Raw genomic sequence first — 40,709 nt, 5'->3', positions numbered from 1 at the left:
CTCGAATTTCGCTTAAAACTAACTGTAAATCACCGATGAATTACCGAGATGAACTATTGGCAGCATAGAAATTTACACAATGTCTAACTTTACCGTTGCACATCAGCCGGGCGCTTCACCGATGTTGCCTTGCACACCGCTCTCAACCCGTCTCGCTCCGCACACTGTACGACAACGTACTCATCACAATCTTAGTTGACGCCACGCAAAGCAAAGGTCTATACTAATTCTAACAACGAAAGCTACGGGAGGAATTGCGCAGTGATTGAATTGAAGAATGCCGATTTACGGATAAAATTGAATGAAAGCGGTGCCGAACTGACGAGTGTGGCCGCACCGGAAGATGGCTTGGAATACATCTGGCAAGCGGATCCGAAGTTTTGGGGCCGCCACGCACCAGTGTTGTTCCCAATTGTTGGTCGTTTGAAGGATGACCAGTATCAGTTGAATGGCGAGACTTACCAGATGACACAGCATGGCTTTGCGCGGAATCAGAAATTTCGGGTATTGGACCACGATGACACCCACGCGGTTTTTCAGTTACAGGCTTCTGACGAAACATTAGCGAAGTATCCGTTTGAATTTGACCTACAGATTTCCTTTACGTTAGATGCTCATACGTTATCCGTAGCTTATCAGGTGACGAATCCTAACGATCAGACCATGCCGTTTTCAATCGGCGGACACCCAGCGTTTAACGTGCCGTTGAATCCGGTTGAAGGTGACTTTTCCGATTATCATTTAACCGTCGCACCTAAGAAGGTTTACCCTCAAGTACCATTGGTTGGACCATATAATGATCACCAACACGAAAAAATGTTGAATTTAACCACACCATTAACACTAGATCACGATTTGTTTGATCAAGACGCACTGATCTTAGATCTTGACCACGTGGAGACGACCTTGATGCTTAGCACGCCGTTAAACGACCATGGCGTGGCGCTCACGGTTGAAGACGCACCTTATGTTGGTATCTGGTCACCATACCCTAAACAAGCGCCATTCGTTTGTATCGAGCCTTGGTGGGGAATCGCGGATAGCCTTGAGAGTGATGGTGACTTTAACCACAAACTTGGCATCCAAACCTTACAGCCACAGCAACAGTTCACTGCAAACTACCAAATTCGGTTCTTTTAGGTGAAAGCACTAAATCTTTGATTAAAATCTAACAAAAAAGGAGCGATGTCGTTTGACATGGCTCCACTTTTGTTAGACCCTTAAATGGTCTACTTCTGTTGTTGTCGTTGACGATGCCGGTAGCCGAGGCCAAACGAAACCATATTTTCGGTTCCAGCTTTGATTCGGCTAATATTGGTTCGGTGTCGGTAAAAAACGAAAATGGTGAGGCAAACAGCAACGATCGTGAGGTAGACATCGTGAAACAGGATGCACATAATCACGATGATTGTAAAAGAAATCATTGACGCCAGGCTCACCATACTGGTTAAATAGATAAGGCTGACAAAACATGATGCCGCAATGACGAAGAGTAAGGGATTGTAAGCGAGTAACATCCCCGCGCTGGTTGCAACGGCTTTACCACCTTTAAAATGGTCGAAGATCGATACGGTATGGCCAAGAACGGCCATTAACCCGAATAAGAGCGGCGTTGCCGTTCCCAGGCCCGTAGAAAGATGAAACCAGGTTGGTAATAAGGTTGCGACTGAGCCTTTAGCGATGTCCAAAACAAGAACAGTGGTACCGGCTACTGGTCCCAGCACCCGAAACGTGTTGGTCGTGCCAATGTTGCCCGAACCAGCCGTTCGAATATCGGTGTGAAAGAATCGTTTACCGACCCAGACACCGTTAGGAATTGCGCCTAAGAGGTAGGCGAGGATTAAAAATAGCGCTAGTTTCAAGATCTATTCCTCCAATTGTGCATGATGACAAGTCACTGGCTAATATTTTAGCATGTTTCATGGGACTTAACATTGAATTTTTAAAGGAATCACAAAATCGCACTGATCCAAAATGAATGAGTTGAAAGGAGTCTTTTTAGTGGCGAGTAAAAAAGCAACGTATGACGCGTCGTCTATTCAGGTCTTAGAAGGCCTTGAAGCCGTTAGAAAGCGCCCCGGAATGTACATCGGTTCCACCGATGGCCGGGGTTTGCATCACTTGGTTTACGAAATCGTGGATAACGCCGTGGATGAAGCGTTAGCCGGTTTCGGGGACGAAATCAACGTGGTGATCGAAGCGGATAACAGTATTACCGTAACCGACCATGGTCGGGGCATGCCGGTGGGGATGCACGCTTCTGGTAAGCCAACCCCTGAAGTGATCTTAACGGTCTTACATGCCGGTGGTAAGTTTGGTCAAGGCGGCTATAAAACCTCTGGTGGCCTTCACGGAGTTGGGGCCAGTGTTGTTAACGCCTTGTCTTCTGAGCTAACGGTGACGATTGTTCGAGACGGCCAACTTTATGAACAACAGTTTAAAGATGGCGGTCACCCAATCACCACGTTGGTGAAAAAAGGGAACACTCGGAAACCAACTGGGACCAAGCTGCATTTTAAGCCCGACTCAAGCATCTTTACGACCACGGTCTACAATTTCAACACTTTAGCGGAACGGCTTCGGGAATCAGCCTTCTTGTTGAAGGGCGTTAAGATCACGTTGACGGATAAGCGTCACGATCAAGAACGTGAAGAAGTTTACCACTTCGAAGACGGCATCAAGGAATTTGTCTCATACTTAAACGAAGACAAAGAAACCTTAGGGGACGTGATGTACTTCGATGGCACCAAAGATGGTGTTGAAGTGGAAGTTGCCGCGCAGTATAACGATGGTTACTCTGAAACCATTCTCTCTTTCGTGAACAACGTTCGGACCAAGGACGGTGGGACGCACGAATCTGGGATGAAGAGTGCCTGGACGAAGGCCTTCAACGAGTATGCCCGTAAAGTTGGGTTGTTAAAGGATAAAGATAAAAATCTTGAAGGTGCTGACGTTCGTGAAGGACTGGCAGCGGTCATTTCGTTACGCGTGCCTGAAGAACTGCTTCAGTTTGAAGGTCAAACTAAAGAAAAGCTGGGAACACCTGAAGCTCGGACTGACGTTGATAGCGTGTTGAACGAACAGTTGGGTTACTACCTAATGGAAAATGGTGAATTTGCCCAAATGCTGATTCACAAATCGTTACGCGCTCGCTCTGCCAGAGAAGCTGCCCGGAAAGCACGGGATGAAAGCCGGTCTGGTAAGAAGCACAAGCGTAAGGAACGCTTACTGTCTGGTAAGTTGACGCCAGCCCAGTCAAAAAACGCCGATAAGAACGAACTCTTCCTTGTCGAAGGGGATTCTGCCGGCGGCTCTGCTAAACAGGGCCGGAATCGGAAGTTTCAGGCGATTCTGCCATTACGTGGGAAAGTCCTGAACACCGAAAAGGCGAAACTTGAAGACGTCATGAAAAATGAAGAGCTCAACACCATGATCTACACGATTGGTGCTGGCGTTGGAGCGGACTTTAACATTGTGGACGCTAACTACGACAAGATCATTATCATGACCGATGCCGATGATGATGGTGCCCACATTCAAACCCTGTTGTTGACGTTTTTCTACAAATACATGCGGCCAATGATCGATGCTGGTCGAGTGTACATTGCCCTACCGCCGCTGTACATGATTCAAAAGGGTGCTGGTAAAAAGCAAACTGAAGATTACGCCTGGACAGACGATGAATTAGCCAAGCGGACTAAGGCTTAAAAGGGTATAAACTCCAGCGGTTCAAGGGGCTTGGTGAAATGGACGCCGAACAGTTGTGGGAAACCACGATGGATCCCGATGCGCGGACGTTGGTTCGAGTTCGTATCGATGACGCCGCTTTGGCAGAACGCCGAGTGACCACGCTGATGGGTGACAAAGTTGAACCACGGCGGAAATGGATCGAAGAAAACGTGGCGTTTACCATGGAAGAAGAGGGCAGCATCTTGGATAGTAACTTAGCCAATGCCGCTCACGATACCACGACGGCGCAATAAGCAATCTTCACTGTGAAAGGAGCGTTTTAAGTGGCGGGAACAAAGATACAAGAACTGACTTTAGAAGAAGTCATGAGTGACCGGTTCGGCCGTTACTCAAAGTCAATTATTCAAGAACGGGCGTTACCGGACATCCGTGACGGCTTAAAACCCGTTCAACGGCGAATCTTATTTGCCATGAACAAGGATGGCAACACCTACGACAAACCCTTTAGAAAGTCAGCTAAGGCTGTGGGGAATGTTATGGGTAACTTCCACCCCCATGGGGATAGCTCGATTTACGAAGCCCTCAACCGGATGAGTCAGGACTGGAAAGTTCGTGAACCATTGGTTGAGATGCACGGGAACAACGGCTCCATGGACGGTGATCCGCCTGCTGCCATGCGGTATACCGAAGCCCGGTTAAGTAAAATTGCCGGTGAGATGTTAAAAGACATTGATAAAGACACCGTTGATATGGTGTTAAACTTCGATGATACCGAATACGAGCCAACCGTCTTGCCAGCAAAGTTTCCGAACTTACTAGTTAACGGGGCAACCGGGATCTCGGCCGGTTACGCAACGGACATTCCACCGCACAACTTGGGTGAAGTGATTGACGCGTTGATTTACCTGCTGGGACACCCGAACGCCGATTTAGATCAACTGATGCAATTTGTTAAGGGCCTGATTTTCCAACTGGCGGCATCCTTCAAGGTCTTGATGGCATCAAGAAGGCCTACGAAACTGGTCGTGGCCGGGTCGTCGTGCGTTCACGAACGGCCATTGAAACCCTACGTGGGAATAAATCACTGATTCGCGTCAGTGAGATTCCATACGAAGTTAACAAGGCCGCGTTAGTTAAGCGAATCGATGAACTCCGGTTGCTTAAAAAAGTGGATGGCATCTCGGAAGTTCGGGATGAATCTGACCGGGATGGCTTGTCGATTGCGATTGAGTTGAAGCGTGACGTTGATGCTCATGGGATTTTGAACTACCTGTTTAAAAACACCGACCTGCAGGTGACTTACAACTTCAACATGGTGGCTATCAACCACCGGCGGCCAGAACACGTGTCGTTGAAGACGATTCTGAGTGCCTACTTGGAACATCAACAAGACGTCATTGCTCGTCGGACCAAATTTGACTTGGATAAAGCGTTGAAACGGCAACACATCGTTGAAGGGTTGATCAAGGCTTTATCGATTCTTGATGAAGTTATCAAGACCATCCGTGCCAGCAAAAACCGTAAAGACGCCCGCGATAACTTGATGTCAGCTTACGATTTCTCTGAAGCGCAAGCCGATGCTATTGTGGCCTTGCAACTATACCGGTTGACCAATACTGACGTGACGGCGTTAGAAGCTGAAGCTGCTGAACTCGCCAAGGCAATTGACAGTTACCAACGGATTTTAGCGGACCCTAAAGAACTGAATAAAGTGCTACGTCAAGAATTACGGGAGATCAACAAGACCTACCGTAACGATCGCCGAACTGAGATTCAGGCTGAAATTACACCATTGACCATTTCAACCGAAGTCATGGTGCCTGATGAAGACGTGGTTGTTTTGGTCAGTCGGGATGGCTATCTGAAACGCAGCGGGGTCCGGTCGTATAATGCGTCCGATCCTGAAGATAACGGACTCAAGGAAGACGATTACCCAATCTTCACTGAAAAATTGAGTACGTTAAACCACCTCTACATGTTTACGAACAAGGGGAACTTGATTTATCGACCAGTGCACGAAATTACGGATGCGCGCTGGAAGGAAACTGGTGAACACATTTCGCAAACGATTGGGTTGGCGGATGATGAACAAATTATTGCCACCTACGCTTTTGAGGATCTCAAAGCACCGGGTGAATTCTTGATTGCAACCGATGACGGGTACGTGAAGCGAACCGAGTTTAAGTCGCTCTTACCTGGCCGGACGTACAAGAGCCGGGCAATTGTTTACGAAAAGCTCAAGCATCCAGAGGCTCACGTGGTTGATGTCACGTATCTAGCCAAACCAGAGGAGACATCGATTCTATTGATGTCAAAACTGGGCTTAGCGCTTCGGTACGATTTAGCGGAAGTGCCAGTTAACGGTGCGCGAACGACTGGGGTTCGGTCAATGAACCTTGGTGACGGTGATCAAGTCGTTGATCTGCAACTGGTAACGGATGCGGACACGGTCAGCTTGATTACCCAACGCGGTGCCTTCAAGAAGATGGCGGCTAAGGAAATCTCAGTCACCACTCGTGCGCGTAAAGGGGTCCAAGTATTACATGCTTTGAAGTCCAAGCCACACGAAGTCGTTGACTTTATTAAATTAGCGGATGCAACGGCCGCTTTGGAAGTCATTACTGATCGTCGCCGAATGCACGATATTTTACCGGCGGAACATCCGCTTAATAATCGCTATTCCAACGGCTCATTTGTGATTGACACAGAATCCGAAGGTGTCCCAGAAATCCTGCGATTAAAACCCACTATTTTAACATTGTCTTAAATTTTATTAGTAATCCGTTATTTTTAGATTACAATAATTGCGTATTTGCTCAAAGATGGTTATTATAGCTTTGATAAATAAACTTTCAAAGACAACCAATCATTTAGGAGGCTTCCCCCATGAAAAGCAAGCAAGAAAGCATCTTTTCATCGAAAACGCTCACTTACTTTTTACAATTATCCGAAACAATGAACTATACGCAAGCTGCTCAAATTTTAGGCATCACGCAACCAGCTTTGACCCAACAAATTAAGAAACTGGAACGGACCGTTGGCGCCCGCCTGTTTTACTCCGTTGGTAAAAAACTGCGTCTAACGGATGCTGGGTACACGATGCTTGATGCGACCCATAAGATTTATGACGTGTTAAACGATGCAGCCGATGAGATCCAACAATCAACTAGCGCAACGCAAGGTGATATCAACGTTGGGATCTTAGCATCCGTTGAAGACAGCGTGTTTGAAGACTTTACCATTCAATCTTACCGAGAAAACCCAGATGTGAAGATCACCCTTCACATGCTGACTCGAAAAGAAATTTGGGACAAGTTGGAAAACAACCAGATTGATCTGGCCATCATGTACTTACCTGATGAATCCATCAAAAACTGGAAGCCGTACGAATCGAAGCGGATCATTAGTGACGACCTGTTATTCATTCACCACGACGAAAAGCTCAGCAAGAAGAAGCGCATCAAGTTTGCGGATACGCCAAGTCGTCCTTGGACCACGTACCCAACTAACTACTACTTGAACCACGTGATGCGTGAAGCTTACAAGAACGCCATGGTTGACTTACCAGTGAGCGTGTCACAGTTTACGACACCTCAACAGCTGTTACGGTTTTCAACGCAGACCGGTGCTTACACGGCATTGCCAAACTCATTCGTGGTTGGCCAAGGCCCACAAGAAAACACTTGGACGGCGCGGTTTGAACCTAACATTCGGTTTGAATTAGCTTTGTCTTCCGCTCAGGTAAGGATCGGATCCCCCGCATCGGCCATTTCTTAGCTCAGTTTGATCAATATTTGAAGACCAAGGATTATCTTGCTCGGTTGCAAGAAATTCAGCAAAATAAGTAAAATCATAGTAAAATAAGAGTGTTCGTATTTTATTATTTTGAGGAGCGATCAATTTATGTCAAAGGAACTCGTTTTTGGGCACAAAAGTCCTGATACCGACGCATCGTGGCGGCTAAGGCTTACGCCTACTTACAATCAAAGTTAGGTTACGACACTGAAGCCGTTGCGCTTGGCGAACCTAACATGGAAACTAACTTTGTTTTAAACCACTTCAACGAACCAACCCCACGGATCGTTAAGACGGTTGCTAACGAAGTGGATGCTGTAATGTTAGTCGATCACAATGAACCACAACAAAGCGCCGACGATATCGCCGACGTTCAAGTGACACACGTGGTTGACCATCACCGGATCGCTGATTTTAACACGGCAGCACCTTTGTACTACCGGGCCGAACCAGTTGGCTGTACCAGCACGATCTTGACCAACATGTTTGCTGAAAACAAGGTTGAGATTCCTGCGCAATTGGCTGGTTTGATGTTATCTGCTATTATTTCAGATACGTTGTTGTTACAATCACCAACCACCACTGATAAGGACCGCGAAGCCGTTAAAGCCTTGGCTGAAATCGCTGACGTGGACTACCAATCATACGGTATCGAAATGCTGAAGGCTGGGACTAACTTGGCTGCTAAGAGCGATGCCGAATTAGTTGCTGCTGATGCTAAGTCATTTACCATGGCTGGCAAGAACGTTCGTATCGACCAAATCAACACGGTTGACTTGAACGACGTTATCAGTCGTGAAGCTGGCATCAAGCAAGCGATGGCTGACGAAGCCGCTAAGGAAGGTTACGACTTATTCTTAGTTTTGGCAACGAACGTGCTTGATAGCAACTCCGAATTATTCGTCTATGGCGAACCTAAGGACGTTGTTGAAAAGGCCTTTAACACCACGTTGAAGGACGACAAAGCCAACTTGCCTGGCGTGGTTTCACGTAAGAAGCAAGTTGTCCCACCATTGCAAACGGCATTTGGTGCTTAGTCACAACTGAATTAATGCGTTAAATTAAAAAGAGTGCTATAACCTCGGTGGAGGTGTAGCGCTCTTTTTGGGTTTAACGACCAAGTTAAGTCGGTGCTAAATTGAAAACACTAATGAAAAAAGCGGTGTTCTGTGGTTGATGACTGAAAAAAGACGCGAAAAACGGGTAACTTAGTTGATTACCGCTAGCAATTATTTGACTATCCTAGTAAAATGTAATATAGATGTTATAACATGTAATAATTAAAACTCGGTTTAAAACTAACCGCTAAAGAGGTCTGTGCAATGTACCGTTACTTTATCCAACCCCAACTTAATAAGTTTACCAAGTCGTTATTCGGGTATGAGTTCTTGATCCGTAAATTTGATGACCAGCACTGGATCTTACCGGAAGACTTTAATGCGATTTTAGTAGACGTTCAAGCGGTACTGCTTCAGCAAACTGCTGGCAAATTGGCCCTTAAGATCAGCTCCGTGTCCTTTAATCTGAATCGAACGCAGTTTATAAACCCGGAAATGGCGGATGCGTTAGCGAAGGTTCAGTTGGCGTTGTACCCAGTGCGTCTGATCGTTGAAGTGACCGAAGAACCAACGGATAAGGGTATTTCCAAAGCACAGGTAGCCGCTGAAGTGAGCTATTACGATCAACATGGCATTCAAATCAGTCTTGATGATGTTGGTAGTGGGAATAATACGTTGGCCAACGTTGAGTCGTTTTTACCACTGGTGCACGAAATTAAGTTTGCGATGCAAAACTTTCGGCGTGAGGGTCGGGCAGCGAGATCCCAGAACAGCTAGTTCATTGGCAAAAAATTGCTGATCAGTACAAATTGCGATTTGTTGTGGAAGGCATTGAAACGATTGAAGATGACCAGTTGTTGGATCGACTGGAGATTCCCTATCGTCAAGGTTATTACTATGGTAAGCCGCATTTGTCTGATTAACTAACCAATGATTTATAGATTGATGTTATACTAGAATTAGCAAAACTAATCAAATGTGTGAGAAGGCCTGTCATGTATCGTTACTTTATCCAACCCCAACTTAATCAAGATACTCGATCGCTGATTGGTTATGAAATGCTGATTCGCAAGTATGAAGACGATCGTTGGATCCTACCACAGCATTTTGCAACGATTCCGGTTGCCATTCAAACTCGGTTATTGGCTCAGGTTGCACAGCAATTAGCCTCAAGATTGGGTCAGTGTCGTTTAATCTAAATCGGACTCAATTCGTGAACGCTGAAATGGCGGCGGCGTTGATTCAAGTACAGCATGCTATTTATCCCGTGACCTTAGTTGTCGAAGTGACGGAAGAGCCTGGTGATCAGGATGTCAGTTTGTCGCAGCTTCAGGAGCAGATTACCGCGTTTGCGGCGCATGGCATCCAATTTAGTTTGGACGACGTGAGTACGGGTGATAATCGGTACGCGCAAATCAAGCCGTTGCTGCCACTCGCCAGTGAGCTAAAGTTTGCGATGCAAAATTTTCGGACTGAACAACGGGCTAAGGAAATTCAACCGGCCTTGCAGTTCTGGCGTCAGGTAGCGGAGCAGTATAATTTACGGTTGATCGTTGAGGGTATCGAAAATGCAGATGATGAGCAATTGTTAGATCAGTTAGAATTACCGTTTCGCCAAGGTTACTATTACGGGCGACCACATTTGTTTGACTATTAGCCTAAATCGATTTTAAAACGAGGCACTTTTTGAGGATTATCCTTGAGAAGCGCTTTTTTGATGTACAAGTGTAATTTAGTGTGAAGATGAGGTAATAGAAAACGGATTATTATGATGTTTTAAATGATTAAATCAGATAAATTCATTCATGAATTGGGTATTATATAACACTGGAACGGTTAATATTTTAATAAAAGCCTGATAATTATTTTAATGATATATTAATTAACGGTTGAAAGTTAAAATACAACGTTATATAATTGGTGCAAGCTTGAACAATCTAAACAAGAGGGAGTCGATTTGTATGGCAGGAACGGTCGTTGTGTCATGGTGGGCCGCACTGATTGGGTTGGCATTAGCCATTATCTTAATTCTTAAAAAGTTAAACCCAGTGTACTCACTACTATTAGGGGCAATCATCGGGTCATTACTCGGTGGGGCGAACTTACTTCAAACGATTAACATTCTCATTGCCGGGTCACAAAGCGTGGTTGGGACGATTTTACGGGTGCTGGCAGCCGGGATGCTGGCTGGGGTCATGATGGAGTCCGGATCAGCAGAGACGTTGGCACGAACGATCGTCACGAAGCTAGGGGACCGGTTAGCGATTTTTGCATTGGCGTTAGCCACGATGGTGATTACCGCAGTTGGAGTCTTTATTCCCGTTGCTGTTTTGATCGTGGCCCCAATTGCACTAGAAGCCGGGAAGCGGATGCACATTTCAAAATTGGCACTTTTGGTAGCGCTTTCCGGTGGCGGTAAAGCCGGGAACATTATTTCACCTAACCCCAACACGATTGCGGCTGCCAAGGGGTTTAACGTAGAATTGAGTCAAGTCATGATTGCCGACTTCATTCCTGCGTTATTTGGGTTAGCTATGGCCGTTATCTTGGCAACGTTGTTAAAGAACAAGGGCTCACAGGTATTAGACGAAGACCTTGAAAACTTAACGGCAGATGCGGTAGATGTTGAGAACTTACCTAGTTTGGGGAGTTCCTTAGTAACGCCAGTCGTTGCAATCGTCTTACTGTTACTTAATCCGATTGGCTCAGTGCTCAATATTACGGCATTAACGAAGTTGAACTTAGATGCCATGTACGTGTTACCAATCGCGGCAATTATTGGCGCGTTAGCGATGAAGCAGGGTGGTAAGCTAAGAGAATACGCCAAGGCCGATGAGTCGAATGACGGACGTTGTCTTGATCTTATTAGGTGCAGGGGCAATCGGTGGCTTAATCACTAACTCAAGTTTGCCAGAACAGGTCATTGCCTTAATCAAAGCGGCTCACGTTTCAGGCACGTTATTAGCGCCAATTGCTGGGATCTTAATGGGCGCCGCTGCTGCATCAACCTCGACCGGGGTTATCTTAGCCACTGGGTCGTTTGGTAAGGCAATTCTTGGCTTCGGTGTAGCGCCATTAGCTGCCGCAGCCATGGTGCACACCGGTGGCATTGTGATCGACCACTTGCCACACGGGAACTACTTCCACGTAACGGCCAACGCCATGCACATGGACATCGCCGAACGGTCAAAGTGTATTCTTTACGAATCACTCGTTGGGTTGACCTGCTGTGCGGTTGCAACAATTATGCTAGGCTTCTTAGGCTAGTCACGCGGTATAATTAGAGTATCGATTTTGACGGTAGGACTGTTAACTGCAGTCGGTCAACGATAGATAAAGGGAGGATATTTGAATGAAGATCGTAGTCGCACCAGATTCTTTCAAGGGTGGTATGACGGCCAAGGAAGCAGCGGATGCCATTGAAACTGGGATTCAGCCTATTTTTCCAGACGCTGAGATTGTGAAAGTACCTATGGCGGATGGTGGGGAAGGCACCGTTCAGTCGTTAGTTGATGCAACGGATGGACAACTGATTCACGAAACGGTAACGGGACCCTTAGGCACACCAGTTGATGCGGTATACGGCATCCTGGGAGATGGTCAGACTGCAGTGATCGAGATGGCTGCTGCGAGTGGCATTCAGTACGTCGATGACCACACCCATAATCCATTGATTACGACGACCTATGGCACTGGTGAGCTGATGATTGCCGCTTTGAACCGTGGTGCAACGCAACTGATTCTCGGTATCGGTGGCAGTGCCACGAATGACGGTGGCGCCGGGATGGCTCAAGCGTTAGGCGTTCAGCTGCTAGATGCGACTGGAACCGAATTAGCACCAGGGGGTGGGGCGTTAGATCAGTTAACGCGCATTGACCTTAGCCAAGTCGATCCACGAATTGCAGACACCCAAATTTTAATTGCGTCTGATGTAACTAATCCATTGGTTGGGCCAGATGGGGCGTCTGCCGTATTTGGCCCGCAAAAGGGCGCAACTTCGGCCATGGTTGTTCAATTGGACGCTAACTTAACCCACTATGCCGCTGTGATTCAAGAAACGTTGGGTGTTGATCTGGCAACTTATCCAGGTGCTGGGGCAGCGGGGGGCCTTGGCGCTGGGCTACTTGCCTTTACGAAGTCTGAGATGCGCAAAGGCATTGAAATCGTCATCGAATACGCCGGGTTAAAGGAAAAGGCGCAGGGGGCTGATTTAGTCTTTACTGGTGAAGGTGGCATCGATTTTCAGACCAAATTCGGTAAAACGCCATACGGGGTCGCTCAAGCAACCAAAGCCGTTGCGCCAAATGCGCCGGTTGTCGTTGTTGCTGGGAACGTTGGTCAGGGGATCGAATCATTATATGAAGATAATGTGATTGATGCCGTGTTCTCAATTGTGCCAGGGGTGACGACTTTGGCGGATGCACTTGCTAACGGACCTCAGAATCTTAGTCGAACAGCGGAGAACGTTGCACGACTGATTGCTAAATTAAACTAGAAATATTGTGTAGAAAGTAGTTAGCACGGATGCTGGCTACTTTTTTAGTTGTTGCAGGTTGGATTAATCGCTTATTTGACGAGAACCTGTTACACTTAAGTTGATTAAATTGTGTACAATCGAATGTTGCTTGAAAAATCAAGGAGTTGGTAAAAATGAACGAAACGGATGCCGAATTAAGACAACGACTATCAAAAACGGCCTATGAAGTTACCCAACACGCAGCAACAGAAGCCCCGTATACCGGTGAATATGATCAGTTTGACGAACCCGGAATCTACGTGGATGTAGTCAGTGGTGAGCCATTGTTCAGTTCGTTAGATAAATACGATGCTGGTTGTGGCTGGCCATCCTTCACGAAGCCCATTCAGCCCGCTGCGGTTACCGAGCAACTAGATCAATCCCATGGGATGCTTCGCCAAGAAGTTCGCTCTAATCAGGCCAATTCGCACCTAGGTCACGTCTTTTCGGATGGGCCTAAAACTACTGGTGGTCAGCGATACTGTATGAATTCGGCTGCCATGCGGTTTGTGCCGGTGACTGAACTTCAGTCGGCTGGATATGGTCAGTATTTAGAATTGTTTGATGGCTCAGAAACTGAAAGATAAACGACTTTTTAGTGCTAGACGGTTGCAAAAGCGTTTCAACTAACGAATAATGGGAGTTGTAAATCATTATTGAGGAGTTGTTGGTGTTGTACAAAAAGACCCTTATTGCATCCTGGATTACCGCAGTCTGTTTGTGTTTGGTATCATTATTATCAGCAATCAGTAAGCAGAACTTGTCGTACCACGTCGCAATCAACGTTGTGAGTTACTTAGGTGTCTATGCTATCGCGACGTATCTTTCTAGAGGTAATTCAACAGAAAAAATCGTGTTAACGTTCGTGAACATTCTGGGTGCCGGGATGTTGTTGTCGTTAACGTACGTCGCATTTTTAAAGTATGCGGGTATCATGCGCGTCATCATGATGTTAATTGGCATCGTTGGTTCAGTAAGCGGCTTATTAGCAATCTGGTTTAATAACAAGTTTGAAAAACCATCGGAAACTGAGTCTGAAAAATAACCGAGAGCAAGTTAGTCGATTAACGGTAAATAAATAAAGCGTATTTAAAACACTGATGTTGAAATCGGTGTTTTTTATTTTGGATTTGAAGAAATCGTGATGAGGTGTATATTTTTAATCTGAATCAATACTTTGAATAATATATATTATGTAAAGTAGAAAAAAGAATCAGTTTATTTGCTTAAATTGAACTTCCCTTTCTTAGTTTTGTTGATTGTTGTTTGCAACTTAATTTATGGTTAACGATTTATATGGCCACGTCTAGATGTTTAATTTAGTTAATTGATTACCAATTAACTACGAGCTACGAGTCTGATCAGTTTAAGCGAGTTCAGGTTAAAGTTTTAAATTAGCAACTCTTCTTCAACCAAGATCCAACAAATTCTTAATCAGCATAAATTGCTAGTTATCGCTGACTGATTACCGTTTTTACTGTTTGGTCAAATTGTTATTAAAAATTGCTTAATTGCAATTGAATTCTCCGTCATCAATTGATCAGTTACCCGTCAATTAATCTGAAATGGGCTTAGAATGCGTTTTAGAGGTAGCTAATCCTATAAACGTTGATATACCAGTGTTTTGTTGGCCTTAATGATCGTATTTGTTTCGCTTGGGTAGTTTTCAATGCTGATTTGATGTATATAACTGGATTCGGATAGTTGCTAACGCGATAACTGTTTAGTGAGTCTATCAAGTTAGTACTGGAGACGTTCTATTGAAATGCGAAATAATTTGAGATGACTGTTAGTTATCAGCGCCGCTTATTCACGCTTATTCAATCGAAAGTTAACGATGATTTTAACGCTTAACGGTTGCTAGTTTGAAGTTGAGTTGCAACTTGAATCATTGTTGATTGTCGATGGATGAAAGAATTATTAATGCAACCACATTCACGTTGTTTGTTAATTATCAAGCTATATGATTAGTACGCCTTATTCCACGGTATCATGCACTTAGATGCGATTGGATATTCATAAGCGTAGTTTAAATCAATTTATGATGACAATTACGGTTTACTAATTTAGTTAAAACCATGTTTCACATCTATCGTTGGTTTAATAGCTCCTAAGTTAATCGTTGGTAATCTGATGATAAATCGTATGAATTAAACTCCCCTCATGGCTAAAATCTGCTTCGGGGGAGTTATTTTGACGCGAGGGGGTCTAATGAGCATCATTTAAATAGTAAACTTAATAAAACCTCTATTTTATTGATTAATGAACACGCCCATTTATTTTAATACTGTACAGTTACTTTAATGATAACTATTGCGCGATTGTCTGATTTATAACGAAAGTAATCGGCTGAACCGACTTTACGGATTTGGAACGTATGTTCTTTCTTTGGGATCCGCCTTTTGCTAAACTTAACTTAATCAGTTAATGCGTGCTCCCTATTAAGTTTATTTCGAAAGGATGATTCCCGTGCCCCGGAAACAACCAGTGCCGCCAAAACCCTTTCCCGTCCACCCTAATCGCCGAAGCTTGGTCAAACAACACCTCAATCGAATCCTAGGTGACCTCCCTATTTCCCCTTTATTATCATTGTGCAAACAACACCAAATTGAAGTTCCTGCACACGCAACCAAGCACCTGTTAACAGAGCACCTCACCACCTACTTTCAACGGCATGCGGTTTCGGAACTGGTAGATGTGGTCACCCAGTATCTAGATGCGTCTGTGGCTGATTTAAAAACGCTTTTCGAACGCTTAACAGCTACTCAGCGTGCAAGCTTAGTCGCTGGTGGCTACCTCACCATTAGTCGGACTGCCGAAGTGACGGCGTATGGCAAAGTTTTAATGGTGCCTTACTATGATTACTTTGACTATCTGAATTTATTGGCTCATCAGACCCAAATTCCAGACGCAATCGCTTATGGTCGGTATTTTCGCTTAAAATCAGCTACTCATCAGGAAAAACAGCGATTGGCGACAGAACGTGAACGCCAGCGCCGACAGCTTCATCGAGAACAACAGGCCGAATTTCGAGCAGCGTATAAGCTCGCACAAGCTCAGCTGGGTGAACCGGGAACGTTAGCGTATCTATTATTGAATCTGGCGTTTTGGACGCACCACATTAACCACTTAGCTAAGTTAGACCAGAAAGTCGACTACTATCACTATAAAGATCAGGCATTACGACTATTTTTTAGATATCGGGACACTGAGTTTGTCTCTGTAGGTGTCTATACGCCTGAACAGCCTGATAAACGCCACTTAACTCTTTGTTCACATCATTTTGATGAATATTGCGCGTACTATCGTGATTGGGGTGACTCAGTCATGACGTATTATGCGACCAATCAGGCAGTCGTTAATCAGTGTCCAGGCTGTGAGCTACAGGTTGTGTCAGACTATTACACCCTTTATTTTTTTGAGATTAACAATGAAAAGCTTCGATATGGCTTTCACGTGCCTTATCGAAAAGCATTAACGGCATTTGGTGATCGAACGAATTATCCGTGTGTTGATCACTCAGACGAAAACCAAGAAGGCCCATATCGTTTTGGGCGAGCAATCACCAAAGACGAATTGGCGGTGCTTGGCAGTCCAACTGAAATTGTTAACAATTTCGAACAGGCTTACAACGATTTATTGCAATTTGAACCTCCTAACCACTAAAAAGCCCTTACATCACAATATTTAGCCACGCCCCCTTTCTTTTTGTAATCAAATCAGTATACTAACTATGGTATATGAAATTGTGAGACGCATTTGATTTAGAAAGCTGGGGATATTGGACGATGCGGGATTTGACTCAAGGGAAACCGTTGACGTTAATTTTAATGTTTACGATGCCGCTCTTTATTGGAAATTTGTTTCAACAACTATATAACTTTTCGGATGTGCTGATCGTGGGTCAGACACTCGGGGTGAAACCACTTGCGGCAGTGGGTTCGACGAGTAGTTTAAACTTTTTGATTATTGGCTGTGCCAATGGGCTGACAGCCGGGTTTTCAATTGTGACAGCTCAACGCTGGGGTGCCAAGGATTATAAGGGTATTCGGCAAAGCTTTGCAACGAGTATTATTTTTAGTCTGTTGGTCACCATTGTTCTTACAGCGCTGAGTTTGATTTTTCTGGATCCAATCATGCACCTGATGAGTACACCAGCTAGTATTTATGCTGATGCAAAGCGGTTTATTTCGGTTATTTTTACCGGTATTTTTGCGTCTGTTGCCTTTAACATGCTCTCAAATGAGATTCGAGCACTGGGTGATTCACGGACGCCGCTGTACTTTTTAATTATTGGGACCGTGGTCAACGTCATTTTAGAGCTATTGTTCATTATTAAATTTCACTGGGGTGTTGCCGGTGCCGGCTGGGCTACCGTGCTCTCACAGGTGTTTGCGAGCGCGCTGTGTGTGATTTACATTGCCAAGCGGGTGCCAGTGCTCCACTTTGGCCTTGAAGATTTAAAACGGGTTAAAGCGGAGTTTACGAACCATGCGCGGTATGGCTTACCCATGGCGTTCCAAACATCAATTATTGCGATTGGCTCCATTGTGCTCCAATCAGCCCTCAACAGTTTGGGTGAACACGCCGTTGCGGCAACGACAGCCGCTTCGAAAATTGATCAATTGGCGATTTTACCGATGATGTCCTTTGGTATCACCATGGCGACTTATACGGCGCAAAACATTGGCGCGGCGAAGTTTGAACGCATCATTAAGGGCGTTCGCCAAGCGTTAACGGCTTCAATTAGTTTTAGCGTTTTGGTTGGGGTCTTGATTATCGTGTTTGGCCAACAACTCGTTATGTTATTTATCGGTCACCAGGATATGCGGGCCTTGGCTTTGAGTCAGACCTACTTTAACGTGGTGGGTAGCTCCTATTGGATTTTGGCAATTCTATTTATTGTGCGGTATACCCTTCAAGGATTGGGTCAAAGTTTGGTCCCGACTCTAGCGGGCGTGGCCGAACTGGTCATGCGGTCGTTTGCGGCAATTGTTTTAGCCCGTTACTTCCAGTACTTTGGGGCGTGTCTCGCTAGCCCATTAGCTTGGTTGGGGTCAACGCTTGTTTTGATTAGCTCCTACGTAGCAGCAATCAAGTTACTGCATAAGATGCAACGGATGCAGGAACAAGTACTAGAATCAGCGGACCCGGACCAGCAAAGTAGTTTTATCAAAACAATTGAAGAAACTTACCGGGTAACGGTCAATCGGCGGAGTTTTGAACGTGATTTGAACAACTAATCTTAACCTAAAATGCGACTAGCAAATCCGGAATCATCGGAATTTGCTAGTCGCATTTTTTACACGTTACTTATTCACTTAATTTTTGCCAATCAATTGCTCGACCGTGGGCGTACATCTTGCGGTCACGCTCACTGACTTTGCGAAGGACCTTGCAGGGATTACCTACCGCAACCACGTTATCGGGCAAGTCTTTCGTGACAACACTTCCCGCACCAACGACCACGTTATCGCCAAGGGTGATGCCCGGCAAAATAATCACGCCAGCGCCTAACCAGCAGTTTTTACCGATATGCACGGGTAAATTATATTGATACTCCTTTTCACGCAGTTTAGGGAGAATCGGGTGTCCAGCCGTCGCAATCGTTACGTTGGGACCAATCATAGTATGATCACCAATGTAAATGTGGGTGTCGTCGACGGCGGTAAAGTTAAAATTGGCATAGATGTGGTTACCGAAGTGAACATGGTGCCCACCCCAGTTGGCATGGAATGGTGGTTCAATATAACAGCCCTCGCCTATGTCACCAAATAATTCTTTTAGCAAAGCTTGACGTCGGTCCAATTCGGTTGGGCGAGTTTGGTTAAAATCGTAAAGTAAATCCAGATAGTGATTCTGTTGTTTTAAAATTTCGGGATCTGAAGGTAAATATAGATCCCCGTTATGTTGTGCATCCGTCATAGTTGTGGGCCTCCAATGAGTAATTAAGCTCATTATACCAAACTATGTAAGCGGTTTATAAAATTCAATGCAATTAGATTGCTCATGAACGCTAACAAACCGCCAGCAACGATAATTAGGATCGTTGCTGGCGGTTTGTTAGATAAACAGATTAAGCTTTCAATTGATTTAACGTTTCAAAGTCAGCGTCGGACAGGGTAATCTCCTGTGCAGCGATGTTTTGAACAACGTGATCAGCAGAAGCCGTACCAGGAATTGGTAAAATCACATCTGAGCGTTTGAGTAACCAAGCTAACGCAATTTGAGCAGGACTAGCATTGTATTTAGCCGCAATGGTGGATAAGGTATCCCCTTCGGTTAACTGCCCTGTTGCCAGTGGGAACCACGGAATAAAGGCGATGTGGTTGGCATCCGCATAGTTAAGAACATCTTCATCCGCCCGGTCAATTAAGTTATAGCGGTTTTGAACGGAAACGATTGGCGTAATCTTTTGCGCTGCCTTGAGTTCGTCAACACTGACCTGACTTAGGCCAATATGCTTGATTTTGCCCTCTTGTTGCATCTTATCCAGTTCACCGACTTGATCTTCAATTGAGAAGTTGGGATCGATTCGGTGCAGTTGTAGTAGGTCGAGGTGGTCTAAGCCAAGGGTCCATAAGTTGAGTTCAACTTGTTGGCGCAGGTAAGCTGGATTACCAAGTTCAGTCCAAATGTTTGGTCCTTGACGGGTAAAACCGACTTTCGTTGCCACCATCACGTGACTATCAGGCCGGGCTTGAAGCGCTTGTTTAAGATACTCGTTGGCAAATAGTGGCCCATAAGCATCCGCTGTATCGATAAAGTTGACGCCGTGGTCGATAGCGGTCGTGATGACGTCTACCGCATTTTGCGCATCGGTTGATGGTCCCCAGACGCCTTTGCCTGGGAGTTGCATGGTCCCGTAGCCCAAACGGTTAACGGTGAGGTCGTTGTCGAATTTGAAAGTTGTTGCCATAGTGTGTCGCCTGCTTTCTAGTTAATGGGATTAGTTTAAAACTTAGAGTAGGGTCTAAGTCAAATAGTTTGTTTCAAAGCGTGCTCAAAAAAGCCCACTTAACTTAACTAGAGTCAGTTTTTAGAATTTGGGGTTATCGTTGCGTCCGCGTTTCAGCCGGTTGCCACAACCCCCAATCCACCAATAATTCCTTCAATCGCACCAACCCTGCCGTCAGTTTTGGCATCGGCTCAGAAGCCAACGAGATTCGCAAATAAGTCTGCGCTGGTCGCGGTCCAACTAAGAACCGGTCGGAGTGAAAGATGCTGATGCCGGCATCCCGAAAACGCTGTTCAAGCGCATCCCCAGATAAGCCACAGTCGTTAATCGGTAGCCAGCGGAATAATCCAAGAGTTGCGGGCGCTGGTTCGTGAAAGACTTGATCAAATTGCTGATTGGCGAGTTTGACGAGCCGTTGCTTTTGGCCGATCATCTGGTAGGCTACTCCGGAGAGTAAGGCCTGAGTGATCACCTCAACGTCTAGTGCGCTAGTTTTAACGTTAATGTTGAACAGTGCGCGTTGAAGCGCTTGTTGATACTGTGCGGCAACCACTAAGTATGCGACCCGTAATCCGGATGATAGCGGTTTGGACATACTGCAGACGTATAGGGCTTGTTCAGGTACTAACTGACTGAGTTTAGGTAGTGGCTGTGACTGATTGATGGTTATGAAGCTTTGATAGTCGTCTTCAATCAAGATGAGTCCATGTTGGCGAATAATCTCAGCTAACTGTCGTCGACGTGCCTCAGTGTACGTCAAACCTCGTGGATTACTGAAGTCTGGAATCAGGTAGATGCCCTTGATGGTCTGGGTCGCACAAATTTCTGCCAGCGTCTCCGCTGATAGCCCCTCCGAATCGCTAGGAATGGGCACTAGTTGCAGATGGTGCATTTTAGCAACTTCAATTAAATTCGTGTACGTAAATGAATCAACCGCCAACCGGTCGCCGGGTTCAAATAACCCAAAGATAATCAACGCCAACGCATTTTGGCCACCAGAGGTCACCACTAACTGGTCGAGTGACGCAGAAACGCCAACCCGCTTTAAATAAGTCAGGGCGACGCGTTTATGGGTCAATGTTCCAGTTGGTTCCGCATACGTCAGTAAACGGGCTAAATGCGCCTCGTGAAGCACCTGTTGGGTGACCTTCTCCATCAATTGGTTAGTTGACTCAAAGGATGCCAAAAAACCCAGTTCAGTTAACTCCGGTTGGCGGTTCAGTGAGATGGTGACCTTGGTACTAGCATTTTGCGCGATAAAGGTCCCCTTACCCGTAATGCCGTACGTGAGGCCCTGCTCTTGACTGAGTTTATAGACTCGGGTAATGGTGGTGAAGTTTAAATCCAGGTAGTCGGCCAATTCTCTTTGGGAAGGTAGCTTGGTTCCTGGCAATAAAGTGCCGTTATTGATCGCATCGACTAACTGTTTCAGCAATGCGCGATAAATAGGTCGACTCAGCTGACTACGATCCGGCTGCCAGGTTAAAGGATAGTCTTCAAATGAGTTAATCGGCATCTAAGTCACTACTTTTCGTTTCGGTATGAGTTGTGGTGATCAGCGTGATTACTTGGTTTAACGAGACCTGAAAACTGGTTTCGGCTGGTACGGATGACCGTTGAAATAGCCCCCACAGTTCGTTTTGAACGTAACCAAAGATAAACGCCCGAAACAAGCGTGAATCGTTTAGGATTTCCGTCTCGTCTTGCGAAAACGGTGCTACCAGTCGTTTGAGGAGGCCGATTAAGTCTTTCAGGTGCTCATAAGCATCCGACTGGTGCTGATAATCAACGCCACCAAACGCTAACCGGGTCATTTCCGGCTGGGCCAGTAACAACTGGTAAAGTTGCTCCCCAAAGATGCGCAGGGCATCTTTGCCGGCCACCCCTGCAAGTTCCGTCTTGATCTTAGCGGTGATACCGTCTAAGAAATCAACGATCAGCTCTGCGCGAAGAGCTTCCTTACTTTTAAAATACGCATACATGGCTTGCGGTTTAACCCCAAGCGCGTCCGCGACCCGGCTGAAACTTAATTGCTCCGCACCGGATCGATTGATCATGTCAGTTGCGACCGCTTTGATTTTGGTCGCCGATAAATTTCGTTTTTGGACCATTCTGCTCACTCACTTGCTTTTTGTAGGTAATAAGTCTAGTATTACCATTTGTAAATTAAATTTACAATAGTTAATTTAAGAAAAGGCTTACATTTATTTTTTGTGATACCAGCCATTATTTAAACTGATTGAGTTGCCCCGTACGCTGCTTTCCTAGGGCGTATTTGTGTGCGGTTTGATCTGATAAAAGTAAGTGAGTTAAGTTATAAGGAGAGAGACAGAACCATGGATGAAGCACATCGAGAAAAAAGCCCCTGGAAGCGGAATTTAACGATTCTCTGGGGGTGTACGTTTATTGCCGGAATCGCGTTTAGTGAGATCATGCCCTTTATGTCGCTGTACGTCAGCGAATTAGGTCACTTTACGAAAGCACAAGTTTCCTTTTATAGTGGTCTGGTTTACGCGGCGACGTTTTTAGTGACCGCAATTGTATCACCACTCTGGGGGCTTTGGCCGATCGAAAAGGCCGCAAGATCATGTTGATCCGGGCGTCATTTGGGATGGCCGTTGCCATGTTTTTAATGGGCTTAGTGTCAAATGTTTGGCAATTGTTGGCACTACGGGCATTACAAGGCCTCTTTTCGGGTTACATTTCCAATGCTCAAGCGCTAATTGCGTCACAGACGCCGCGAAACCATAGTGGCCAAGCACTAGGACCCTAGTTACCGGCTCCACTTCCGGGATGCTGATGGGCCCGATTATCGGTGGGACGTTGGCGGAACTCTTTTCGATTCGCGACACCTTTTTTATTACGGCAACGTTGTTGGTGATTGCCGGCATCTTGTCTGCGACCCTCGTAACGGAATACTTTGTGCCAGTTAAGCGTGACAAAGCGGCGACTAGTCAGGGTCACATGTTAGGTGGGCTGTTGAGTCAGTTTAAGAATCCTCGGTTGATTATCGTCCTGCTGTTTTCGACGATGTTTGTTCAACTTGGGAACACCTCGATTGCCCCAATTATTAGTTTGTACGTCAAGCAGTTGATGCACAATGCCGGTCCCGTGGCGTTCGTTGCCGGAATCATTGCAGCGCTACCCGGCATTTCAAACATCATGGCGGCCCCACGACTGGGCGCTTACGGGGACTCCAACGGCTCTAGTAAGGTGCTGATGGTCGGGTACTTATTTGCGATGATCATGTACATTCCCCAGGGATTTGTCACCAGTATCTGGGTCTTGGGCTTCCTACGCTTTATGATTGGGATTTCGGATGGCGCCCTCTTCCCAACGATTCAGACCTTGTTAACGAAAAATTCGCCAGTTACAGCAACTTCAGCGATCTTTAGTTGGAATCAATCCTTCCAAGCACTGGGCAACATGTTTGGTTCCCTACTTGGTGGGTCGTTAGCTGGTTTATTCGGCTACAACGTCGTGTTCATCTCAACCGCTGCGCTACTGATGGTCAACTTCTTGATGTTGTGGATCACGCAACCAGCGCTGCGGATTAAACTGCACCGGGCTTAATCAAATGACGTTAGACATCAACGATACTTAAATAAGGCCAACTTCACTCATCATGGTGAGGTTGGTCTTTTTTGAACAATTAAGCTTAATTGGGTCGCGTTGCATCAGAAGTGAACGTCGTTGCGTCCCCTTGGCTTTAACTCGTTTTTTAGTAACTCACTTAACTTCTAGAGCAGGATGCCGGTGGTACTAAAGACGGGTTCTCATGCCTAAATAGTCACCCTAATCACCACCTAATTATAATCCATACAATTTTAACGTTGATTGTATGCTTAAGTCCCGGTAAACTGAATTTTAGATTAAAAATTGAGGTGATTGGATGAAACCAGTAATTGCGCCGGCTTTCAAAGCGGCCTTTCCCCAAACTGTGCCGATTATGACCGGTTTTTTATTTTTGGGGCTTACATATGGGATTTACATGCACGAAGGTGGGTTTAGCTTTTGGTATCCCTGTCTGATGGCGTTGACGATTTATGCTGGTTCAGTGGAGTTTGTGATTGCGAGCTTGCTACTGCAGCCGTTTGATCCGTGGAGCGCGCTGTTGTTAACGTTGGTGATCAACGCGCGACACCTGTTTTACGGGATTTCAATGCTGGACGCTATCGGGGATTAGGTTGGAAAAAGTTTTACATTATTTTTGGCATGTGTGACGAATCGTTTGCTATCAACTATGCTACCAAGCCGGCCAAGGATATTGACCATGGCTGGTACATGTTTTTCGTGACCTTGTTGAATCAGTGTTACTGGGTTGCAGGCGCCACGCTTGGCGGCGTGTTAGGCGGTTTGATCACCGTGAAGCTTCCCGGATTAGATTTTGTGATGACCGCCCTGTTTATCGTGCTCTTCTTGAATCAATTTTTGGCTGAAAAGAATCACACTAGTGCCTACATGGGTTTAGGACTATCCATCATTGCGCTGATTATTGTGGGTAAAACCTACTTTATTCCGGTAACCATGGTATTGCTGATCATCGGGTTTACCATTGATTACCGACGGAAAGGAGCGACTGCGCGTGACGTTGACTGAACAAGTGCTCACCATTGCGGCGGCGGTCGTGGGGACCATGATCACCCGCTTTTTACCGTTTTTGGTCTTTCCGAGTAATAAGCCGACCCCCGTTTACATTCAACAATTGGGGCGCTTTTTACCACCAGCGATTTTGGCAATATTGGTGATTTACTGCTACAAGGCAGTGCCGGATTTACCCTGGGCCCAAATCTGGCCACAATTATTGGCTGGCGCCGCGACGGTTGCTGTGCACCTTTGGAAACGTAATCTGTTCTTGTCGATTGCGACGGGGACGTTGTTGTATATGGGACTATTACAGATGCTATAAGTTAAAAATAGGTCGAACCACGCATAAGTGAATGGTGATTCGACTTATTTTTAGGTTTTAAATGTAAGAATATTTAATCCGACTCGTTTAAGTTTGTATTACCCCCGTATAAAGCGAGACTGATTTGAATTAATATACTTATTGCGAATTAATTTGCATAAACGTTAGTTACTCTAATTGGCTGAATTAATGATGTTAAAACGTTATTATTGACCGTATAACGACACGATGGGATAATATTGATTGAGGTGATTGACATGGAAATGACGTTAAAACAAGTGTTGAATCAACAGGGGGTTGTCGATCAAAGTGCAACTCAGTTAGCTCAAAAAACGAAGTTACCTAGAACGACAATCGTGGGTGCCCTTGATCGCCCGATTGGTAATTCTAGCTTTAAAGTCATTGCTAAAATTTTAAAATTAAATCAGATTTCTTTGGATGTCGTAAATGACGCTTATTTGGCCGATTATGATAAAGGCCCGTCACAAGTTGAAAGTGACTTTTTAAACCAAACTGATTTAAGCACCCTAACGATTATGGGGATTCAGTTTAGCACGAAAAAAAATTTTTGGAACACTCGTGACAGTATTATTAACAGCATCTACGAAGGCTATCAACCTACTAAAAAAGATGTTGAAGACGCTACCAGCATTTAGAACAAGGCATGTCAGCAGATGAAGTTGTCGCTAATATTATTGCCGAATTTAAGGAATCCTGATGAGTTGGATAACGGATACACTTCAGGGTAACGGTACGTTAATTAATAAGCTAAACATTACGAATGCACATCGCTTATTTATAGCTGAATCCAGAATTTCCCAGGTTAGATATCAAGAGATAATTGACCACCCCATCACCATTAAAGATATTGAGTCGCTCAAGGTGATCCACTATAAATTGTTTGGGGATATCTATTCTTGGGCGGGTGAGTTTAGAACTGGTAATTTCCATAAATATAGTACCGAATTTTTCCCGGTATCTCGGTTTAAGTATGCAATTGAAGACTTGAACACCCAAATTAGCCACTTTAACCGTCAATCATATCATTCAACAGAAACGCAATTATATGATTTAGCGCAGCTATTACTGGATATTAAGATGTTTCATCCGTTCCGCGAGGGAAATGGTCGGACACAGCGACTTTTTATTACGCTGATTGCTGAACAAAATGGGATTACACTGCATTTGAAAAAAAGTAGTCCCGCCTATGATAGCTATATGCAGGCTGCGGTTGCGGATAATTTAAAGATGATGGTGGAAGCGTTAACTAAGGCAATTACGAATGATATTTGATAGTAAGGAATACCTAACCACCATTTTTTAGATGACGTTATTCCCTTTAAATAAAGGCAACTGCTGCAAATAATCAATATCTTCTCGCTCAGCCGCCTCACCTTCTGCCAAAATCGCCAATTGTCGAATTACCGTTGCCCCGGCGGATACTACTAATTGTTTAGCCGTCTCGACAGACCCACCAGAGCTGATGACATCGTCAACGATGATGACCCGTTTTCCCTTGATCAATTGCGCATCCGCTCCGTCTAATACCAATTTTTGCGGCGTACTCGTTGTGATTGCCTCAACTGGTCGTTCAATTGGTTGTTGCATGTAATCTTTAACCGACTTACGTAGTACGATATAGCGGTTATGATGCGTTAACCAACTCAGTTCTTGAGCTAGCGGAATCCCCTTACTTTCCATAGTAACGAAGTAGTCAAATGATACGTTGGCCAGTTTCTTAGCTAATTGGGTTGCTGCATAGTGCGTTAGCTCCGCGTCACCAAGTAGGACGAATGACGCAATGGTTAAATTGGGTGTCAGTTGGATCAGGGGTAAGTTTCGGGTGATGGGACCGAGGTTGAGTTGATAGGTTTGGGTCATGTTGAACTCCTTTATAGAATGAGCTTTGATTGATCAAAAGTTCGTTATTTACTTCTGAGTATACTTCTTTTTTAGCAATTCGTTAATAATCACACTAAATTAAGAACAATTATGTAAAAATGCTATTTATAGTATAGGAATATACACCTAAAATAAGTCATTTATAAAAAGCGTGCCCCTCACAAAACTCAAATTGAGCGCTGTGAGAGGCACACTTTTTATGATTAAGGTGATGCTTTCTAATTCGGTCCCTACAAAATCGGCGACAACAATCTCGAAAACGCCTGTTTAAACCGTAACCACCGTGACATCTCACGAAAGTCCTGCGGCGCCACTAAGGTACTCTTTTCGATATCGGCTTCAAAAATCGTGCGTAACTGTGACGCAACTTTGAAGTCGTAAACGAACGCGTTGGCTTCGAAATTTAGCTTGAAACTACGGAAATCCATGTTGGCTGAGCCGACACTGGAAATCGCATCATCGATCACCATTGTTTTGGCGTGCAAAAAGCCGTTTTGGTAGAAGTAGATCTTCGCCCCATCTTCCGCTAATAAGCGCGCATAGTACTGCGTTGCTCGGTAGACGAAGGCGTGGTCTGGCATGTGTGGTACCATGATGCGCACATCGACACCGGAGTGAATGGCACTGCGCAGTGCGTTAAGCACACTATCATCTGGAATCAGGTACGGTGTTTGAATATACAATCGTTGCCGGGCGCTATTGATCATCCGCAAGTAACCGAGTTTAACCTGTTCCAAATCGTCATCAGGCCCACTGGCAACCACCTGCATCATGGTTTTCCCTAACCCGTTGTTGCCCTTAGGAAAGTGGGTTTGGTTAATGTCCATCTTGAGCTTTGGATCGGTAGTGGTCGCGTCCCAATCACGGATGAACTGTTGTTGTAGCGCCAAAACGCCGTCACCTTCGACTTTTAAATGCGTATCGCGCCAGTAGCCGAATTTTTTATCCCGGCCAACGTACTGATCACCAATGTTGAAGCCACCAATGTAGCCGGTCCAGCCATCGATTGCCACGATTTTACGGTGATTTCGGAAGTTGAGTCGAAAATCTAGCCAGTTAGAGTGAATGCCCAAGAAGGGTTCAGCCAGTCCGCCAGCTTCTCGTAACGGTTCGAAAAAGTCGCGCTTGGTGCCCATGGAGCCCCATGAATCGTACAGTACCCGTACTTCAACACCCTCGCGCGCCTTTTCAATCAGCGGCGCCAGCATTTCACGACCGAGTTCATCAGCATAAAACGTATAAAATTCAACGTAAACGTTGTGTTGCGCCTGCCGGATCTCTTGCCGGATGTCGGCGAATAGTTTTTGCCCATCCGTAAAGAGCTCAGATTGGTTATTGGTGGTCACAAATGCATGGTCAATGTTTTGAAACAGGTTGATCATGTTTTTGACCGATGCTTCACGGTGGGTATCATCGGCCGTTGCCGGTGGCAATAGTTCCTGTTGCCGGGCTAGGGTCTCAGTTAGCTCAGCATTTGGCTGAACCTGAATCTTTCGTAATTGCCGGTGTGTGAGCTTTCGACCGAAAAAGGCGTAGAGTAAAAACCCAATGATCGGCAGTAAGTTTAAAACCAGCAACCACGCCCAAGTTGCTGCGATGTCGCGTTTTTCCCGAAAAACGGTGATCACCGCCGCAATCACGTTTAAAACGAAAATGACGGTGATGATCGTGTTAACAAGTGTCCAAGTCATAGTGAATCGTCCCCCAAATTAAGCATGCTTTTACGGTAGCGCAAAATTGGGGTGGTGTATAGAGGGAAATGTGGATTTTGACAATGAAATGGACTAGTTTATTTCGTATTATGGTAACTAATTAGTTGTGATTACAGCGTTACTTGTATATACTCTAGATATACCAAAAAATTTGGAGGCGGTACGATGACAATCAAAAGTCGAAAAGTTGGTAATTCAATCGTGTTAACCGTTCCTGACGGTTTTAAACTACCCGTTGGCATTGATTTCGAGCCAAGTATTGATGATCATGGCAATTTGATCTATAAACGAGTGGCTTCAGAGACACTTGAACCGACGGATGTTGAAAATATTCACGAGTTTATGGATCGATTCCAGCCACTGATGGAGAAGCTAAAAGATCAATGACAATCAGATATTTAACCCAGGCTGAGCTTATCGAAATTAACAAGTATGCCGTTCAACAAGTCGGTGGTATCACTTTTGGTGTCCAATCGAAAGCGGCACTACAAGTGATCGTAAACCAACCACAGCAAGTCGTTTTTGGTCATGAACTTTATCCGACTATCTGGTTAAAAGCGGCGTTTATCTTACAAAAGATTACGAAAAAACACGTTTTTATTGATGGTAATAAAAGAACTGCAATTCAGTCTGCACTGTATTTTTTGATGATTAATGGTCACCAAGTGAAGGATGACCGGGTCGTTAATAGCGCCGATCAATTTATGCTGTCAGTCACCAATCACCTGACAGTGAAGATACAATGTTAATGGTTGCCAAATGGTTAGCGATGGTTTGCGAGTAATACTTGCACCCCATGGTCATTTCTGATACAGTATCCCTAACGTATCTGATAGCCACGGCCACTAGCGCCGGGGTCATGTTACTAGCGGGGACACCACTAGGCGAGAACGCCTGGTTGAGTGTCCCCTTTTTTGTGTTTTCTAGGCGTTAAGTGATTGCCGGGAAAGGATTTATGAATGATGCAAAAGCTTGAAATTAAAAAATGGTGCCTTTTTCGGTAGCCATAGTCTTGATCGCGATGAATCTGCGGATGGCGATCATTAGTGTACCGCCCCTCACGACTAAATTACTGGGCGCTGGGATCAGTTCGACCACGATTGGCTTGTTGACCACGATTCCGTTACTTTGCTTTGGTGGGTTTTCGGCGTTGATTGGCGTGCTGGTTCCCCGAATTGGGGCCAGTCGGTTAGTCGCCATTAGTTTAGCGGTGTTAGCCGTTGCTAATTGGGTGCGGGTACTTAATCAACCGCTACTATTGATTGGGACGGCGTTCGTTGGTTTATCGATCACTGCGTTAAATGTGTTGCTACCGGTAATTATTTTGGAAAATCGACCGCAGGAAACCGGACGGCTCAATGGCTTTTACACGTCGACTTTTAACGTTTGTGCTGCCATTGCCAGCATGCTGGTCGTTCCCGCTGCAACCTTGTGGGACTGGCAAGTCACGATGCAGTGGTTATCAGTTCCAGCGGTGCTCGGGTTAGTGAGTTGGTGGTTAACACCTAAGCAATCAGGCACTAGTCATTCAGTTCACCAGTCGAAGGCGACCTTTGATTGGCAACTCTTAAAACAACCAGCCGTCTGGTTACTAGCGCTCTTCTTTGGTGGTCAATCGTTGGTGTTCTACACGGTTTCGGCTTGGTTACCCAGCATTTTGACGGCGCATCAGTTAACGCCAACCACTGCTGGTATTAGCCAAGGCCTGTTTCAGTTGATTGGCGTGCCGGCAGCGTACTTGTTGCCTCAACTTCGGCAGGATCGGCGAAGCTTGATGCGCGTGATGGCCATGCTCTTAATGGGTTATGTATTGGGAATTGGCGGCCTTCTCGTTGGTGGCCAGTCAGTGATTATCTTAGAGCTGGCAACGGTTATTCTGGGCATCACAACGACCGCAATTTTCTCGCTAGCGTTAAGTCTGGTGACGTTGGTGGCCCAAACGGCCGTGAACGCTGGCATCATCGGCGGGGTTGTGCAATCGATTGGGTATCTATTGGCAAGCATTGGACCAAGTTTGCTGGGGCAGTTAAAGACGCAAACGCAAAGCTGGAACATTGTGCTACTTGTTTTGATGTTGATTTCAGCAATCGTCATTTTCATCGGCTTCACCCTTACCCACCGGTTACCAGCGCAAAATGCAGCCAATTGAATTAAATGCGCCACTTTTCTGAAAATTCGGTACAATAGTGACTGATTGAATTGTTGTGAATGGAAGTGGGTTTATGTTACTTGTAGGGACCATCGTTGCATTTGGCATCTTAATTGGTTGTGTCTTACATCAAATTCCGTTGGGCTACGCGTTACTGGGCTGTTGGTTAATTTTTAGTTTGATTGCGCGCCGTGAATTAACTTGGCGGCAGATTCTGCAATTTTCATGGCGAGGTGCCAAGACGTCTTGGGGCGTCATCAAGACCCTGTTGTTGATTGGGGCGACAATTGGCATTTGGATGGCCTCTGGTACGATTGCGACCATCGTGTATGATGCGTGTTTATTGATCAACCCGCACTACTTTATTCCAATCGTGTTCCTAGTCTGTGCGGCGGTTTCGTTTGTGATTGGGACCTCGTTTGGAACCGTCAGCGTGGTGGGCTTGCCGTTGATGCTGATTGCGAAGAGTGGGGCCATTAATTTGGATATGGTTGCCGGCGCGATTATTGCGGGTATCTACTTTGGTGATCGCTGTTCGCCACTGTCGTCCAGTGCAAGTTTGGTTGCCACGTTATCGATGACCAACCTATTTCGCAACATTAAAAACATGTTTAAAACGTCGTGGGTCGCGCTGTTGGTAAGTGTTGGTGGTTACTTTATCCTTGGTAACCTGCATCCGCTCAATCACCTGAATCGGTCACTGCTGACTACGTTACGTGCTAGCTTCCACATCTCGTGGCTAATGCTGGTACCGGCAGCGATTATCTTGATTTTATCCGTTTTCCGCCGGCCAATCAGCGAATCTATTCTGGTCAGCATCGTGAGTGCCCTTTTAATTGGGGTCTTTAGTCAGCACACGGCATTGATCACCCTGCTTACGTCACTGCTTCTGGGATTCAATCCGGGACCGCACCAACTGATTCAGGGTGGTGGCATGATCTCAATGGTCAATCCGCTTAGCGTGGTGTTTCTCTCGTGTGCGATTGCGGGTATTTTCGACCACCTCGATAGTTTCAAACAACTTCAGACCCGACTGGCGCATCCGGAAGGCTCACCTGCGAAACGCTTTGGCATCACCGTGTTTGCGAGTTTGGTAACTGCGGGAATTGGCTGCAACCAGTCAGTGGCAATCATCATGACGAACACGCTGGTAAAACGCAATTATCCTGATCAACGTGATGAATTAGCGATGGGATTGGAAAATACTGCCGTGTTACTCGCTCCTGTAATTCCGTGGAATATTGCGGTATTTGTCCCCATTGCCATTCTGGGGACGAGTTTTACGGGGTACCTCCCCTACGCATTTTATCTGTACTTAGTCCCAATCTTTTACGGGTGCTGGCAATTATTACGTTCCAAGCAACGCACGATTGTACAAAAACGCAATATTAGATAAAAATGATTGTCATTTAATTTTTATCTGTGCATATCGACAAAAATGACCAACGCAGATGCCACCTCCCCCGTTAGGATTCGTGTTACACTATATATGTAATGATCATTACATTAAACCTACAGCGGTTTTCAGCTAACCCTTCCAACGGGGGTTGGCTGTTTTTTTTGCGTTGGTTATCGCGGTCAGAAAATCTAACCGTTTTGCGTCTAAGTACCCGTTTATTCTGATTTTAAGTAAAAATGCTTTTTTCATTTCCAATGACCTAATAAAACGCATTCTGCTAATTGAGCCTGACCAACTAGTCTGATAAAATAAACTTTTGACGCTAAAAAATTAAGGAGTGACCCCGATGCCCCGAACAATTAAACGCCAGTGTTACCAGACGATTCAACCGCTTAAACTTTATTTTGAACATGCAGGTCAGCCTAAAAACGAGTATCTGGCACCTAATCAGCCATTAGAACTCATACTGTCAGCTACGACTGATGATTTATCGACAATGGTGGCCGTTAAAATTCCTGGATTAACACCGGTTTTTCACGTTGAACGTGCTGATTTAAAGTTTATTGCTAAACCGATTAGCGGTAAGGTATTTGATCAAATTAGGGTCAACGTTGAATCGTTACAACGAGTAACGGGGGATTTTGAGCGATTTGAAACCCTCCCCTTCTAAAAATTCGGACAAACGAGGTAAGTTTGCGTTTTAGTATTTGGAAATGTAAATTTCTTTACAAAAAATTACGATTTCCTTCTCAAATTCATTACATTTTCATGTCATAATGATGACTAAACAAAAACAAATGAGATTCTAATCGCTCAAAGAAAGGATTCCTGCCCATGCTAAAACAACTTCAAACCATTAAATTGCCCCTAACCAACCTGATTACGTGGCGTCAACTCCCTAGACTGTATGGCATGAAGGCCACTGAAACGTGGTCTCAGACAAGTGATGCCCTTCAGCAAACGGCCCAAATTGACGAGATTGCTGAATACTTTAGTCAGGATCAAGCCCAAGAAGCTGTGATGACGGATACCCATCTGCGAAACTTGTGGGAACAGCAAACGGCTCAGTTTGAGTTGTACGGGATTCCAGAAATTGGGCGGTATGTGTTGGTTGTCAGTCGAACCATCTAAATTGAATTATTAAGCTTTATAAACCAAAAAGTTGTGGTTAGGCATCTTCAAGATGTTGACGACAACTTTTTTAATTTAGTGTAGATTAATAATGACGGTTAAATTAGCTGATTACGTACGTGTTTTAGTACATAATATAGAGTGAATAACGTACAAGGAGTGAACAAAATGGATGACTATCAAAATTTAATAGCGTTAAAATCACAGTTTGTCCAGCAAGCTACCACTAAAATTCAGGAGATGGTCCTGCGTACTAATCCCATAACCTTAATGGATCCAAATGAGGAGATAGAGGCTTGGCTCGATGAAGACTAATGAGTTCATTACATATTTTGTGGCATATGTCGATTATCGGATATTTAACGGATGATGATGTTTTCCAATGGTTGTCGTCATCCATTAGTCTATCGAATTAAGCGAGAATTACAGGTGGCGGTAGCGAAACGATTAACTAATTATTATTGATTGAGTATTTTGCCCGACATAAAAATAAAATCTATGGTATGCTAATACCCTAACATGATCGTCTCATCGAAACAGCCAGTCTCGCTTGTCGGGAGGGCTGTTTTTTGTGACGTCGCAAAACAGCAGTCAACCGCCCCATCGTTCACTAACGATTAGGTGATTGACTGCTGTTTAAGGACCTACCGCCAAAGAATATCCAAAGCGGTTTTTAGTGGTTGAATAATGTCGGGCTGATTATGACCAATAACTGAGTTGCCGATTAGCGTTGCGAATCGCTGGTAATACCAGTGTTGGTCTTCGCGACTGCTATTGAATCGGATCCATAGCGTATCGCCGACCTGCTGATAATCGGTGACCATTTCTTGAATGTTGGCGGTTTTATCCGCTAAGGCAACGTAGAGAATTTGTGGCTCTTGCTCAGCTTCGTGGGCTAACCTTGCGATTTGATCCAACTTTCGGCTGCGCCAGGTGCCAACTTCATCAACGTGGCCGAACTTGTTTTCCGTTTCAGCGGCAACTAGGTCTCTGATGACTGATCCAAAGCGACGTTCGAGGTCGGTCAACGTCGTTTCGGTATCTTCAACCGTATCATGCAACCAGCCCACGGCAATCAGCGTTTCGTCGTTATCTGTCCATAATTTGAGCCACTCAGTCACGGCAACCAAGTGCGTCACAAACGGCATCTTAGGCTTTCCCTTGCGGTGTTGATTAGCGTGAACACAGGTTGCAAATTGTTGAGCCGTTAAGGTTAATGGTAAGGCAGCAATTTGGGCGTGCGTCAATTCAGTCGCGTGCCTTGTTTGTGAGTGTGGGTTCAAAGCAACCTTCCTTTCAGTGGCAGTCAGTCATCATTAAAGATAACTGTTATAAACGTCATTGCGAAAATCTTCGACATCAAAACCACCTTCAATATCCAACCGAGTTTCGTATTTCACGGTATTTCGACAAATATCATAGAAGTTATCAAACAGGGTTTCGTTGTCCTTGAAGTCCCACCAATGCCAGTCGACTTTGATGGCTTTATTAGATGGAATGTCTAATCTTACGAGCACGACAATTTTGAAGAAGTTATCCGGGTCGTCTTTATCGCTAAAAGTCAGATTCAGACCGATACGGACCAGATTAGGTTCTTGAATGTCATCGTCAAAAAAGACGTTTGAATCTAATTCTGGGTTCAGGGTGTGTGGATCGTAATTATCTCCAGTTGAAAAGTCTTCTAACAAGTAACCTAATACGGTGTAGTCTACGGGTTGCATGGCAAGTACCTCCATCAAGTTTGATGGTTTAAGATTAGCACTTGGTAGCGACACCAGCTGTCGCTTGCGGTGTTAATTGATTTTTTAGGTGTTCACCAAATCTACCCTAATCACTAACATGCGTGCAAGACAGGATTAGGAAACTTCTTTTGACAAACTAAGCTAAATTCTGTTTGAGTAGTCTTGCCTGAAATTGGACCAAAACAATCAATACGGTGATGATTACACTTAAAACACCTGACACGAGGAAAATGTTCATATGCAACGTATTTTGAAGTGCATTTGTCAGCGGATTAATGATTAGTGGACTCAAAAAACCTCCAATTGCCAGACCGCCATTGTAAACGCCAAATGCCATACCTAACTACTAGGTTTAATTGAAATCGAAATTAAGAATGGATATTGAGCCATACAGACACTTAAAGCAGCGCCGGACAAGAAACTACCTACAATAACCAATGACATGGAATTTGACCAGCCAATGATTAAATATGAAAGTGCCATCAATAAGAATGAAATGCTAATGGTATATTTTGGTAAAATTTTAGCCAGCTTACCGACTATTAAACCTGCTAACAGGCCACCCAGTAAACCAATCATTGAAAGAATACCAGCTTGTGCGCTACCACCTAACTTATGACTGACCACGAACATCGAAATATTGTTTGAAAAGACGTTATATAAGAGCATGGATAAAAATCCTAGGAAAGTAATTGCCCAGCTGTATTTGTTTAATTCAATTTTACCGTTATCAACGTTAGCATCAACATCGGCGTCATCTTTTGCTTGATTGGCATAAATATTTTGACTTGGTAAGCAAATCATGACGATTATCAATACCAGTACGGGAATTAAGAAGACCCAGTAATTGTTAATCCAAGATTTAGCAGCTAAAACACCACCAAGGGTAATCAAAACCATCGCGCCAATGTTGGTAAAGGTGGTGTTTTGCCCCATTGCTGATTGACGATTTTTTTCGGGGAGTTCTTCTGTAATCAAAATTTGCACCATATTGGTAACCATTCCTTGGCCAAAACCAATAATCGCTGAAAAAACGATTAAAATGCCCATGCTACCATGAATTGCTAGCGGCAATAGTCCCCCGATACAAATTAATGCAACTGCGGTTACCACAATCTTTTTTCGCGACATACTTCCTGATACTAAGCGACCAACCATTAACCCGGCGATTAAAGCCGCTAAATTTGCAATAGACGTGAGCATTTGAACCATTGTATTACTAGCTTTGAATGCCTGAGCAATCGCAGCATAGGATGGTGAAATGGCTAATGAAACCATCGACATCGTCCCTAAAGCTAGTATGGCGATCCGACGTTGTAGGACACTTTTGGTTTTTACGCTGTTTTCCATTTTAATAATCTCCCTTTCCGGTTAACTAAAATCCACTTTTAGTTCTGTATCGGCCAATGTTTCCGAAGAAACGTGAATTGTTGCCACACTCGGCTTGGAATTTGTTTCAGTATTTGTTTGAATAATTACTAAGGCCTTGCCTTGGTACAAATCATGACTATTTGATACGTATTTATCGTCTGGCATAGGATTACCCGTAGTGACGGCCTTTAACTCAGCATCCCCCGTTACCGTTACTTTAATATGTGATAAACAATTGATATCCAGTTCTCCATTGGCATCAACTGCTGTGATGTTAAAGTAGTGCAACGACTGTTTTAAGTCCTGAGTTTTATTTTCGGCAGTGATTTGAATTTTCGTAGCGGGTTTAGTTGTATGGAGTTCGTCTTTACCAACGGCTTTACCGGCAACATAACTGATTGCTTCAAGACGACCCGGAACGTATTTAAGCTGCCATTTAAAATAATTTTTAATCGTTGATTCGCCCTGCTTCTTTCGCCCAAGCGAATGACCATTTAAAATCAACTCAACTTCGTCAGCGTTTGAATACACCTCAACAGTTGTCGATTGGTTTTCAGATTCTGGCCAGGTCCACGAATGCTGTGTGTCTGTCCAAGCCCAATTTCCCGCAAACATTTTCTTACCGTAATTGACTGGATTTTGTACGGCAATATACGGCTTAGGATTGTCAGACCAAACCGTTTGCCGCCAATAAGATACGGGCTTCCGTTCGCCAATCAAGTCAAAATCACCGCAAGCTGATGAAAGCCATGGATATGCGCCAGTAAAGAACTGCTTACCGTCATCCGGTACAATTCTTCCAATTCCCACTTCCCCAAGGTAGTCCCAGGCCGTCCAGCTAAAATCGCCTAATACATAACTGTTTTCCGTCACGAGCTGCCAGTTCGTTGCTAAATCCGCAGGGTTAGTTTCGGTGCCGATAAAAATACGATTAGGAAAATCTTTATGATCTAACTCATATCTAGCTGCAGCATAGTTATACCCAACGATATCGACCATATCGGCTGATTCTGAAATTGCACGACTAGTAATTTCGTGAGTGTTTACCAGAGGCATTAATTCGTTGAAGTTGTTCATTAAATCGTTGATATTTTGATCGGGAATTGTTTCCTTTAATGATTCAGCAATTTGAGGTAATTTATCCATATTAGACATTGTTGGGTTAATTGCATTAATCGTATATCGCGTGGTATCTAACGCATGAATCTCATCAATGAATTGACGTCCCCAAAAAGTAGATTTATCAGTCCCGGTTTCGGGGATTTCATTACCAATCGAATATAAAATGACTGAAGGATGATTGAAATCACGATTAACTAAATTATCAATATCCTGCTTCCACTGGGTTTCCATATATGAAGCATAGTCGAACGGTGTCTTTGCTTTTGTCCAGACGTCCGTAAATTCATCCATAATCAGCATTCCTTGACGATCACAGGCTTCCAATAATTCTTGACTGATAGGATTATGTGCTGACCGAATCGCGTTATAACCTGCTGATTTTAATTTGAGTACTTTGCGTTCTTCAGCAGTGTAATATCCGGCGGTGCCCAGTACACCATTATCGGGGTGTAAGCAACCGCCACGTAATTTAACCGATTTTCCGTTAATTAACAGGCCTTGTTGATTATTTAATCGAAGCGTACGGATGCCAAAGCTATTTGTGCATTCGTCGATGCTAGTTTCTTCTTGCATCAAAGACGTTCGGCAGGTATACAGGTACGGTGTTTCAACTGACCAAAGATTTGGTTGTGGGATGTAAATTCGAGTTGTAGTGTGCGTGGTTTGTAATGATTGCAGATTAATAACTTGTTCTCTAACCGCGACGATTTGTTGATTTTGATCAAAAATTTCGTGTTTCAAAGTGACTTTTTTACTGCCTAATTGACTATTTAAAATGTTGGTATCTAATACCAAATCTGCGGTATCTTCGTCACAATTTTCAGTTGATATTTTAACTAAATTTTTGTCGATTCTAATAACGTCCCCGATAAGTAATGAGACTGAATGAAGCAAACCAGCACCTGAGTACCAACGTGTAGATGGTTGTTGTGAGTTTCTGATCAAAATTTTAAGTTCATTTTCTTGACCAAAATTAATGTAGTCTTGAACCGTAAATGAGAATGGTCCAAAACCGTAACTATGACGACCAACGACTTGATCGTTGATTAAAAACGTTGAATTTCCATAAATACCAGCAAATTGCAAAATAATTTCCGCACATTGATTGCTTGAACTGATCGTAAATGTTTTGGTAAATTCATAATCTTTTGCTTCAAAATAGCCCATGTCAGAACCAGTTGCGTTACTTTTGTCCCGTGTTGTTTCAATCATTGCATCGTAGCAGATCAACTTTAATTTCAGTTGCTTGAGCACCACCAAAAACTTGATCACTAACATCTGAAATTCGGTCTTTAACTACCCATTGTTTATTCAAATCAATCGTTCTCAAAAGATCACTCCTTATTTTGTAATCGCTTGCAAGCTTTACGAATTTATGTTAAATCTAAAAGGAGTGATGATTTGTGCGTTTTTTTTACTATAAGTTACTCTATATGTACTAAAAATATACTAATGATGAGATGAATGAGGTAATCTATGAAATTTGATACAACCTACCAACATAAGAATTTAAAAACGAATAGCAATGAAACAATTCCAATGAGTAATTTGAATTTAATTCGTCAAAGTAATGACAAATTACACTTGGAATTATTTAAAAAATTGGACACTAAATCGTTATTCTACAAATATTCGCTTACCGACTTTTCCGCCTTTTCTATGAATTTGACCGAATTGAATAATTTTGAAGGTATCAATGTCCTTCACTCTCATAATTATTATGAATTAATCGTTATTATAGATGGTGAACTTTCCATCAACTTGGATGGCACTCCCGTTAATCTAAATACTGGGGATGCCTGTTTGGTTAATCGTGATACTTTTCATGTTGAAGGTCATCGCGAAAAAGAAAAGGTAACGGCATTTCTGGATATTGCGCCTGAGGTTATTCAACAGTGTCTGCAGGATAAAGAACACCGATTTATTCGGAATAGTTCCGCTCTATACGAATTGTTTTCAAAAGACACGAAAATTTCGGACACTAAAAAGAACTGTTTAATTTTTCATCCAATCAATTCCGACAACGTTGGTTTAACGGCCCTATCTGAAATTATTTCCCAAATTGAAAATGAGTTAACACAAAAAAGAGCCGGTTACGATTACATCGTAAATGGGCTCTACATTCGAATTTTAGATCTGTTTTCCCAGCCATCGCTCTATCGCTGTGACCCTGTTATCGTCAATGTTAATAAAGGTAATGAAATTGCGCAGTTGACTCGACAGTTATTAGATAGTATTTGTAAAAAAATTACTTACTTAGAATTAGGTGAAGAGATGGGCTATAACGGGAATTATTTGAATCGAAGTTTTATCAAAGAGTATGGTATTTCAATCAAGGCGTATCTCAATTTAATTTGTCTGAGAAAGGCCGCCTTTCTTTTAAAAAATTCACGATTTTCAATTACTCATATTACTAACACGCTCGGGTTTAACAATCGCACTAATTTTAACTCGTCATTTGAAGCGGCTTACGGCATAATGCCGTCTGCTTATCGACAAAAATATCAAAAATAGTTACTGAGGTATTTGGGGTTTACCTAGAATTGAAGTGCAACGATAGGTAATTAACCTAAAAAAGTCATGATGACTTGTCCTTATAAGTGATTAGATACGTAAGAAATGGAATTTCATGGCCCCAAATTTAAAATACTATGTTTAGGCGTTATAAATACTGTGACCACAAACGAAAAAGTTCACCAAATATTGAGGTGAACTTTTTCGCGTCTAAGCGCCTTCATGTGGTGCTAATTTATGATTGAAGAGACCTTTATCATAGTCTGGTTGATTTGAAACGTGCATTGCGGATTGTAGCCGTACAATCAGGAAGTTCCACATTGCTGGCGTGATGCCTAATTCATCTAAATCTGATGTTGAAATCGTGTAACGAATTGCGGCTTCATCGTTATTTTCGACCTTTTGAACCCAGTTAGGTTCCCGTAACATTTCGCGGCCCAGTGCCACGAAGTCGAGACCAGCATCCATAACTTTTTGAGCATCCGTTGGTTTTTCAACGGAACCCACGGAGATCAATGGTAAACGACCGGCAACTTGCCGTTTAATTTTTAAAATTAATGGCTCCGTGTCAGATTCATCATTCAATGAAGTTCGCCAAGCGTAGCCCATCGAGATGTGTAGGTAATCGATTGGCTGATTGCACAGTGTGTCAATAAATTGCAATGTATCCGCCATTCGAATTCCGGGATTTTCAATCTCTTCTGGCTGAGTCGATAGCCAATCAAGAATGGTCGGTCAGCA

General features: G+C 44.2%; 33 protein-coding genes and 7 pseudogenes (1 of these 40 only partly in view). 28 read left to right on the top strand and 12 right to left on the bottom strand.

Translation table 11 applies throughout. The annotated features are described in order from the left end of the window. Positions 1–261 precede the first annotated feature (261 nt). Entirely contained in the window at positions 262–1,140 is an 879-nt protein-coding gene (locus JCM2765_RS01595; protein ID WP_054732960.1) for an aldose 1-epimerase family protein, read from the top strand. 89 nt (positions 1,141–1,229) lie between these two features. Here JCM2765_RS01595 and plsY read toward each other — a convergent pair whose 3' ends face one another. Continuing rightward, positions 1,230–1,862 carry a glycerol-3-phosphate 1-O-acyltransferase PlsY gene (gene plsY / locus JCM2765_RS01590; RefSeq protein ID WP_082404944.1) on the bottom strand — a complete coding sequence of 211 codons (633 nt, stop codon included), beginning with the start codon at positions 1,860–1,862 and terminating at the stop codon, positions 1,230–1,232. Between the two features lie 112 nt (positions 1,863–1,974). Here plsY and parE point away from each other — a divergent pair. The 13 genes and pseudogenes from parE (at position 1,975) to JCM2765_RS01530 (ending at position 18,302) form a co-directional block, all read left to right on the top strand. Beyond that, positions 1,975–3,983 (top strand): annotated as a pseudogene (gene parE, locus JCM2765_RS01585) (DNA topoisomerase IV subunit B). A gap of 72 nt (positions 3,984–4,055) precedes the next feature. Further along, a pseudogene (gene parC, locus JCM2765_RS01580) lies at positions 4,056–6,457 on the top strand (DNA topoisomerase IV subunit A). A 119-nt stretch (positions 6,458–6,576) separates the two neighbouring features. Beyond that, a pseudogene (locus JCM2765_RS01575) lies at positions 6,577–7,538 on the top strand (LysR family transcriptional regulator). A 55-nt stretch (positions 7,539–7,593) separates the two neighbouring features. After that, a pseudogene (locus tag JCM2765_RS01570) lies at positions 7,594–8,522 on the top strand (manganese-dependent inorganic pyrophosphatase). A gap of 285 nt (positions 8,523–8,807) precedes the next feature. Further along, positions 8,808–9,320 (top strand): EAL domain-containing protein, encoded by a 513-nt coding sequence (locus JCM2765_RS01565; RefSeq protein ID WP_225351911.1) that lies wholly within the window; start codon positions 8,808–8,810, stop codon positions 9,318–9,320. Between the two features lie 218 nt (positions 9,321–9,538). Next, the gene (locus JCM2765_RS18925; RefSeq protein ID WP_369404025.1) at positions 9,539–9,742 is read left to right on the top strand and encodes an EAL domain-containing protein; all 204 of its coding nucleotides are present in this window, start codon (positions 9,539–9,541) and stop codon (positions 9,740–9,742) included. Further along, positions 9,727–10,200: an EAL domain-containing protein gene (locus JCM2765_RS01560; RefSeq protein ID WP_369404024.1), complete on the top strand. Its 474-nt coding sequence runs from the start codon at positions 9,727–9,729 to the stop codon at positions 10,198–10,200. The genes JCM2765_RS18925 and JCM2765_RS01560 overlap by 16 nt, the downstream gene beginning before the upstream one ends. Positions 10,201–10,504: 304 nt before the next feature. Then, positions 10,505–11,810, top strand: a pseudogene (locus tag JCM2765_RS01555) (GntP family permease). Between the two features lie 85 nt (positions 11,811–11,895). Continuing rightward, positions 11,896–13,038 (top strand): glycerate kinase, encoded by a 1,143-nt coding sequence (locus JCM2765_RS01550; protein WP_054732954.1) that lies wholly within the window; start codon positions 11,896–11,898, stop codon positions 13,036–13,038. A 155-nt stretch (positions 13,039–13,193) separates the two neighbouring features. Beyond that, a complete protein-coding gene (gene msrB / locus JCM2765_RS01545) occupies positions 13,194–13,646 on the top strand; it encodes a peptide-methionine (R)-S-oxide reductase MsrB (protein ID WP_054732952.1) in 453 nt (150 codons plus the stop codon). Positions 13,647–13,732: 86 nt separating this feature from the next. After that, complete coding sequence (locus JCM2765_RS01540; RefSeq protein WP_054732949.1) at positions 13,733–14,104, top strand: hypothetical protein; 372 nt, start codon at positions 13,733–13,735, stop codon at positions 14,102–14,104. 1,424 nt (positions 14,105–15,528) lie between these two features. Continuing rightward, positions 15,529–16,725, top strand: a complete 1,197-nt coding sequence (locus JCM2765_RS01535; protein WP_054732946.1) for a hypothetical protein — start codon at positions 15,529–15,531, stop codon at positions 16,723–16,725. Positions 16,726–16,847: 122 nt separating this feature from the next. Further along, complete coding sequence (locus JCM2765_RS01530; protein WP_082404943.1) at positions 16,848–18,302, top strand: MATE family efflux transporter; 1,455 nt, start codon at positions 16,848–16,850, stop codon at positions 18,300–18,302. Between the two features lie 70 nt (positions 18,303–18,372). Here the strand turns inward: JCM2765_RS01530 and JCM2765_RS01525 are convergent, their stop codons facing one another. The 4 genes from JCM2765_RS01525 to JCM2765_RS01510 form a co-directional block, all read right to left on the bottom strand. Continuing rightward, positions 18,373–18,984, bottom strand: a complete 612-nt coding sequence (locus JCM2765_RS01525; protein ID WP_082404942.1) for a sugar O-acetyltransferase — start codon at positions 18,982–18,984, stop codon at positions 18,373–18,375. Positions 18,985–19,135: 151 nt separating this feature from the next. After that, entirely contained in the window at positions 19,136–19,978 is an 843-nt protein-coding gene (locus JCM2765_RS01520; protein ID WP_054732942.1) for an aldo/keto reductase, read from the bottom strand. Positions 19,979–20,111: 133 nt separating this feature from the next. Next, positions 20,112–21,533, bottom strand: coding sequence for an aminotransferase-like domain-containing protein (locus JCM2765_RS01515; RefSeq protein WP_054732939.1), 1,422 nt, complete (start codon positions 21,531–21,533; stop codon positions 20,112–20,114). Continuing rightward, on the bottom strand, positions 21,523–22,128 hold the full coding sequence (locus JCM2765_RS01510; RefSeq protein ID WP_054732936.1) for a TetR/AcrR family transcriptional regulator: 606 nt from the start codon (positions 22,126–22,128) through the stop codon (positions 21,523–21,525). Before JCM2765_RS01510 ends, JCM2765_RS01515 begins: the two co-directional genes overlap by 11 nt. Before the next feature lie 225 nt (positions 22,129–22,353). Here JCM2765_RS01510 and JCM2765_RS01505 point away from each other — a divergent pair. From JCM2765_RS01505 to JCM2765_RS01485, 6 genes and pseudogenes are all read left to right on the top strand, one after another. Continuing rightward, positions 22,354–23,590: pseudogene (locus tag JCM2765_RS01505) on the top strand (MFS transporter). 319 nt (positions 23,591–23,909) lie between these two features. Further along, entirely contained in the window at positions 23,910–24,203 is a 294-nt protein-coding gene (locus JCM2765_RS18600; RefSeq protein WP_263849278.1) for an AzlC family ABC transporter permease, read from the top strand. Between the two features lie 29 nt (positions 24,204–24,232). After that, a complete protein-coding gene (locus JCM2765_RS18595) occupies positions 24,233–24,616 on the top strand; it encodes an ABC transporter permease family protein (protein ID WP_263849277.1) in 384 nt (127 codons plus the stop codon). Then, a complete protein-coding gene (locus JCM2765_RS01495; RefSeq protein ID WP_156301634.1) occupies positions 24,603–24,926 on the top strand; it encodes a branched-chain amino acid transporter permease in 324 nt (107 codons plus the stop codon). The genes JCM2765_RS18595 and JCM2765_RS01495 overlap by 14 nt, the downstream gene beginning before the upstream one ends. 257 nt (positions 24,927–25,183) lie before the next feature. Then, complete coding sequence (locus JCM2765_RS01490) at positions 25,184–25,582, top strand: hypothetical protein (RefSeq protein WP_054732932.1); 399 nt, start codon at positions 25,184–25,186, stop codon at positions 25,580–25,582. Between the two features lie 61 nt (positions 25,583–25,643). Then, positions 25,644–26,219: a Fic/DOC family protein gene (locus tag JCM2765_RS01485; RefSeq protein ID WP_054732928.1), complete on the top strand. Its 576-nt coding sequence runs from the start codon at positions 25,644–25,646 to the stop codon at positions 26,217–26,219. A 27-nt stretch (positions 26,220–26,246) separates the two neighbouring features. Here JCM2765_RS01485 and JCM2765_RS01480 read toward each other — a convergent pair whose 3' ends face one another. Further along, positions 26,247–26,807, bottom strand: coding sequence for a phosphoribosyltransferase family protein (locus JCM2765_RS01480; protein ID WP_054732925.1), 561 nt, complete (start codon positions 26,805–26,807; stop codon positions 26,247–26,249). 251 nt (positions 26,808–27,058) lie between these two features. Next, on the bottom strand, positions 27,059–28,519 hold the full coding sequence (gene cls / locus JCM2765_RS01475) for a cardiolipin synthase (protein ID WP_054732922.1): 1,461 nt from the start codon (positions 28,517–28,519) through the stop codon (positions 27,059–27,061). A gap of 186 nt (positions 28,520–28,705) precedes the next feature. Here cls and JCM2765_RS01470 point away from each other — a divergent pair, with 186 nt between their 5' ends. From JCM2765_RS01470 to JCM2765_RS16960, 7 genes are all read left to right on the top strand, one after another. Continuing rightward, complete coding sequence (locus tag JCM2765_RS01470; RefSeq protein WP_054732919.1) at positions 28,706–28,927, top strand: hypothetical protein; 222 nt, start codon at positions 28,706–28,708, stop codon at positions 28,925–28,927. Then, positions 28,924–29,289, top strand: coding sequence for a type II toxin-antitoxin system death-on-curing family toxin (locus JCM2765_RS01465; RefSeq protein WP_369404023.1), 366 nt, complete (start codon positions 28,924–28,926; stop codon positions 29,287–29,289). Before JCM2765_RS01470 ends, JCM2765_RS01465 begins: the two co-directional genes overlap by 4 nt. Positions 29,290–29,525: 236 nt before the next feature. Further along, a complete protein-coding gene (locus JCM2765_RS01460; protein WP_082404941.1) occupies positions 29,526–30,689 on the top strand; it encodes an MFS transporter in 1,164 nt (387 codons plus the stop codon). Between the two features lie 73 nt (positions 30,690–30,762). Continuing rightward, positions 30,763–32,085, top strand: a complete 1,323-nt coding sequence (locus JCM2765_RS01455) for a Na+/H+ antiporter NhaC family protein (protein ID WP_054732913.1) — start codon at positions 30,763–30,765, stop codon at positions 32,083–32,085. 349 nt (positions 32,086–32,434) lie between these two features. Next, on the top strand, positions 32,435–32,758 hold the full coding sequence (locus JCM2765_RS01450) for a hypothetical protein (RefSeq protein ID WP_054732911.1): 324 nt from the start codon (positions 32,435–32,437) through the stop codon (positions 32,756–32,758). Between the two features lie 164 nt (positions 32,759–32,922). After that, the gene (locus JCM2765_RS01445) at positions 32,923–33,219 is read left to right on the top strand and encodes a hypothetical protein (protein ID WP_054732910.1); all 297 of its coding nucleotides are present in this window, start codon (positions 32,923–32,925) and stop codon (positions 33,217–33,219) included. 168 nt (positions 33,220–33,387) lie between these two features. Next, complete coding sequence (locus tag JCM2765_RS16960; RefSeq protein WP_156301633.1) at positions 33,388–33,534, top strand: hypothetical protein; 147 nt, start codon at positions 33,388–33,390, stop codon at positions 33,532–33,534. A 329-nt stretch (positions 33,535–33,863) separates the two neighbouring features. Here JCM2765_RS16960 and JCM2765_RS01440 read toward each other — a convergent pair whose 3' ends face one another. The 4 genes from JCM2765_RS01440 to JCM2765_RS01420 form a co-directional block, all read right to left on the bottom strand. Further along, entirely contained in the window at positions 33,864–34,502 is a 639-nt protein-coding gene (locus JCM2765_RS01440) for an HD domain-containing protein (RefSeq protein WP_054732909.1), read from the bottom strand. 33 nt (positions 34,503–34,535) lie between these two features. Then, the gene (locus JCM2765_RS01435; protein WP_054732908.1) at positions 34,536–34,940 is read right to left on the bottom strand and encodes a hypothetical protein; all 405 of its coding nucleotides are present in this window, start codon (positions 34,938–34,940) and stop codon (positions 34,536–34,538) included. A gap of 360 nt (positions 34,941–35,300) precedes the next feature. Further along, on the bottom strand, positions 35,301–36,311 hold the full coding sequence (locus JCM2765_RS01425; protein ID WP_054732903.1) for an MFS transporter: 1,011 nt from the start codon (positions 36,309–36,311) through the stop codon (positions 35,301–35,303). A 21-nt stretch (positions 36,312–36,332) separates the two neighbouring features. Continuing rightward, on the bottom strand, positions 36,333–38,732 hold the full coding sequence (locus tag JCM2765_RS01420) for a glycoside hydrolase family 2 protein (protein ID WP_054732900.1): 2,400 nt from the start codon (positions 38,730–38,732) through the stop codon (positions 36,333–36,335). Between the two features lie 198 nt (positions 38,733–38,930). On the opposite strand from JCM2765_RS01420, the gene JCM2765_RS01415 reads away from it, so the two are divergent. Next, positions 38,931–39,968: an AraC family transcriptional regulator gene (locus JCM2765_RS01415; protein ID WP_054732898.1), complete on the top strand. Its 1,038-nt coding sequence runs from the start codon at positions 38,931–38,933 to the stop codon at positions 39,966–39,968. A gap of 210 nt (positions 39,969–40,178) precedes the next feature. On the opposite strand, the pseudogene JCM2765_RS01410 reads toward JCM2765_RS01415, so the two are convergent. Next, positions 40,179–40,709: pseudogene (locus JCM2765_RS01410) on the bottom strand (NADH-dependent flavin oxidoreductase) (it continues 653 nt past the right edge of the window).

The sequence above is a fragment of the Secundilactobacillus similis DSM 23365 = JCM 2765 genome (assembly GCF_001311075.1).
GTDB lineage: Bacteria > Bacillota > Bacilli > Lactobacillales > Lactobacillaceae > Secundilactobacillus > Secundilactobacillus similis.
Note: the sequence above shows the minus strand (reverse complement) of the source record. Positions and strands in the feature narration are given on the sequence as shown.

Excerpts from the sequence above, each read along its gene's own strand:
- JCM2765_RS01450 (WP_054732911.1), top strand. The coding sequence starts at position 32,435 with ATGCCCCGAACAATTAAACGCCAGTGTTACCAGACGATTCAACCGCTT.
- JCM2765_RS18595 (WP_263849277.1), top strand. The coding sequence starts at position 24,233 with ATGTGTGACGAATCGTTTGCTATCAACTATGCTACCAAGCCGGCCAAG.
- JCM2765_RS01520 (WP_054732942.1), bottom strand. The coding sequence starts at position 19,978 with ATGGCAACAACTTTCAAATTCGACAACGACCTCACCGTTAACCGTTTG.
- JCM2765_RS01435 (WP_054732908.1), bottom strand. The coding sequence starts at position 34,940 with ATGCAACCCGTAGACTACACCGTATTAGGTTACTTGTTAGAAGACTTT.
- JCM2765_RS01480 (WP_054732925.1), bottom strand. The coding sequence starts at position 26,807 with ATGACCCAAACCTATCAACTCAACCTCGGTCCCATCACCCGAAACTTA.
- JCM2765_RS01485 (WP_054732928.1), top strand. The coding sequence starts at position 25,644 with ATGAGTTGGATAACGGATACACTTCAGGGTAACGGTACGTTAATTAAT.
- JCM2765_RS16960 (WP_156301633.1), top strand. The coding sequence starts at position 33,388 with ATGGATGACTATCAAAATTTAATAGCGTTAAAATCACAGTTTGTCCAG.
- JCM2765_RS01470 (WP_054732919.1), top strand. The coding sequence starts at position 28,706 with ATGACAATCAAAAGTCGAAAAGTTGGTAATTCAATCGTGTTAACCGTT.
- JCM2765_RS01565 (WP_225351911.1), top strand. The coding sequence starts at position 8,808 with ATGTACCGTTACTTTATCCAACCCCAACTTAATAAGTTTACCAAGTCG.
- JCM2765_RS01455 (WP_054732913.1), top strand. The coding sequence starts at position 30,763 with ATGTTACTTGTAGGGACCATCGTTGCATTTGGCATCTTAATTGGTTGT.
- JCM2765_RS01525 (WP_082404942.1), bottom strand. The coding sequence starts at position 18,984 with ATGACGGATGCACAACATAACGGGGATCTATATTTACCTTCAGATCCC.
- JCM2765_RS01465 (WP_369404023.1), top strand. The coding sequence starts at position 28,924 with ATGACAATCAGATATTTAACCCAGGCTGAGCTTATCGAAATTAACAAG.
- JCM2765_RS01530 (WP_082404943.1), top strand. The coding sequence starts at position 16,848 with ATGCGGGATTTGACTCAAGGGAAACCGTTGACGTTAATTTTAATGTTT.
- JCM2765_RS01550 (WP_054732954.1), top strand. The coding sequence starts at position 11,896 with ATGAAGATCGTAGTCGCACCAGATTCTTTCAAGGGTGGTATGACGGCC.
- msrB (WP_054732952.1), top strand. The coding sequence starts at position 13,194 with ATGAACGAAACGGATGCCGAATTAAGACAACGACTATCAAAAACGGCC.
- JCM2765_RS01415 (WP_054732898.1), top strand. The coding sequence starts at position 38,931 with ATGAAATTTGATACAACCTACCAACATAAGAATTTAAAAACGAATAGC.
- JCM2765_RS01510 (WP_054732936.1), bottom strand. The coding sequence starts at position 22,128 with ATGGTCCAAAAACGAAATTTATCGGCGACCAAAATCAAAGCGGTCGCA.
- JCM2765_RS01490 (WP_054732932.1), top strand. The coding sequence starts at position 25,184 with ATGGAAATGACGTTAAAACAAGTGTTGAATCAACAGGGGGTTGTCGAT.
- JCM2765_RS01515 (WP_054732939.1), bottom strand. The coding sequence starts at position 21,533 with ATGCCGATTAACTCATTTGAAGACTATCCTTTAACCTGGCAGCCGGAT.
- JCM2765_RS18600 (WP_263849278.1), top strand. The coding sequence starts at position 23,910 with ATGAAACCAGTAATTGCGCCGGCTTTCAAAGCGGCCTTTCCCCAAACT.
- JCM2765_RS18925 (WP_369404025.1), top strand. The coding sequence starts at position 9,539 with ATGTATCGTTACTTTATCCAACCCCAACTTAATCAAGATACTCGATCG.
- JCM2765_RS01420 (WP_054732900.1), bottom strand. The coding sequence starts at position 38,732 with ATGTTAGTGATCAAGTTTTTGGTGGTGCTCAAGCAACTGAAATTAAAG.
- JCM2765_RS01445 (WP_054732910.1), top strand. The coding sequence starts at position 32,923 with ATGCTAAAACAACTTCAAACCATTAAATTGCCCCTAACCAACCTGATT.
- JCM2765_RS01425 (WP_054732903.1), bottom strand. The coding sequence starts at position 36,311 with ATGGAAAACAGCGTAAAAACCAAAAGTGTCCTACAACGTCGGATCGCC.
- JCM2765_RS01460 (WP_082404941.1), top strand. The coding sequence starts at position 29,526 with ATGGTGCCTTTTTCGGTAGCCATAGTCTTGATCGCGATGAATCTGCGG.
- cls (WP_054732922.1), bottom strand. The coding sequence starts at position 28,519 with ATGACTTGGACACTTGTTAACACGATCATCACCGTCATTTTCGTTTTA.